This is a genomic window from Streptomyces sp. AMJ-169 (assembly GCF_055597585.1).
The window spans coordinates 248,678-305,913 of record NZ_JBVLTJ010000006.1 but is presented as its reverse complement, the minus strand read 5'-3'; the positions used below and the strand labels follow the sequence as shown (position 1 = coordinate 305,913).

Annotated in this window: 51 protein-coding genes and 1 tRNA gene (2 of these 52 running past the window's edge); 38 read left to right on the top strand and 14 right to left on the bottom strand. The window is 71.5% G+C overall.

Features of this window, described 5'->3' with window-relative positions:
* Positions 1-730 carry the 5' portion of a DUF2252 domain-containing protein gene (locus ACYUD3_RS17395; protein ID WP_470970481.1) on the bottom strand. It extends 596 nt beyond the left edge of the window, so only the first 730 of its 1,326 coding nucleotides appear in the window; it begins with the start codon at positions 728-730; its stop codon lies beyond the left edge, outside the window.
* Positions 731-926: 196 nt separating this feature from the next.
* On the opposite strand from ACYUD3_RS17395, the gene dnaE reads away from it, so the two are divergent.
* Positions 927-4,466 (top strand): DNA polymerase III subunit alpha, encoded by a 3,540-nt coding sequence (gene dnaE, locus ACYUD3_RS17390; protein WP_470970479.1) that lies wholly within the window; start codon positions 927-929, stop codon positions 4,464-4,466.
* Between the two features lie 123 nt (positions 4,467-4,589).
* Here the strand turns inward: dnaE and ACYUD3_RS17385 are convergent, their stop codons facing one another.
* Positions 4,590-4,763, bottom strand: a complete 174-nt coding sequence (locus ACYUD3_RS17385; protein ID WP_470970477.1) for a hypothetical protein — start codon at positions 4,761-4,763, stop codon at positions 4,590-4,592.
* A gap of 222 nt (positions 4,764-4,985) precedes the next feature.
* On the opposite strand from ACYUD3_RS17385, the gene ACYUD3_RS17380 reads away from it, so the two are divergent.
* The 4 genes from ACYUD3_RS17380 (at position 4,986) to ACYUD3_RS17365 (ending at position 8,995) form a co-directional block, all read left to right on the top strand.
* Positions 4,986-6,170, top strand: coding sequence for an NYN domain-containing protein (locus tag ACYUD3_RS17380; protein WP_470970475.1), 1,185 nt, complete (start codon positions 4,986-4,988; stop codon positions 6,168-6,170).
* Positions 6,171-6,313: 143 nt separating this feature from the next.
* On the top strand, positions 6,314-7,285 hold the full coding sequence (locus tag ACYUD3_RS17375; RefSeq protein ID WP_470970966.1) for an ABC transporter ATP-binding protein: 972 nt from the start codon (positions 6,314-6,316) through the stop codon (positions 7,283-7,285).
* Between the two features lie 148 nt (positions 7,286-7,433).
* Positions 7,434-8,255, top strand: coding sequence for an ABC transporter permease (locus tag ACYUD3_RS17370; protein WP_470970472.1), 822 nt, complete (start codon positions 7,434-7,436; stop codon positions 8,253-8,255).
* 104 nt (positions 8,256-8,359) lie between these two features.
* Positions 8,360-8,995: an AAA family ATPase gene (locus ACYUD3_RS17365; RefSeq protein WP_470970470.1), complete on the top strand. Its 636-nt coding sequence runs from the start codon at positions 8,360-8,362 to the stop codon at positions 8,993-8,995.
* Between the two features lie 133 nt (positions 8,996-9,128).
* Here the strand turns inward: ACYUD3_RS17365 and ybaK are convergent, their stop codons facing one another.
* From ybaK to ACYUD3_RS17345, 4 genes are all read right to left on the bottom strand, one after another.
* A complete protein-coding gene (gene ybaK, locus ACYUD3_RS17360) occupies positions 9,129-9,626 on the bottom strand; it encodes a Cys-tRNA(Pro) deacylase (RefSeq protein ID WP_470970467.1) in 498 nt (165 codons plus the stop codon).
* A 12-nt stretch (positions 9,627-9,638) separates the two neighbouring features.
* Entirely contained in the window at positions 9,639-10,379 is a 741-nt protein-coding gene (locus tag ACYUD3_RS17355; RefSeq protein WP_470970465.1) for an LON peptidase substrate-binding domain-containing protein, read from the bottom strand.
* A gap of 11 nt (positions 10,380-10,390) precedes the next feature.
* Positions 10,391-11,413 carry a hypothetical protein gene (locus ACYUD3_RS17350; RefSeq protein ID WP_470970463.1) on the bottom strand — a complete coding sequence of 341 codons (1,023 nt, stop codon included), beginning with the start codon at positions 11,411-11,413 and terminating at the stop codon, positions 10,391-10,393.
* Between the two features lie 166 nt (positions 11,414-11,579).
* The gene (locus ACYUD3_RS17345) at positions 11,580-13,157 is read right to left on the bottom strand and encodes an oxidoreductase (protein ID WP_470970963.1); all 1,578 of its coding nucleotides are present in this window, start codon (positions 13,155-13,157) and stop codon (positions 11,580-11,582) included.
* A gap of 200 nt (positions 13,158-13,357) precedes the next feature.
* Between ACYUD3_RS17345 and hisD the strand changes: the two genes are divergently transcribed.
* The 10 genes from hisD (at position 13,358) to ACYUD3_RS17295 (ending at position 21,355) form a co-directional block, all read left to right on the top strand.
* On the top strand, positions 13,358-14,680 hold the full coding sequence (gene hisD / locus ACYUD3_RS17340) for a histidinol dehydrogenase (RefSeq protein WP_470970460.1): 1,323 nt from the start codon (positions 13,358-13,360) through the stop codon (positions 14,678-14,680).
* Positions 14,677-15,786, top strand: a complete 1,110-nt coding sequence (locus ACYUD3_RS17335; protein WP_470970458.1) for a histidinol-phosphate transaminase — start codon at positions 14,677-14,679, stop codon at positions 15,784-15,786. The genes hisD and ACYUD3_RS17335 overlap by 4 nt, the downstream gene beginning before the upstream one ends.
* Entirely contained in the window at positions 15,783-16,376 is a 594-nt protein-coding gene (gene hisB / locus ACYUD3_RS17330) for an imidazoleglycerol-phosphate dehydratase HisB (protein ID WP_470970456.1), read from the top strand. Before ACYUD3_RS17335 ends, hisB begins: the two co-directional genes overlap by 4 nt.
* Positions 16,373-16,537 (top strand): hypothetical protein, encoded by a 165-nt coding sequence (locus tag ACYUD3_RS17325; protein WP_470970453.1) that lies wholly within the window; start codon positions 16,373-16,375, stop codon positions 16,535-16,537. The genes hisB and ACYUD3_RS17325 overlap by 4 nt, the downstream gene beginning before the upstream one ends.
* Positions 16,528-17,172: an imidazole glycerol phosphate synthase subunit HisH gene (gene hisH / locus ACYUD3_RS17320; RefSeq protein WP_470970451.1), complete on the top strand. Its 645-nt coding sequence runs from the start codon at positions 16,528-16,530 to the stop codon at positions 17,170-17,172. The genes ACYUD3_RS17325 and hisH overlap by 10 nt, the downstream gene beginning before the upstream one ends.
* The gene (gene priA, locus ACYUD3_RS17315; protein ID WP_470970449.1) at positions 17,169-17,891 is read left to right on the top strand and encodes a bifunctional 1-(5-phosphoribosyl)-5-((5-phosphoribosylamino)methylideneamino)imidazole-4-carboxamide isomerase/phosphoribosylanthranilate isomerase PriA; all 723 of its coding nucleotides are present in this window, start codon (positions 17,169-17,171) and stop codon (positions 17,889-17,891) included. The genes hisH and priA overlap by 4 nt, the downstream gene beginning before the upstream one ends.
* Positions 17,888-18,280: a RidA family protein gene (locus ACYUD3_RS17310; protein WP_470970447.1), complete on the top strand. Its 393-nt coding sequence runs from the start codon at positions 17,888-17,890 to the stop codon at positions 18,278-18,280. The genes priA and ACYUD3_RS17310 overlap by 4 nt, the downstream gene beginning before the upstream one ends.
* Positions 18,277-19,032, top strand: a complete 756-nt coding sequence (gene hisF, locus ACYUD3_RS17305) for an imidazole glycerol phosphate synthase subunit HisF (protein ID WP_470970446.1) — start codon at positions 18,277-18,279, stop codon at positions 19,030-19,032. Before ACYUD3_RS17310 ends, hisF begins: the two co-directional genes overlap by 4 nt.
* 162 nt (positions 19,033-19,194) lie before the next feature.
* A complete protein-coding gene (locus ACYUD3_RS17300) occupies positions 19,195-19,785 on the top strand; it encodes a helix-turn-helix domain-containing protein (protein ID WP_470970444.1) in 591 nt (196 codons plus the stop codon).
* A gap of 139 nt (positions 19,786-19,924) precedes the next feature.
* A complete protein-coding gene (locus ACYUD3_RS17295) occupies positions 19,925-21,355 on the top strand; it encodes an MFS transporter (RefSeq protein ID WP_470970442.1) in 1,431 nt (476 codons plus the stop codon).
* 58 nt (positions 21,356-21,413) lie between these two features.
* On the opposite strand, the gene ACYUD3_RS17290 is transcribed toward ACYUD3_RS17295, so the two are convergent.
* Positions 21,414-22,049 (bottom strand): TIGR03085 family metal-binding protein, encoded by a 636-nt coding sequence (locus ACYUD3_RS17290; RefSeq protein ID WP_470970440.1) that lies wholly within the window; start codon positions 22,047-22,049, stop codon positions 21,414-21,416.
* Positions 22,050-22,123: 74 nt separating this feature from the next.
* On the opposite strand from ACYUD3_RS17290, the gene hisI reads away from it, so the two are divergent.
* The 11 genes from hisI (at position 22,124) to lgt (ending at position 30,931) form a co-directional block, all read left to right on the top strand.
* On the top strand, positions 22,124-22,516 hold the full coding sequence (gene hisI, locus ACYUD3_RS17285) for a phosphoribosyl-AMP cyclohydrolase (RefSeq protein WP_470970437.1): 393 nt from the start codon (positions 22,124-22,126) through the stop codon (positions 22,514-22,516).
* An 11-nt stretch (positions 22,517-22,527) separates the two neighbouring features.
* Entirely contained in the window at positions 22,528-24,033 is a 1,506-nt protein-coding gene (locus ACYUD3_RS17280; RefSeq protein ID WP_470970435.1) for an anthranilate synthase component I, read from the top strand.
* Between the two features lie 25 nt (positions 24,034-24,058).
* The gene (locus tag ACYUD3_RS17275) at positions 24,059-24,706 is read left to right on the top strand and encodes a TIGR02234 family membrane protein (RefSeq protein WP_470970433.1); all 648 of its coding nucleotides are present in this window, start codon (positions 24,059-24,061) and stop codon (positions 24,704-24,706) included.
* Positions 24,707-24,811: 105 nt separating this feature from the next.
* Positions 24,812-25,096, top strand: coding sequence for an HGxxPAAW family protein (locus tag ACYUD3_RS17270; RefSeq protein ID WP_470970430.1), 285 nt, complete (start codon positions 24,812-24,814; stop codon positions 25,094-25,096).
* A 128-nt stretch (positions 25,097-25,224) separates the two neighbouring features.
* Positions 25,225-25,671 (top strand): DUF2752 domain-containing protein, encoded by a 447-nt coding sequence (locus tag ACYUD3_RS17265; protein ID WP_470970428.1) that lies wholly within the window; start codon positions 25,225-25,227, stop codon positions 25,669-25,671.
* 143 nt (positions 25,672-25,814) lie between these two features.
* The gene (gene trpC, locus ACYUD3_RS17260; RefSeq protein ID WP_470970425.1) at positions 25,815-26,624 is read left to right on the top strand and encodes an indole-3-glycerol phosphate synthase TrpC; all 810 of its coding nucleotides are present in this window, start codon (positions 25,815-25,817) and stop codon (positions 26,622-26,624) included.
* A 21-nt stretch (positions 26,625-26,645) separates the two neighbouring features.
* Positions 26,646-26,831 carry a tryptophan biosynthesis modulator TrpM gene (trpM, locus tag ACYUD3_RS17255; protein ID WP_470970423.1) on the top strand — a complete coding sequence of 62 codons (186 nt, stop codon included), beginning with the start codon at positions 26,646-26,648 and terminating at the stop codon, positions 26,829-26,831.
* A 57-nt stretch (positions 26,832-26,888) separates the two neighbouring features.
* Entirely contained in the window at positions 26,889-28,172 is a 1,284-nt protein-coding gene (trpB, locus tag ACYUD3_RS17250; protein ID WP_470970421.1) for a tryptophan synthase subunit beta, read from the top strand.
* Positions 28,169-28,987, top strand: a complete 819-nt coding sequence (trpA, locus tag ACYUD3_RS17245; protein WP_470970418.1) for a tryptophan synthase subunit alpha — start codon at positions 28,169-28,171, stop codon at positions 28,985-28,987. The genes trpB and trpA overlap by 4 nt, the downstream gene beginning before the upstream one ends.
* Before the next feature lie 126 nt (positions 28,988-29,113).
* Positions 29,114-29,887, top strand: coding sequence for a DsbA family protein (locus ACYUD3_RS17240; RefSeq protein ID WP_470970416.1), 774 nt, complete (start codon positions 29,114-29,116; stop codon positions 29,885-29,887).
* Between the two features lie 75 nt (positions 29,888-29,962).
* Positions 29,963-30,931, top strand: a complete 969-nt coding sequence (lgt, locus tag ACYUD3_RS17235) for a prolipoprotein diacylglyceryl transferase (RefSeq protein ID WP_470970414.1) — start codon at positions 29,963-29,965, stop codon at positions 30,929-30,931.
* Between the two features lie 83 nt (positions 30,932-31,014).
* On the opposite strand, the gene rbsK is transcribed toward lgt, so the two are convergent.
* The gene (gene rbsK / locus ACYUD3_RS17230) at positions 31,015-31,908 is read right to left on the bottom strand and encodes a ribokinase (protein ID WP_470970411.1); all 894 of its coding nucleotides are present in this window, start codon (positions 31,906-31,908) and stop codon (positions 31,015-31,017) included.
* Positions 31,909-32,067: 159 nt separating this feature from the next.
* On the opposite strand from rbsK, the gene ACYUD3_RS17225 reads away from it, so the two are divergent.
* The 5 genes from ACYUD3_RS17225 (at position 32,068) to ACYUD3_RS17205 (ending at position 42,232) form a co-directional block, all read left to right on the top strand.
* Positions 32,068-32,799 (top strand): VIT1/CCC1 transporter family protein, encoded by a 732-nt coding sequence (locus ACYUD3_RS17225; RefSeq protein WP_470970409.1) that lies wholly within the window; start codon positions 32,068-32,070, stop codon positions 32,797-32,799.
* Between the two features lie 376 nt (positions 32,800-33,175).
* Positions 33,176-37,768 (top strand): glutamate synthase large subunit, encoded by a 4,593-nt coding sequence (gene gltB / locus ACYUD3_RS17220; protein ID WP_470970406.1) that lies wholly within the window; start codon positions 33,176-33,178, stop codon positions 37,766-37,768.
* Complete coding sequence (locus ACYUD3_RS17215; RefSeq protein WP_470970404.1) at positions 37,761-39,221, top strand: glutamate synthase subunit beta; 1,461 nt, start codon at positions 37,761-37,763, stop codon at positions 39,219-39,221. The genes gltB and ACYUD3_RS17215 overlap by 8 nt, the downstream gene beginning before the upstream one ends.
* Before the next feature lie 151 nt (positions 39,222-39,372).
* Positions 39,373-40,995 (top strand): cytochrome bc1 complex cytochrome b subunit, encoded by a 1,623-nt coding sequence (gene qcrB / locus ACYUD3_RS17210; RefSeq protein ID WP_470970401.1) that lies wholly within the window; start codon positions 39,373-39,375, stop codon positions 40,993-40,995.
* 79 nt (positions 40,996-41,074) lie between these two features.
* Complete coding sequence (locus ACYUD3_RS17205) at positions 41,075-42,232, top strand: acetyl-CoA C-acetyltransferase (protein WP_470970399.1); 1,158 nt, start codon at positions 41,075-41,077, stop codon at positions 42,230-42,232.
* Between the two features lie 3 nt (positions 42,233-42,235).
* Here the strand turns inward: ACYUD3_RS17205 and ACYUD3_RS17200 are convergent, their stop codons facing one another.
* Entirely contained in the window at positions 42,236-43,102 is an 867-nt protein-coding gene (locus ACYUD3_RS17200) for a hypothetical protein (protein WP_470970960.1), read from the bottom strand.
* Positions 43,103-43,207: 105 nt separating this feature from the next.
* On the opposite strand from ACYUD3_RS17200, the gene ACYUD3_RS17195 reads away from it, so the two are divergent.
* The 4 genes from ACYUD3_RS17195 (at position 43,208) to ACYUD3_RS17180 (ending at position 49,203) form a co-directional block, all read left to right on the top strand.
* Positions 43,208-43,549 (top strand): chorismate mutase, encoded by a 342-nt coding sequence (locus ACYUD3_RS17195; protein ID WP_470970397.1) that lies wholly within the window; start codon positions 43,208-43,210, stop codon positions 43,547-43,549.
* Between the two features lie 107 nt (positions 43,550-43,656).
* Entirely contained in the window at positions 43,657-46,116 is a 2,460-nt protein-coding gene (gene pepN, locus ACYUD3_RS17190) for an aminopeptidase N (RefSeq protein WP_470970394.1), read from the top strand.
* Between the two features lie 199 nt (positions 46,117-46,315).
* Entirely contained in the window at positions 46,316-47,806 is a 1,491-nt protein-coding gene (locus ACYUD3_RS17185; protein ID WP_470970392.1) for a pyridoxal phosphate-dependent decarboxylase family protein, read from the top strand.
* On the top strand, positions 47,803-49,203 hold the full coding sequence (locus ACYUD3_RS17180) for a lysine N(6)-hydroxylase/L-ornithine N(5)-oxygenase family protein (protein ID WP_470970390.1): 1,401 nt from the start codon (positions 47,803-47,805) through the stop codon (positions 49,201-49,203). The genes ACYUD3_RS17185 and ACYUD3_RS17180 overlap by 4 nt, the downstream gene beginning before the upstream one ends.
* Positions 49,204-49,263: 60 nt before the next feature.
* On the opposite strand, the gene ACYUD3_RS17175 is transcribed toward ACYUD3_RS17180, so the two are convergent.
* Complete coding sequence (locus ACYUD3_RS17175) at positions 49,264-51,060, bottom strand: bifunctional metallophosphatase/5'-nucleotidase (protein ID WP_470970387.1); 1,797 nt, start codon at positions 51,058-51,060, stop codon at positions 49,264-49,266.
* Positions 51,061-51,191: 131 nt separating this feature from the next.
* On the opposite strand from ACYUD3_RS17175, the gene ACYUD3_RS17170 reads away from it, so the two are divergent.
* Both ACYUD3_RS17170 and pyk read left to right on the top strand, forming a co-directional pair.
* On the top strand, positions 51,192-51,866 hold the full coding sequence (locus ACYUD3_RS17170; RefSeq protein WP_470970386.1) for an SIMPL domain-containing protein: 675 nt from the start codon (positions 51,192-51,194) through the stop codon (positions 51,864-51,866).
* Positions 51,867-51,989: 123 nt separating this feature from the next.
* The gene (gene pyk, locus ACYUD3_RS17165) at positions 51,990-53,426 is read left to right on the top strand and encodes a pyruvate kinase (RefSeq protein WP_470970383.1); all 1,437 of its coding nucleotides are present in this window, start codon (positions 51,990-51,992) and stop codon (positions 53,424-53,426) included.
* A 99-nt stretch (positions 53,427-53,525) separates the two neighbouring features.
* Here the strand turns inward: pyk and ACYUD3_RS17160 are convergent.
* Positions 53,526-53,598, bottom strand: a tRNA-Leu gene (locus tag ACYUD3_RS17160).
* Positions 53,599-53,698: 100 nt separating this feature from the next.
* On the opposite strand from ACYUD3_RS17160, the gene ACYUD3_RS17155 reads away from it, so the two are divergent.
* Positions 53,699-54,352, top strand: a complete 654-nt coding sequence (locus tag ACYUD3_RS17155; protein ID WP_470970381.1) for an ANTAR domain-containing response regulator — start codon at positions 53,699-53,701, stop codon at positions 54,350-54,352.
* Between the two features lie 288 nt (positions 54,353-54,640).
* On the opposite strand, the gene ACYUD3_RS17150 is transcribed toward ACYUD3_RS17155, so the two are convergent.
* The 3 genes in view from ACYUD3_RS17150 to ACYUD3_RS17140 are tightly spaced (at most 4 nt apart) and all read right to left on the bottom strand, a layout consistent with a single transcriptional unit that may run on beyond the window.
* The gene (locus tag ACYUD3_RS17150; RefSeq protein ID WP_470970378.1) at positions 54,641-55,357 is read right to left on the bottom strand and encodes an ABC transporter ATP-binding protein; all 717 of its coding nucleotides are present in this window, start codon (positions 55,355-55,357) and stop codon (positions 54,641-54,643) included.
* Positions 55,354-56,232, bottom strand: coding sequence for an ABC transporter ATP-binding protein (locus ACYUD3_RS17145; protein WP_470970376.1), 879 nt, complete (start codon positions 56,230-56,232; stop codon positions 55,354-55,356). The genes ACYUD3_RS17150 and ACYUD3_RS17145 overlap by 4 nt, the downstream gene beginning before the upstream one ends.
* 4 nt (positions 56,233-56,236) lie before the next feature.
* Positions 56,237-57,236 carry the 3' portion of a branched-chain amino acid ABC transporter permease gene (locus tag ACYUD3_RS17140; RefSeq protein ID WP_470970374.1) on the bottom strand. 824 nt of this gene lie beyond the right edge of the window, so only the last 1,000 of its 1,824 coding nucleotides appear in the window; its start codon lies off the right edge, out of view; it ends in the stop codon at positions 56,237-56,239.

Genomic DNA, 57,236 nt, shown 5'->3' with positions numbered 1-57,236 from the left:
AGTCCGGGCGGGTCAGGGAGGAGTCCGGGAGCGTCTCCAGGTAGCCGTCGAAGGCGGCGAGCACCTTGTAGCGCGTCGCCGCGTCCAGCTCGATCGAGCCGCCGCCCGGGGCGAAGCGGCGCTCGAAGTCGCGGATCTCCGTCATGGAGTCGAGCAGTTCGAAGCGGGTCAGGGAGCGGGCGTCGCGCAGGGCGTCCAGGAGGGGGCCCTCGGCGGTGTCGAGGGTGAAGGGCGGGACCTCGTCACTCTTCGCGCCGGTCGCCAGCGCGTGGATGCGCTCGCGGTAGGCGTCCGCGTAGACGCCGACCAGCTCGCCTATCTGCTCGTCGCTGAGCGCCTTGGCGTAGCCGACGAGGGCGATGGAGGCGGCGAAGCGCTTCAGGTCCCAGGTGAAGGGGCCGACGTACGCCTCGTCGAAGTCGTTCACGTTGAACACCAGGCGGCCGTTCGAGTCCATGTACGTGCCGAAGTTCTCCGCGTGCAGGTCGCCGTGGATCCATACGCGGGCCGTGCGGTCGTCCAGGTACGGGCCGCCGTGCTTCTCAGAAGCCAGGTCGTGGTAGAAAAGCGCCGCCGTGCCCCGGTAGAACGCGAACGCCGACGCCGCCATCTTGCGGAACTTCACGCGGAACGCGGCCGGGTCGGCGGCCAGGAGGCGGCCGAACGCGGTGTCGAAGACGGCGAGGATCTCCTCGCCGCGCTGCTCGTCCTTGAGCTGGGTGACCGACATCGCCGGGTGCCTCCTGGTGCGTACGTGTTCGACAGCGTTTCTGCCGACTCAACGGGCGGGCCCGCCGAGAAGTGCCCGCCCGTGGAAGGTACGTGGCCGGAGCCCGCGAGTGTCAGCGCCGAGGCATAGACTTCACGCCGACCCCCAGACCACCGCGCCCGCCCGCCGTCAGCCGTTCCCGCCAGGAGGCCAAGCCGTGTCAAAGCCGCCGTTCACGCACCTGCACGTCCACACCCAGTACTCCCTGCTGGACGGTGCCGCGCGGCTGAAGGACATGTTCAACGCGTGCAACGAGATGGGCATGACCCACATCGCGATGTCCGACCACGGCAACCTGCACGGCGCGTACGACTTCTTCCACACCGCGAAGAAATCGGGCATCACGCCCATCATCGGCATCGAGGCGTACGTCGCCCCCGAGTCCCGCCGCAACAAGCGCAAGATCCTCTGGGGCCAGCCGCACCAGAAGCGGGACGACATCTCCGGCTCCGGCGGTTACACGCACAAGACGATGTGGGCGGTGAACTCCACCGGTCTGCACAACCTCTTCCGGCTCTCCTCCGACGCCTACGCCGAGGGCTGGCTCCAGAAGTGGCCCCGGATGGACAAGGAGACCATCTCCCAGTGGTCGGAGGGCATCGTCGCCTCCACCGGCTGCCCCTCCGGCGAGGTGCAGACCCGGCTGCGGCTCGGCCACTTCGACGAGGCGCTCAAGGCCGCCGCCGACTACCAGGACATCTTCGGCAAGGACCGCTACTTCCTGGAACTGATGGACCACGGCATCGACATCGAGCACCGGGTCCGCGACGGCCTCCTGGAGATCGGCAAGAAGCTCGGCATCCCCCCGCTGGTCACCAACGACTCGCACTACACGTACGCGCACGAGGCGACCGCCCACGACGCGCTGCTGTGCATCCAGACCGGCAAGAACCTCTCCGACCCGGACCGCTTCAAGTTCGACGGCACCGGCTACTACCTGAAGTCCACCGACGAGATGTACGCCATCGACTCCTCGGACGCCTGGCAGGAGGGCTGCGCCAACACGCTCCTCATCGCGGAGATGGTCGACACCACGGGCATGTTCGTGGAGAAGAACCTCATGCCGAAGTTCGACATCCCCGAGGGCTACACCGAGGTCTCCTGGTTCCGCGAGGAGACCATGCGCGGGATGGACCGCCGCTTCCCCGGCGGCATCCCGGACGACCGGATGAAGCAGGTCGAGTACGAGATGGACACCATCATCTCGATGGGCTTCCCCGGCTACTTCCTGGTCGTCGCCGACTTCATCATGTGGGCCAAGAAGCAGGGCATCGCGGTGGGCCCCGGGCGTGGTTCGGCGGCCGGTTCGATCGTCGCCTACGCCATGGGCATCACCGACCTCGACCCGATCCCGCACGGCCTGATCTTCGAGCGGTTCCTGAACCCCGAGCGCATCTCCATGCCCGACGTCGACATCGACTTCGACGAGCGCAGGCGCGTCGAGGTGATCCGGTACGTGACGGAGAAGTACGGCTCCGACAAGGTCGCCATGATCGGCACCTACGGCAAGATCAAGGCCAAGAACGCCATCAAGGACTCCGCGCGCGTCCTGGGCTACCCGTACGCCATGGGCGACCGCCTCACCAAGGCGATGCCCGCCGACGTCCTCGGCAAGGGCATCGACCTCGACGGCATCACCAACCCCTCGCACCCCCGCTACAGCGAGGCGGGCGAGATCCGAGGGATGTACGAGAACGAACCGGACGTCAAGAAGGTCATCGACACCGCCAAGGGCGTCGAGGGGCTGGTCCGGCAGATGGGTGTCCACGCGGCCGGCGTGATCATGTCCAGCGAGCCGATCGTCGACCACGCGCCGATCTGGGTGCGCCACACCGACGGCGTGACCATCACCCAGTGGGACTATCCGCAGTGCGAGTCGCTCGGCCTGCTGAAGATGGACTTCCTGGGCCTGCGCAACCTGACGATCATGGACGACGCCGTCAAGATGGTGAAGTCCAACAAGGGCATCGACCTCGACCTGCTGGCACTGCCGCTCGACGACCCGAAGACCTTCGATCTCCTCCAGCGCGGTGACACCCTGGGCGTGTTCCAGTTCGACGGCGGGCCCATGCGGTCCCTGCTGCGGCTGATGAAGCCCGACAACTTCGAAGACATCTCCGCCGTCTCGGCGCTCTACCGTCCCGGCCCGATGGGCATGGACTCGCACACCAACTACGCGCTGCGCAAGAACAAGCAGCAGGAGATCACGCCGATCCACAAGGAGCTGGAGGAGCCCCTCGAAGAGGTCCTCGCGGTCACCTACGGCCTGATCGTCTACCAGGAGCAGGTCCAGAAGGCCGCCCAGATCATCGCCGGCTACTCGCTCGGCGAGGCCGACATCCTGCGCCGCGTGATGGGCAAGAAGAAGCCCGACGAGCTGGCGAAGAACTTCACCATCTTCCAGGCCGGCGCCCAGAAGAACGGCTACAGCGACGAGGCGATCCAGTCCCTGTGGGACGTCCTGGTCCCGTTCGCCGGCTACGCCTTCAACAAGGCGCACTCCGCCGCGTACGGCCTGGTCTCCTACTGGACCGCCTACCTCAAGGCCAACCACCCCGCCGAGTACATGGCCGGGCTGCTCACCTCGGTCAAGGACGACAAGGACAAGTCGGCCGTCTACCTCAACGAATGCCGCCGCATGGGCATCAAGGTGCTCCCGCCGAACGTCAACGAGTCGGTGCACAACTTCGCCGCGCAGGGTGACGACGTCATCCTCTTCGGCCTGGAGGCCGTCCGTAACGTCGGCACCAACGTCGTCGAGTCGATCATCCGCAGCCGCAAGGCCAAGGGGAAGTACGCCTCGTTCCCGGACTACCTCGACAAGGTCGAGGCGGTCGCCTGCAACAAGCGGACCACGGAGTCGCTGATCAAGGCGGGCGCCTTCGACTCCCTCGGGCACACCCGCAAGGGGCTCACCGCGCACTTCGACCCGATGATCGACAACGTGGTCGCGGTCAAGCGCAAGGAGGCCGAGGGGCAGTTCGACCTCTTCGGCGGGATGGGCGAGGAGCAGACCGACGAGCCCGGCTTCGGCCTCGACGTGCAGTTCACCACCGAGGAGTGGGAGAAGACGTATCTCCTCGCGCAGGAGCGGGAGATGCTCGGTCTGTACGTCTCCGACCACCCCCTCTTCGGCCTCGAACACGTCCTGTCCGACAAGGCCGACGCGGGCATCTCCCAGCTCACCGGCGGGGAGCACGCGGACGGCGCGGTCGTCACGATCGGCGGGATCATCTCCGGCCTCCAGCGCAAGATGACCAAGCAGGGCAACGCCTGGGCGATCGCCACCGTCGAGGACCTCGCGGGCTCCATCGAGTGCATGTTCTTCCCCGCGACCTACCAGTTGATCTCCACCCAGCTTGTCGAGGACGCCGTGGTCTTCGTCAAGGGCCGGCTCGACAAGCGCGAGGACGTGCCCCGGCTGGTCGCGATGGAACTGGCGGTCCCCGACCTCTCCATGGCCGGCACCAACGCGCCCGTCGTCCTCACCATCCCGGCCACCCGCGTCACCCCGCCGATGATCAGCCGCCTCGGCGAGATCCTCTCCCATCACAAGGGCGACAGCGAGGTGCGGATCAGGCTCCAGGGGCCGACGAAGACGACGGTGCTGCGGCTCGACCGGCACCGGGTGAAGCCGGATCCGGCGCTGTTCGGTGACTTGAAGGTGCTGCTCGGCCCGTCCTGCCTGGCGGGCTGACCGGCTTACCAAGAGGCCCGTACAGGCCCCGTGCAGGGGTCGTGCGGACGCATATGAGGGGCGCATCCGGTTCCGGGTGCGCCCCTCGGTGTGCCTGGGCCGCTACGGCCCGTTCCTCGGATGTCAGTTGTGGCCGAACCGGCGCTCGCGGTGCTTGCGGGCCATGTCCATGGGGCTGGCCTGCGCCGCGTTCTTGGAGCGCTCCTCCATCGATGACGTCTGCGCCTGCTCTTGGCCGCGCTCCGCCTGCGACGACTGGGATTCCTGGCTGCGGTGGTGTTTCTTGTGCTTGGCCATGGGGATCTGCCTCCTGCGGGGACTAGGGGCCAGGGCCGCCCTCAGCCTCACATAGGCGGAGACAAGCCGCATTTCGGATCATCGCGCTGTGTGACAAAGAGCGGTGGGGCGGAATGTCCCGAAACGCCACGCCGAAGATCCAGTTCCGGCCGTTAACCCCCGTGTGGTCGGGCAGACTCGAAGGAAGCCCGAAGCAAACCTCCCGGGAAGAGGGTGAGTCGCGTGGACCGCTGCATCGTCCTGGTGGACGCCGGGTATCTGCTCGGGGCCGCCGCAAGCCTCCTCGCCGGCGACCCCTCGCGCTCCCGCATCACCGTCGACCACAGCGCCCTCGTCCAAGGCCTGCGAGAACAGGCCGAGTCCGACACCGAACGCCCCCTGCTGCGCATCTACTGGTTCGACGGCGCCCCCGACCGCGTCCCCCAGCCCGAGCACCGTCGACTTCGCGTCATGTCCAGGGTCACCGTCCGTCTCGGCGCCCTGACCCGAAGCGACGGCCGCTGGGCGCAGAAGGGCGTCGACGCCGCGATGCACGCCGAACTCACCGAACTCGCCCGCAACCGCGCCTGTTCCGACGTGGTGCTGGTGACCGGCGACGGCGATCTGCTGCCGGGGATGATGGCCGCCAAGGAGCACGGGGTCGCCGTGCACCTGTGGGCGGTGCAGGCCGCCGACGGGGACTACAACCAGTCCGAGGACCTCGTCGGGGAGGCCGACGAGCGGCGCGTGCTGGACCGCACCTGGATCACCAAAGCCGTCCGGGCCAAGGAGCTCGGCGGGGTGTGCGCGCCGCCGCCCGTGCCGCGGCCCGAGATCGCCGCGATCCTCTCCGCGCCGCCCGCCCACGCGCCCCTGCCCGAGCCGCAGGAGAAGGAGGAGCCCGCCGCGCAGAACGGGTCCGCCGAGCGGGTGCCCGCGCCCAAGGGCATCCCCACCCCCAAGGACCTCGCCGCCCTGCGCGCCGGCAGCCAGCCGCCGCCCCAGCCGACCGCGACCCTGCGCTGGTCCTCCGACAAGGGCTGGGTCGACCGCCCCGGCGCCGCCGAGCCCGCCGAGGCCACCGCCATGCCGACGCTCGCCCAGCTGACCACCGCCGAGCAGCGCTGGGCCGACCGCGAGGAGGACATCACCACCGTCGGCGGTGACCCCTACGAGGTCGGCCAGGTCTTCGCCCGCCGCTGGACCGCCCGCCTCGGCGACCAGGTCCACCTCCAGAAGCTCTCCGTCATGTACCCCCGCGTCCCGCACCGCATCGACGGCGAACTGCTGCGCTACGCCGCCCGGTTCGGCCTCCTCGCGCACAAGGACGACCAGATCGACGAGCACGACCGGTACGCGATCCGGGCGGGGTTCTGGCGCGAGATCGACGTACGGACGGGACCGGAGCGGGAGCCCGCGCAGGAGTGAGGGCCGGCTTCGAGTGAGCCCCGGGGCACGGTCCGGCGCCGGGTGAGCGGGCGACCCGAGCGCGAGCGGGCCGCGCCGACCCCGTACTCTCGTCCCTTGTGAGTACGCGCGCGACACCGGAAGTCCATCGCACCGAAGCGGTCGTGTGCGCGCGCGGGCTGACCAAGACCTACCGGGCCGTCCGCGGCCGGCGCGGGGCACCCGGGACCCCCGAGGTGCGCGCCACCGACGACGTACGGCTGGACATCCACCGGGGTGAGATCTTCGGCCTCCTCGGGCCCAACGGCGCCGGTAAATCGACTCTCGTCCGGCAGCTGACCGGGCTGATGCGGCCCGACTCCGGGACCGTCGAGATCCTCGGGCACGACATCGTCAGACACCCCGAGCGGGCGGCCCGGCTGCTGGCGTATCTCGGTCAGGAGTCCACCGCGCTCGACGAGTTGACGGTCTCCCTCGCCGCCGAGACGACCGCCCGGCTGCGCGGCCTCGACGTCCGCGCGGCCCGCGCCGAGCGCGACGCGGTCCTCGAGGAACTGGGGCTGACCCCGCTCGCCGCGCGTCCGCTGCGCAAGCTGTCCGGGGGGCAGCGGCGGCTCGCCTGCTTCGCCACCGCGCTGGTGGGGGAGCGGCCGCTGCTGGTCCTCGACGAGCCGACGACCGGGATGGACCCGGTGGCGCGGCGGGCCGTGTGGTCGGCCGTCGACCGCCGGCGCGCGGAGCGGGGGACGACGGTGCTGCTCGTCACCCACAACGTCATCGAGGCCGAGACCGTCCTCGACCGGGTCGCCGTCCTCGACCGGGGCCGCGTCATCGCCTGCGACACCCCCTCGGGGCTGAAGGAGCAGGTCGCCGGGGAGGTCCGGGTCGAGCTCGTCTGGCGCGACCGGGTCCCCCTGGACGTGCCCGAGGTGGCCGCGCTGCGCGAGCGGGCGGTCGAGTCGGGCCGCCGCTGGACCCTGCGGCTGGCGCCGGAGGAGGCGCGGGCGGTGGTGTCGACGGTGACCGGGGGCGCGGCGTTCGCGGCCCTGGACGACTTCACGCTGGCGACGCCGAGCCTCGAGGACGTGTACCTGGCGCTGGGCGGGGCGGCCCGGCAGGGGCTGGTGAAGGCGTGAGGGGGCGGGGGGCCGTGGGTCCATCGGCCCGGTGCCTTCGCGCCGGGTCCGGTCAGGATGTGGTTTTCCGCTCGGGCAGGATGAGCGGGGGGACCGTGCGGTCCGTACGGGACGGTGCGAGGGCCGCGGAGAAGAGGAGCAGCGTCACGTGAGTGTCGTACCCGCCGAGGTGCTTCCGGGGGCCGGGCCTGCCGTGGGCGAGACGGTCCGCGCGACGGCCGAACTGGGGCCGCGGGCGCGGCTGTGGCCGTCGCTCGTCGCCGTGTACCGGGCCCAGCTGTCCCGGGCGCGGGTCGCGCGGATACCGCTGCTGTTCGTGGCGACCTTCCAGTCGGTCGGCATCCTCATCATGATGCGCGGCGTCGTCGAGGGGGGCAGCGAGGCCGAGGCGGTCGTCGCCGGGTCCGCCGTCCTGGTCGTCGCGTTCGTCGCGCTGAATCTGCTCGCGCAGTACTTCGGGCAGCTGCGGGCCAGCGGGGGGCTCGACCACTACGCCACGCTGCCGGTGCCGCCGGCGGCGGTGGTGCTGGGGGCGGCGGGGGCGTACGCGTCGTTCACCGTGCCGGGGACCGTCGTCACCGCGGTGTTCGGGTGTGTGCTGTTCGGGCTGCCGTTCACGCATCTGTGGGTGCTGGTCGCCGTGATCCCGCTGGCGGGGGCCGCGCTGGCGGGGCTGGGGGCGGCGTTCGGGCTGCTCGCGCCGCGGCCGGAGCTGGCGACCGTCCTCGGGCAGCTGGGGATGTCGGCCGCGCTGCTGCTGGGGGTGCTGCCGCCGGACCGGATGCCGGAGGCGGTGCGGTTCCTGCGGGATCTGCTGCCGTCGACGTACGGGGTGGAGGCGCTGGCCCGGACGTTCGCCGAGCGGCCGGACTGGGCGCTCGTCCTCGGCGACCTGGCGGTGTGCGCCGGGGTGGGGGGCGTTTCGCTGGCGGTGGCGACGTGGGCTTATCGGAGGGCGGCGGTGCGGTAGGAGGGGGCCGGCGGGGGCTGTGCCGATCCGCGGCCCCGCCGCACAGGCTCCTCTCCTCCCCGTCCGGTGCGGCGGCGCTCACGCGGGCCTGGCACGATGTCAGGGTGACCGCTCCGCTGACTCCGCCTCCGCCGCCGCACGAACCGTCCTCGCCGGGGGACTGGCCGCCGCCCGCCCCGGGAGGCGCCGGTGCCGAGGGCGCGCCCGCTCCGGCGCTCAGGGCCGATCTGCGGGACGCCGCCGTCGTGACCGTCGGGGTGGCGGTTCTCGGGGTGCTCCTGGGCCTGCTCTGGCTGTGGCTCGCGCCGCGCGTGCCGCTCGTCGGGGACCAGTCCGACGGCAGCTGGGTCGTGTACCTGAAGGACAGCGAGGGCGAGCAGGCGATCGGGGTCGACGGAACGTTCACCCTCCTGGGCCTCGCCTTCGGTGCCGTCACCGGCGTCGCCGTCTTCCTGTGGCGTCGCACCGGCGGCATCCCTCTCGTCGTGGGGCTCGCCCTCGGGGGGCTGCTCGGCTCGCTGCTCGCCTGGCGGCTCGGCGTCTGGCTCGGGCCCGCGCAGGACGTCATCGCGCACGCCAAGTCCGCGGGCAAGGGCGTCACGTTCTCGGCGCCCCTGAAACTCGGCGCCAAGGGGGCGCTGCTGGCATGGTCGCTGGCCGCGCTGCTGATCCATCTGGGGCTGACGGGGCTGTTCGGGCCGCGCGACCCTGAGCCGCCGTACGAGCAGTACGACCTGTAGGCCCCGTCAGCGAGGGCCTACGCCGGTTTCCTCCCGTGGTTCGCCCGGCGCTTCTTGATCCGCCACTTCCGCTTGCGGGTTCGCTTCGACATGCCTTCCGTGCTTAACGCAGGCACGGCGGTACGTCGACCCCTCACGCACGCCCGATGGGCGCCAGCACCGCGCCGGTGAGCGTCGCCAGGTCCGCCGGGGCCAGTTCGACCTCCAGTCCCCGGCGGCCGGCCGAGACGCAGATCGTGGGGTGGGCGCCGGCGGAGGCGTCCAGGACGGTCGGGAGCCGCTTGCGCTGGCCCAGGGGGGAGATGCCGCCCAGGACGTAGCCCGTCGTCCGCTCGGCGAGCGCCGGGTCGGCCATCGCCGCCTTCTTGCCGCCGACCGCCGAGGCGAGCGCCTTGAGGTCCAGGGTCCCGGCGACGGGGACGACGGCGACGGTCAGCGCCCCGTCGACATCGGCGACCAGCGTCTTGAACACCCGCTCCGGCGCCACCCCCATGGCTTCGGCGGCCTCGTCGCCGTAGGAGGGGTGGGCGGGGTCATGGTCGTAGGAATGCACCGTGTACGCCACCCCGGCCGCCGTCAGCGCGACCGTCGCCGGGGTTCCGCCGGACTGTTTCCTCGGCTTCTTCGCCACGTACCGGCACCTTCAGTTCAGGCTCGTCGGGCTGCGCGTCAGCTCGGACGCGGGCAGGGACGGCAGGTTGCGGATGATCGCGGTCTCGGTGCGCAGGAGCTTCAGCTCGTCACGCAGCCGGGAGGCCATGTCGGGGGCCTGGAGGAGGCGCTGCTTGGTGGGGGTGTCCAGCATGACGGCGGCGGCCACCAGGTAGGACACCACGGCCGGTTCGTCGGGGAGGTCCATGCCCGACGACAGGGACCGCTCGCTCGCGCCCGCCAGGCGCTTCTGGTACTGGCGGAACGCCCGCAGCACCCCCTCGGCCAGCGCCGCCGCGCCCTCCCCGGACTCCTCGGGCAGCTCCTCCAGCTCGGCGGTGAGGAAGGGGCCCGAGGTGTCGACGGACACCAGGCGCACCCGGGTCGTCCCGGTGGCGAGCACCTCGAAGCTGCCGTCGGGCCGCTCCCGGACGGTCGCCGCGTCGGCGACGCAGCCGACCGCGTGGAAGGCCTTGAGGGGGTCGGGGCCGAAGCCGGCCATCGGGCCGCGCTCGGGGAGCGTCGCCGGGTCGGGCAGGCCGGGCGCGGCGGGGGCGACCTCATGGCCGTCGCGGATGGCGACGACGGCGAACCGGCGCGGCTCGTCCTCGGGGGTCTTCAGCAGTTCGCGCATCATGGCGCGGTACCGCTCCTCGAAGACGTTCAGCGGCAGCACGAGCCCCGGGAACAGCACGGAGTTCAGCGGGAAGAGCGGCAGACGCACGGTGGTCACGGCGCAGAAGCCTAATGGCCCGGGGCGGTGGTATGTCCGCCGTGCCCACCGGCCGGACGCGCGGGACGGCCGTGGCGCACGTCGTCGCGCACGGCCAGGAAGTGCGCGAGGGGGTCGTCGGAGAGCCGGTCCCAGGGGAACGAGGTGACGTACGGGCCGAGCAGCCGCAGCTGGACGAGGGCGTCCTCGCGGCGGCCGAGGCGGGTGAGGACGTACACGAGGAGGTTGCGGATCTCGGCGGGGCGGGCGTCGGCGGAGGGCAGCAGAGCGGACAGCACGAGCGCGCGGTCGGCCGCCGCGTCGAGGCGGGCGCGCGGGATCTCGGGGCCGCAGCCGTCGGTGAGGTAGGAGAACGCGGCGAGCGCGGGCAGCGCCTGGAGCAGCGAGCGGGCGGGCGCGTCCTGGGCGGCGCGGTCGGCGAAGTCGAAGCACTCGACGTGCGAGCCGTGCCAGGACGACGCGAGGTAGCGCAGGGCGGCGACATGGCAGCCGAGGTGGTGCGGGTCCCGGCGGACGGCCGCCTCCCACAGTTCGCCGAAGTACTTGTGGCCGCAGGCCGCGCCGCGCGCGTGGTCCAGGGCGATCCGCCAGGGGACCGGGTCCAGCTCCCAGCTCCCCGCGGCGGCCGTGATCAGGGGGCTGACCTCGCGCAGCAGCTCCGCGCGCGCGGGGGAGCGCCAGGCCCGGCGGACCGCGAGCTGGGCGGCGACCAGCAGGACGTCCGGGTCGCGGGGGGCCGCCGTCCGCCACGCCTCGAACCACTCGGGGCGGGCGTCCGCGAACGCCGCCAGCCGTACGGCGCACCGGTCGCGGCCCTCCCAGTCGCGCCGCGCGCGGGTCGCCGCCAGGAGCCGCGCCGCCGGTCTGTGCTCGCCGCGCCCGGCCGCGACCAGCGCGGGCGCGAGCATCTCTTCGGGGGCGTCGAGCAGCATCTCGTCATCGGCCGGCAGACCGGCCGCAGCGAGCGGCACCGCGCCTTTGGGGGCGCGGGGCGGGCGGTTGAACAGGGGCAGCAGAGCCATGGTGCCGACCATTGAAAAGCCGCTGGTCGACGCTGCGCCAGGGGTAGCGCCGAACCAATGGAAAGTTGTACGCCGATAGGTCAAGGGAACGTAAAAGGTGACTGTCGGTGCACTGTACGGCCGCTGGGCGGGGGGTGTCCCGGAGCTGGGCGGGAGGTGTCGGCGCACTGTCCCTCCCTCAGTTCCGCTGGAGCAGCCGGGTCGCCCCCGCCGCCACCGACGTCGCCAGGATCCAGCCCGCCAGGATCATCCCGGCGGTCGCCCACTGCCAGCCCCCGCCGAGGTCCCAGTGCGCGGCCTGCCCGAGGTCGATCACCGGGAGCAGCAGGTCCAGGGCGTACAGCGCCGGGTTCCACTGCGGGTGGCCGTCGCCCGCGTGCTCGTGCGGCGCGTGCGCGAAGGCGACCGAGCCCGCCGCCCATAAGACCGCCATCCACACCGCCGCCCGGCCGGGGCGGTACCCGTAGGCGACCGTCCAGTCCTGTGCGTACCCCCAGAGCTTCGCCGCCGGGGGCAGGGTCTCGCGGCGGTGGCGCTGCTTGGCGAGCAGCACCTCGCGCGCGTCCTCGTCCTCACCGCCCGCGCGCAGCACCGCCGCCAGCCGCTCGTACGGCTCCGGCGCGTACTCCGCCGTCGCCGCCATGACCCAGCGCAGCCGCTCGGCCAGCGGGAACGGGCCCTGCGGGACCAGGTTCTCGTAGCCGAAGCCGCCCATGTGCAGCCGGCCCGGGCCCGGCCAGGCGTTCGCCCGGTCGATCAGGGTGACCACCCGCGCCCCGGAGAGGACCACCGCCCCGCGCGCGGGACGCTCCCCGAGGAAACGCAGCTCCGGCGCGTGCACCCGCCGCAGCGACAGCTCCTGGTCGTCGGTGAGCACGAACCGGGCGCCCTGGAAGTCCACGGCGTCCCCGAACCGGCCGTCGTCCAGGCGCATCCCGCCCCGGCACTCGAAGCGCCGCACCCGCGTCCCGCGCACCGGCGTCACCCCGCTCAGCGCCAAGGGGCCGCCGGCCGCCGCCGGGGTCAGATACAGCGTCCGCCCGACCGTCAGCTGCGGCGCGTTCAGCGCGAACCTGCCCTCCTCGTTGCCCAGCCGGGCCCCGCGCAGGCTCACCGACACCCCGACCGTCGCCCCGCGCAGGCTCAGCTCGCCGTAGGACTCCAGCAGCTCCGCCTGGAGGTCCTGGCCGACCGACAGGCCGTCCGCGACGACCGACCTGCCCGTGCGGTCCCGGTGCACCACCGCCTGGTTCAGCAGCAGGTCGGTGCCTATCCGCGCGTCCGTCAGCCGGACCCCGCCGGGGAAGCGGCAGCGCGGCAGATGCAGATCACCCTCCGTGTGCACCCGCGCCGCCTCCAGCCTCGGCACCGCGCAGTCCACCAGCCGCAGCGTCCCGAACCTGGCCTCCGGCAGCAGCAGTTCGCGGTCGAACCGGCACCGCCGCAGCTCCACGTACGGCACGACCCGGCCGCCCGCCAGGTCCAGCGCGCCGCTCACCCGGACCCCGACCAGCTTCAGCGACGCGACCCGGCCCGCCAGCGCGGGCGGCCCCGACAGCAGCAGCCAGGCCACGATCCGCGCCCGCACCGTGCGCCCCTCGCCCCAGGGGCGGGCGCCGTGCGGGTCGTCCACCACCGGATCACCGCAGCTCAGGTCGTACACACTGCCGCTGCGGAACGCCTGCCACAGCCCCGCCTCGGCCGCGGTCAGGTCCTCCGGAAGATCCCTGGCGTACGAACCGGCCCCCTCGGTCACCACTTTCCCTCCTCTCTCGTACATCTGTTCATGCCCGTTCTGTGACCCCTCGAACACTGAACGTGAGGGCGGACTTGCGGGTTCCGCCGTCACCGGAACGAGTGACGAGGGACGCACGGGGCCGCCGTGGCGGGTGAGGCGTGTATCACTCGGTGATACGCCCGACCGGCGCCCGATCGGGGTCTGCGAGAATTGGCCATGTGATCTCCCGAATCGATCTGCGCGGCGCCGCCCTCCCCGAGGGACCGGCCCTGCGCGCGCTGCTGCCCCGAGCCGACTTCGACGTCTCGGCCGCCCTGGAGAAGGTGCGGCCGATCTGCGAGGACGTGCATCATCGCGGCGACGCGGCGCTGATCGAGGCGGCCGAGAGGTTCGACGGCGTGACGCTCACCGCCGTCCGCGTCCCCGCCGAGGCGCTGGCCGAGGCGCTCGCCGGACTGGCGCCCGAGGTGCGCGCGGCGCTGGAGGAGTCCATCCGGCGCGCCCGCCTCGTGCACCGCGCCCAGCGCCGCGCGACCCACACGACCCAGGTCGTGCCCGGCGGCTCGGTGACCGAGAAGTGGGTGCCCGTCGACCGGGTCGGGCTCTACGCGCCCGGCGGCCGGTCCGTCTACCCCTCCTCCGTGATCATGAACGCGGTCCCGGCCCAGGAGGCCGGCGTCCCCTCGATCGCCCTCGCCTCCCCGCCCCAGGCCGGCTTCGGCGGCCTCCCGCACCCGACGATCCTCGCCGCGTGCGCGCTCCTGGGCGTCGACGAGGTGTACGCGGCCGGCGGCGCGAGCGCGGTCGCGATGTTCGCCCACGGCACCGAGTCCTGCGCGCCCGCGAACATGGTCACCGGCCCCGGCAACATCTGGGTCGCCGCCGCCAAGCGCTACTTCACCGGGAAGATCGGCATCGACACCGAGGCCGGACCGACCGAGATCGCCGTCCTCGCGGACGCCGGCGCCGACCCGGTGCACGTCGCCGCCGACCTGATCAGCCAGGCCGAGCACGACCCGCTCGCCGCGGCCGTCCTGGTCACCGACTCCGCCGAACTGGCCGACGCCGTCGAGAAGGAACTCGGCCCCCAGGTCGAGGCCAGCAAGCACGTCGAGGACCGCATCGCGCCCGCCCTGAGCGGCCGGCAGTCCGCGATCGTCCTGGTCGACGGCATCGACGAGGGCCTGCGCGTCGTCGACGCGTACGGCGCCGAACACCTGGAGATCCAGACCGCGGACGCCGCCGCCGTCGCCGACCGGGTGCGCAACGCGGGCGCCGTCTTCGTCGGCCCCTGGGCGCCCGTCTCCCTGGGCGACTACGCGGCCGGCTCCAACCACGTCCTGCCCACCGGGGGCTGCGCCTGCCACTCCTCGGGGCTGTCCGTGCAGTCGTTCCTGCGCGGCATCCACATCGTCGACTACACGCGCGAGGCGCTCGCCGAAGTCGCCCACCACGTGGTCACGCTCGCCGAGGCAGAGGACCTCCCCGCGCACGGCGCCGCGATCAAGGCAAGGTTCGACTGGAAGGTGCCGTCCCAGTGACGTTCGGAATCGACGACCTCCCCGTCCGCGACGAGCTGCGCGGCAAGTCCCCCTACGGGGCGCCCCAACTCGACGTCCCCGTACGGCTGAACACCAACGAGAACCCCTACCCGCTGCCCGAGGAACTGGTCGAGCGGATCGCCGAGCGGGTCCGCGAGGCCGCCCGCGACCTCAACCGCTACCCCGACCGCGACGCCGTGGAGCTGCGCACCGGGCTCGCGAAGTACCTGACGGACACCGCCGGGTACGAGGTGGGCCCGGCCGACGTGTGGGCCGCCAACGGCTCCAACGAGGTCATCCAGCAGCTCCTCCAGGCCTTCGGCGGCCCCGGCCGCACCGCCATCGGCTTCGAGCCGTCGTACTCGATGCACGCGCTCATCGCGCGCGGGACGGGCACCGGCTGGATCTCCGGGCCCCGGGAGGACGACTTCACGATCGACGTGGCGGCGGCCGCGCGGGTGATCGCCGCGGAGCGCCCGGACGTCGTGTTCGTGACGACCCCCAACAACCCCACCGGGAACGCCGTCCCGCGCGAGACCGTCCTCGCCCTGTACGACGCCGCGCAGGCCGCGAAGCCGTCCATGGTGATCGTCGACGAGGCGTACATCGAGTTCAGCCACGGCGACTCGCTGCTGCCCCTCCTGGAGGGCCGGCCGAACCTGGTGGTCTCCCGGACGATGTCCAAGGCGTTCGGCGCGGCGGGGCTGCGCCTGGGCTACCTCGCCGCGCACCCCGCGGTCGTCGACGCCGTCCAGCTCGTGCGCCTGCCCTACCACCTCTCGGCCGTCACCCAGGCGACCGCGCTGGCCGCCCTGGAGCACACCGGGACGCTGCTGAAGTACGTCGAGCAGCTGAAGGCCGAGCGCGACCGCCTGGTCGCCGAACTGCGGGCCGCCGGGTACGAGGTGACCGAATCGGACGCCAACTTCGTGCAGTTCGGTCGCTTCGACGACCCGCGCGCGGCCTGGCGATTCATCCTGGACCGCGGGGTCCTCATCAGGGACAACGGAGTGCCCGGCTTCCTTCGGGTGTCCGCCGGTACCCCCGCAGAGAACGACGCGTTCCTCGACGCGGTCCGTGAACTCAAGAAGGAGCAGCGCGCATGAACCGCGTCGGCCGTATAGAGCGCACCACCAAGGAGACGTCCGTCCTGGTCGAGATCGACCTCGACGGGACGGGCAGAACCGAGATCTCCACGGGGGTCGGCTTCTACGACCACATGCTCGACCAGCTCGGCCGGCACGGCCTGTTCGACCTCACGGTGAAGACCGAGGGCGACCTGCACATCGACTCCCACCACACCATCGAGGACACCGCCCTCGCCCTGGGAGCCGCCTTCAAGCAGGCCCTCGGCGACAAGGTGGGCATCTACCGCTTCGGCAACTGCACGGTCCCCCTGGACGAGTCCCTGGCCCAGGTGACGGTCGACCTCAGCGGCCGGCCCTACCTCGTGCACACCGAGCCCGAGTCCATGGCGCCGATGATCGGCGAGTACGACACGACGATGACCCGGCACATCCTGGAGTCCTTCGTCGCGCAGGCCCAGATCGCCCTGCACGTCCACGTGCCCTACGGGCGCAACGCGCACCACATCGTGGAGTGCCAGTTCAAGGCCCTCGCGCGCGCGCTGCGCTACGCCAGTGAGCGCGACCCGCGCGCGGCCGGCATCCTCCCTTCCACGAAGGGCGCGCTGTGACCGGGCTGTCGACGATCCTGATCGTTCTCGGTCTCTTCCTGCTCGGCGGTGTCTATTCCTTCGCCAAGCAGAAGATGCCGACGAGCCTGATCGTGCTCCTGTCGATCGGCGCTGCCATGTGCCTCGCCGCGGGCATCCTGAGGCTGGAGGTGTGGAATTGACCGCCAAGAAGGTCGTCGTCTTCGACTACGGGTTCGGCAACGTGAGGTCCGCCGAACGCGCCCTCGCGCGCGCGGGCGCCGAGGTCGAGATAACCGGTGACTACGACAAGGCGATGAACGCCGACGGCCTCCTCGTCCCCGGCGTCGGCGCCTTCGCCGCCTGCATGAAGGGCCTGAAGGACGCGCGCGGCGACTGGATCGTCGGCCGCCGCCTCTCGGGCGGGCGCCCGGTGATGGGCATCTGCGTCGGCATGCAGATCCTCTTCGCGCGGGGCATCGAGCACGGCGTCGAGACCGAGGGCCTCGACGAGTGGCCCGGCACCGTCGGACCCCTCCAGGCCGACGTCGTCCCGCACATGGGCTGGAACACCGTCGACGTCCCCGAGGGCTCCCGGCTCTTCGCGGGCGTCGAGCCGGACGCGCGGTTCTACTTCGTGCACTCCTACGCCGTCCACGAGTGGTCCCTGGAGACCCACAACGCCACCCTGGCGGCCCCCAGGGTCGCCTGGACGACCCACGGCGAGCCTTTCGTCGCGGCGGTCGAGAACGGCGCCCTGTGGGCCACCCAGTTCCACCCCGAGAAGTCCGGCGACGCCGGAGCCCAGCTCCTCACCAACTGGATCGGAACACTGTGAGCAAGCTCGAACTCCTCCCCGCCGTCGACGTCCGCGACGGCCAGGCCGTCCGCCTCGTGCACGGCGAGTCCGGGACCGAGACCTCCTACGGCTCCCCCCTGGAGGCCGCCCTCGCCTGGCAGGCGGCGGGCGCCGAGTGGCTGCACCTGGTCGACCTGGACGCCGCGTTCGGCACCGGCGACAACCGCGCGCTGATCGCCGAGGTCGCCGGCGCGATGGACCTCAAGGTCGAGCTGTCCGGCGGCATCCGCGACGACGCCACGCTCGCCGCCGCCCTCGCCACCGGCTGCCGCCGCGTCAACCTCGGCACCGCCGCCCTGGAGACCCCCGAGTGGGTCGCCAAGGTCATCGCCGAGCACGGCGACAAGATCGCCGTCGGCCTCGACGTACGCGGCACCACCCTGCGCGGGCGCGGGTGGACGCGCGACGGCGGCGACCTGTACGAGACGCTCGCGCGGCTCGACGGCGAGGGCTGCGCGCGGTACGTCGTCACCGACATCGCCAAGGACGGCACCCTCCAGGGACCCAACCTGGAGCTGCTGAAGAACGTGTGCGCGGCCACCGACCGGCCGGTCGTGGCGTCCGGCGGCGTGTCGTCCCTGGACGACCTGCGCGCGCTCGCCGGGCTGGTACCTCTCGGGGTGGAGGGCGCCATCGTCGGCAAGGCCCTCTACGCGAAGGCGTTCACCCTGGAAGAGGCCTTGGAGGCGGTGTCTTGACCGTACGGCGCGTTCAGAGCGGCAGCCCCTGGGAGGAGCCCTTCGGCATCTCCCGCGCGGTCGCCGCGGGCGACCTGGTCGTCGTCGGCGGCACCACGGCCTTCAAGGGCTCCGTGCTGCAAGGCGAGGGCGACCCCTACGAGCAGGCCAAGGCCGCCTTCGCGACCGCCCTGGAGGCCATCGCCGCGTTCGGCCTCGGCCCCGAGTCGGTCATCCGCACCCGCCTGTACCTCACGCACGCGCGCGACATGGACGCCGTGGGCCGCGCCCACAAGGAGGTCTTCGACGCCGTGCGCCCGGTGACGACGTTCGTCGTGGTGACCGGGTTCGTCGACCCCCGCATCCTCGTCGAGGCCGAGCTGGAAGCATTCCGAGGAGCTCTCTCATGACCCTGGCGGTCCGCGTCATCCCCTGCCTGGACGTCGACAACGGGCGCGTCGTCAAGGGCGTCAACTTCCAGAACCTCCGCGACGCGGGCGACCCCGTCGAGATGGCCAAGGTGTACGACGCCGAGGGCGCCGACGAACTGACGTTCCTGGACATCACCGCCTCCTCAGGCAACCGCGAGACGACCTACGACGTGGTGCGCCGCACCGCCGAGCAGGTCTTCATCCCGCTGACCGTCGGCGGCGGCGTACGCACCCCTGAGGACGTCGACAAGCTGCTGCGCGCGGGCGCCGACAAGGTGGGCGTCAACACCGCCGCCATCGCCCGCCCCGAGCTGATCAAGGAGATCGCCGAGCGCTTCGGCAGCCAGGTCCTCGTCCTCTCGGTGGACGCCCGGCGCACCGAGTCCGGCTCCTTCGAGGTCACCACGCACGGCGGCCGGCGCGGCACCGGCATCGACGCCGTCGAATGGGCCCACCGCGCGGCCGAGCTGGGCGCGGGCGAGATCCTGCTCAACTCGATGGACGCGGACGGGACGAAGGACGGCTACGACATCGAGATGATCGAGGCGGTGCGCAAGCACGTCACCGTGCCGCTGATCGCCTCCGGCGGCGCCGGGAAGCTGGGGGACTTCGCGCCGGCCGTGGGAGCGGGCGCGGACGCCGTGCTGGCGGCATCCGTCTTCCACTTCGGGGATCTGCGGATCGGGGAAGTGAAGCAGGCCCTGCGGGAGGCCGGGCAGGCGGTTCGGTAGTGCGCCTAGGGCGCTGATGCTCCAAGGGGCGCTGACGCTCTGAGGGGCGCTGATGTAAGCCCCGTTCGCCATGGCGGGCGGGGCTTACCTGTGGGCTGATGCGAAAGAGAAGTTGCGCAAAATATGTTGCGCAACTTTTCTTTCGTGATCTACGGTGAGGGCATGACGGGCAAAGAGAGGGACCGCCGGATCACGGACGTGGGCACGCTCAAGGCGCTCGCCCACCCCCTGCGCGCGCGGCTGTACCGGGGCCTGACCATCGCGCGCGTGGCGACCGCCTCCCAGCTGGCCGAACAGGTCGACGAGGCCGTCTCCCTGGTCAGCTACCACCTGCGCAAGCTCGCCGAGCACGGCCTCATCGAGGAGGCGCAGGCGCAGCGCGCGGACGGCCGCGAACGCTGGTGGCAGCCCTCCTCCGACGGACTCAGCATCCACGACGAGGACTTCCGCGACGCCCCCGAGAAGGCCGCCGCCCACACCGCCGCGAGCCGCCTCTTCTCCGCCCAGCGCGCCGACATGTACCGCCGCTACCTCGACGAACGCGCGCACTGGAGCGCCGAGTGGAACGCCGCCGCCGACTCCTCGGAGTCCAACCTGAGACTGACTCCGGCCGAACTCACGGAGCTGAACCGGGAGTTGCTGGCCCTGCTGCGGCGCTATGACGAACAGGGGCGGGCCGCAGAGGCGGCGGGGGACAGTGCGGGGCGGGAGAACGTCCAGGTGCACACGTATGCGTTCCCGTTCCGGGTCTGAGGGGGGCGGGATGGGAACGGGGGTGGACGGGGTGGCTTCTGCGGGGCGTGCGGATGTGGACGGGCGTCCTGGGCCGGTTTTCGAGGGGCGCGCGGATGTGGACGGGCGTCCTAGGGCAGCTTCCGAGGGGCGCGCGGACATGGACGGGCGCCCCGGGACGCTCGCCGTCGTCGCCCACAAGGACCGCAACGTCCTGCGCTGGCTGGCCGGGGTGACCGCCTCCGGGGTCGGCGACAACGTGTACTACATCGCCCTGTCCTGGGCGGCCGTCCAGTCCGGTACCCCTGCGCAGGCGGGGCTGGTCACGGCGGCCAGTGCGCTTCCGCGCGCGGTGCTGATGCTGGGCGGGGGAGTGGCCGCCGACCGCTACGGGCCGCGCCGGGTGATCCTGGGGACGACGGCCGTGCGCTGCGCCCTGGTCCTCACGGCGGCGCTGCTGATCCTCGCGACGAGCCCCGCGCTGTGGCTGCTGGCCGCGGTGGCGGTGCTCTTCGGCGTCGTCGACGCCCTCTTCCTGCCCGCCGCCGGCGCCCTCCCGGCCCTGATCGCCGACCGCGCCCAGCTGACCCGCGTCCAGGGCCTCAGGGGCCTCTCGTCCCGCCTGGCGAACGTCCTGGGGGGACCGCTGGGCGGCCTGGGCGTCGCTCTCGGGGGGACGGCCGGTGCGTTCGGGCTCGCGGCGCTGCTGGTGGGGGTGTCGTGGCCGTTGCTGGCGGGGGTGCGGGTGCGGAGGGCGGTCGCCGGGGAGGCGGCATCCGCGCGGGCGATCGGTCGCCGGTCCGGGGCGCTTGCGTCGCCTGGGGCGGGGGGGCGGCGTGAGGGTGTGCTCGACGAGTCCTCAGGGGCGCGGCTGCCTGAGGATTTGCCGGGCGCTGAGCCGGGTGTGCCCGATGCGTCCTCGTCGCGCGGGCTTCAGAAGGGCCCCGGCGCCTCCTCCGGACGTCTGCCGGACGCCTCCCGCAGCGTGCTCGGGGAGTTGCGGGACGGGCTGCTGCACATCCGGCGGGACCGGGTGCTGCTGCCGCTGGTGATGGCGATCGCCTTGAGCGACCTGGGGTTCGTCGGGCCGATGAACCTGGGGCTGACGTTGCTCTCGGAGGAGCGGGGGTGGGGGTCGGGCGGGATGGGGGTGGTGCTGGCCGGGTTCGGGACCGGGGCCGGGGGCGCGTCCCTGTTGCTCGCCTGGCGGGGGCGTGTCCCGCGCGCGGGTGTCGTGCTGGCGCTCGCGACCATAGGCGGGGCCGTCGCGATCGGCGGCCTGGCGCGCGTACCGTCCGTCGCGGGGGCCGCCTGTGTGGCGCTCGCGATCGGGCTGCTGGCCGGTCTCGGCGGCGCCCTGTCCGGCGCCCTGGTCCAGACCCGCGCGGGCGCCGCCTACATGGGCCGTGTCACGTCCGTGTCGACCCTGGTCAGCTACGGCGTCGCCCCGCTCACCTTCCCGCTGGTCGGCTGGGGCGTCGCCCTCTGGGGCACGGGACCTGTCTTCACCGTCTGCGCCACCCTCAACGGGCTCAGCGCGGTGATCGTGCTGGCGGTGAAGGGGTTGCGGCGGGCGGAGCTGCCGGAGTAAGCGAACCGGTCACCCGCGCGCGGGACAACGCACGCACCCAGGCCGCCCCCTAGCCCCTTCAGAACCCCAACTGCTTCCCCGCCCGCACCTTCTCGATCGCCTCCTTGTCGCCCTCCAGGTCCACCTGGGCGGTCGCCTGGCGGCCGAAGACGAACATCAGGAGCTCGGACGGCTCGGCCGTCACCGTCACCACCGGGGTGCCCCGGTGCGCGACCGTCGTGCGGCCGTCGGGGCGGCGCAGGACCAGGCCGGTGGGGGAGGAGCGGCCCAGGAGGCGGGCGGTGCGTTCCAGACGGGACCAGAGGGCGTCCTGGAAGACGGGATCCAGGGCGCGGGGCGTCCAGTCGGGCGCCGCGCGGCGGACGTCTTCCGTGTGGACATAGAACTCGACCGTGTTCGCGGCCTCGTCCAGCTGCTTGAGGGCGAAGGGCGAGAAGCGCGGCGGACCGGTGCGGATCAGCTGGAGCAGTTCGTCGTACGGCTTGGCCGCGTACTCCTCCATCGTCTTGTCCAGGCGCGGCGCCAGCTGCTTGATCAGGGTGCCCCCGGCCGCGTCGGGGCGGCGTTCGCGGACGACGACGTGGGCCGCCAGATCACGGGTGCGCCAGCCCTCGCAGAGCGTCGGTGCGTCGGGGCCGCTGGTTTCCAAGAGGTCGGCCAGAAGGAGCCGTTCACGCTTGGCGAAGGTCGACATGAGGCCAGCCTACGACCGGACCGCACGTCCGGACAGTGGACGCGGGACCGTCACTGTCAGTGGCAGGCTGCACAATGGCACGCATGACCAGCAACCGGCCCAGCAGCCTCGACCCGGAGATCGCCGCGCGCCTCAAGCGCAGCGCCGACGGACTCGTCCCCGCGATCGCCCAGCAGTACGACACCGGAGAGGTGCTGATGCTGGGCTGGATGGACGACGAGGCGCTGCACCGCACGCTGACGACCGGGCGGTGCACCTACTGGTCGCGCAGCCGGAGCGAGTACTGGGTCAAGGGCGACACCTCGGGCCACTTCCAGTGGGTGAAGTCGGTCGCCCTGGACTGCGACGCGGACACCCTCCTGGTCAGGGTCGACCAGGTCGGCGCCGCCTGCCACACGGGCGCGCGGACCTGCTTCGACAGGGACGTCCTCCCTCTCACCACGCCCGCCCCGGAAAAGGACAAGTAGGGTCAGCCGCCATGGACCTCGAGACGTTCCGCAAGCTCGCCACCGACCGGCGGGTCATCCCGGTCACCCGCAAGCTGCTCGCCGACGGCGACACCCCGGTCGCGCTCTACCGCAAGCTCGCCGCCGAACGCCAGGGCACGTTCCTGCTGGAGTCCGCGGAGAACGGCCGCTCCTGGTCCCGCTACTCCTTCGTCGGCGTCCGCTCCGCCGCCACCCTCACCTCGCGCGGCGGACAGGCCCACTGGCTGGGCAGCCCGCCCGTGGGCGTCCCCGTCGACGGCGACCCGCTGGCCGCCCTGCGCGCCACCCTCCAGACCCTCCACACGCCCCACCAGGAGGGCCTGCCGCCCTTCACCGGCGGCATGGTCGGCTACCTCGGCTACGACGTCGTACGCCGCCTGGAGAAGATCGGGCCCGGGGAGCACGACGACCTGAAGCTGCCCGAGCTGACGATGCTGCTCACCAGCGACCTGGCCGTCCTGGACCACTGGGACGGCACCGTCCAGCTGATCGCCAACGCGATCAACCACAACGACCTGGACACCGGGGTCGACGAGGCCTACGCCGACGCCATCGCGCGGCTCGACGCCATGGAGGCCGACCTCTCCCGCCCGGTCGCCCAGCCGCCCGCCGCCCTGCCCCCCTCCGAGCTCCCGGAGTTCACCGCCCGCTGGGGCGGCCCCGACTACCAGAAGACCGTCGAGGACATCAAGGAGCGCATCCGCGCGGGCGAGGCCTTCCAGGTCGTGCCCTCCCAGCGGTTCGAGACGCCCTGCACCGCCAGCGCCCTGGACGTCTACCGGGTCCTGCGCGCCACCAACCCCTCGCCGTACATGTACCTGTTCCGCTTCGACGGCTTCGACGTGGTCGGCTCCTCCCCGGAAGCCCTCGTGAAGGTCGAGGACGGCCGCGCGATGGTCCACCCCATCGCCGGTACGCGCCCGCGCGGGGCCACCCCGCAGCAGGACCAGGCGCTCGGCGAGGAGCTCCTGGCCGACCCCAAGGAGCGCGCCGAGCACCTGATGCTCGTCGACCTCGGCCGCAACGACCTGGGCCGCGTCTGCGAACCCGGGTCCGTCGAGGTCGTCGACTTCATGTCCGTCGAGCGCTACTCGCACGTGATGCACATCGTCTCCACCGTCACCGGCCGCGTCGCCCCCGGCCGCACCGCCTTCGACGTCCTCACCGCCTGTTTCCCCGCCGGCACCCTCTCCGGCGCCCCCAAGCCGCGCGCCATGCAGATCATCGACGAACTGGAGCCCTCCCGGCGCGGCCTGTACGGCGGCTGCGTCGGCTACCTGGACTTCGCGGGCGACTCCGACACCGCGATCGCCATCCGCACGGCCCTCCTGCGCGACGGCACCGCCTACGTCCAGGCGGGCGCCGGCATCGTCGCCGACTCCGACCCCGTCCTGGAGGACGAGGAGTGCCGCAACAAGGCGGCGGCCGTCCTGCGCGCGGTGCACACCGCGAACAGGTTCGGACGCCCCGGTACGTCCGATGTGAACCCCGGGTGACGCCCGCGCGCGCGGGCAGGCGATAGTGGGACATGTGACAGCCGTACCTGACCCCCGCCCCGACGCCGGACCCGAGCGGTCCGGGCGCCGCAGTCTCGCCCTGGCCCTGACCAGCGGCGCCCTGGGCGCGGCCCTGGCGCTGCTGGCCACCCGGCAGCGCTGGTCCGAGGGGACCGCCTCGGTCGCCGGCGGCGCCTTCCCGCTCACCGCCAAGGGCAGCGACGTCACCGGCGTCCCCGCCGCGCTCGCCATAGTCGGCCTCGCCTCCCTCGTCGCGGTCTTCGCCGTCCGCCGCGCCGGCCGGTTCGCCGTCTCGGCCGTCCTGCTGCTCTCCGGCGCCGGAACCGTCGCCGCCGCCCTCGCCGGCGCCTCCGACACCTCCGCGCTCGACGAGAAGGCCGCCAAGGCCTCCGGGGACGCCTCCGCGACCGTCGCCGCCCTCAGCCACACCGCGTGGCCCTACGCCGCCGCCGTAGGCGGCGCCCTGATCGTCCTCGCCGGACTCCTCGCCCTGCGCTACGGCCGCCTGTGGCCCGGCATGTCCGGACGGTACGAGCGCGACGGCACCCCCCGCCCGCGCCGCACCCCCGTCAAGGTCGACCCCGACCGGCCCGAGGACATCTGGAAGGCGCTCGACCGCGGCGAGGACCCCACAGGCGCCGACCCCGCCTGACCGGCCGAGCGCGATCCGGTGAATCGGGCGCGGCCCGAGCACACCCCCGCGTCCACCCCGTGCGCGCGGGGTGGACAATGAACGACAGAGCGTCCGGTTCGGACGATGACAGAGAGCAACGAGGAGCAAGTCATGGCGGGCAACGGCAACAGCCACGGTCACACTCTGGCCGCCTGGACCGGCACGACCATCGTGATCATCGGTTTCTGCGTCGCAGGCGTCTTCATGGTGATGGCCGAACCGCTGGGATTCTGGGCCGGCATGGCCATCACGCTGCTCGGCGGCCTCGTCGGCCTGATCATGCGCAGCATGGGCCTCGGCCAGCCCAAGGGCTACCGCGACCTCCCCGCGCACATCGCCAAGGGCACCCCGGCCCCCGTCGAGAGCTGACGCTCCCAGGAGCATCCCGAGGGCGGCCCCGCGCGCGTACGACGCCGGGACCGCCCTCGCGCGCGTACAGAGCCCGAAGCGCACAACCCGCGCGCGTATGGATCACCCCCCAGGGCACAATGCGAGGCATGACCCAGGCCCCCCAGGCTCAGGCACCGCCGCCCCCGGCCCCCGCCGCCTCCCTCCCCGGCCGTCTCGCGGTCCCCGCAGGCCTCATGGCGGCCGTCGTCGGCGCCTTCGGGTACGTCGCGACCGTCGACCCCAACGAGCCCGGCCACTACCCCGTCTGCCCCCTGTACGCCGTCACCGGCGTCTACTGCCCCGGCTGCGGCGGACTGCGCAGTGCGCACGCCTTCGCGCACGGCGATCTGCTCGGCGCCCTCCAGGACAACGCGGCGGCCGTCCTCGCGTACGCGGGCTTCGCCGTGCTGTGGACCGTCTGGGTGGTACGCGCCGCGCGCGGGCGCCCCTTCAGGCTCGCGCTCGGCACCGCGCACGCGTGGGTGATCGGGACGTTTCTGCTGGTCTTCACGGTTGTCCGCAACCTGCCCTCAGGCGGCTGGCTGCGTCCTTGATCGATCGGGGAACGTCCAGGTGGTGGGACCGGAGGTGGCCTGATGCGAGCCGCGCGGCGCCGGGCGGATACCATCGCAGAGACCGTCGGCCGAGCCGCTGGTCACCCCGAACTGTCACCCGGCTGTGAGAGGGGGCCGCTCGCGTGAGCGTGCTCGACGAGATCATCGACGGAGTCCGTGCCGACCTCGCGGAGCGGCAGGCGCTCGTCAGCCTCGACGAGCTGAAGGAGCGCGCGGCCAAGGCTCCCGCAGCCAAGGACGGTGTGGCGGCCCTCAAGGGCGACGGCGTCAAGGTCATCTGCGAGGTCAAGCGCTCCAGCCCCTCCAAGGGCGCGCTCGCCGCGATCGCCGACCCCGCCGCCCTCGCCGCCGACTACGAGGCCGGCGGCGGCGCCGTCATCTCCGTCCTCACCGAACAGCGCCGCTTCGGCGGCTCCCTGGCAGACCTCGAAGCCGTACGCGCGCGCGTGGACATCCCCGTGCTGCGCAAGGACTTCATCGTCACCTCCTACCAGCTCTGGGAAGCCCGCGCGTACGGCGCCGACCTCGCCCTCCTGATCGTCGCCGCCCTGGAGCAGCCCGCCCTGGAGTCCCTCGTCGAGCGCGCCGAGTCCATCGGGCTCACCCCGCTCGTCGAGGTCCACGACGAGGACGAGGTCGAGCGCGCGGTCGCCGCCGGCGCCAAGGTCATCGGCGTCAACGCCCGCAACCTCAAGACCCTTGAGGTCGACCGGGGCACCTTCGAGCGCGTCGCCCCTGAGATCCCCGACCACATCGTGAAGATCGCCGAGTCCGGCGTGCGCGGCCCGCACGACCTGATCGCGTACGCCAACGCGGGCGCCGACGCCGTCCTGGTCGGCGAGTCCCTGGTGACGGGGAAGGACCCGCGCACGGCGGTCGCGGACCTGGTGGCGGCGGGCGAGCACCCTGCCATCCGGCACGGGCGGGCCTGACCACCCTTTAGGGTGACGACGATGACTCCCACTCCGGCCTCCCAGGACAGGCACGCGCGGCTGGCGCGCGGTTGCCGCCCCCGGGGCTGCCGCGCTCCCGCGCGGAGGGTGCACGGCCGGAGGGTGAGGTACGTCATCGGGGATGAACCTGGGCAGGTCAACGGCCGCCGATGGCAGCGCCCCATCAGGGGCGCGGGGCCGCGATAGTCCCTGCTCCCCACGGCGATCAGTGTCTTTCCCCCAGACCCACCGTGAGGTTTCCGCATGCCCAGCGAGTTCTTCATTCCCGACCCCGAAGGTCAAGTCCCCACCCCGGAGGGCTACTTCGGGGCCTTCGGCGGCAAGTTCATCCCGGAGGCGCTGGTCGCCGCCGTCGATGAGGTGGCCGTCGAGTACGACAAGGCCAAGCACGACCCCGAGTTCGCCCGCGAGCTGGACGACCTCCTGGTCAACTACACCGGCCGCCCCAGCTCCCTCACCGAGGTCCCCCGCTTCGCCCGGCACGCCGGCGGAGCGAGGATCTTCCTCAAGCGCGAGGACCTGAACCACACCGGCTCCCACAAGATCAACAACGTCCTGGGCCAGGCCCTGCTGACGAAGCGCATGGGCAAGACCCGCGTCATCGCGGAGACCGGCGCCGGCCAGCACGGCGTGGCGACGGCGACGGCGTGCGCGCTGTTCGGCCTGGACTGCACGATCTACATGGGCGAGATCGACACCCGGCGCCAGGCCCTGAACGTGGCCCGGATGCGCATGCTGGGCGCCGAGGTCGTCGCCGTGAAGTCCGGCAGCCGCACCCTGAAGGACGCCATCAACGAGGCGTTCCGCGACTGGGTCGCCAACGTCGACCGCACGCACTACCTGTTCGGCACGGTCGCGGGCCCGCACCCCTTCCCGGCGATGGTGCGCGACTTCCACCGGGTCATCGGCATCGAGGCCCGCAGGCAGCTCCTGGAGCGCGCGGGACGCCTCCCGGACGCCGCCGTGGCGTGCGTGGGCGGCGGCTCCAACGCGATCGGCCTGTTCCACGCGTTCATCCCGGACGCGGACGTCCGCCTGATCGGCTGCGAGCCGGCCGGGCACGGCGTCGAGACCGGGGAGCACGCGGCGACCCTGACGGCCGGCGAGCCCGGCATCCTGCACGGCTCGCGGTCGTACGTCCTCCAGGACGACGAGGGCCAGATCACCGAGCCGTACTCGATCTCGGCCGGACTCGACTACCCGGGGATCGGCCCCGAGCACTCCTACCTCAAGGACAGCGGGCGCGCGGAGTACCGCGCGGTCACCGACGACGCGGCGATGCAGGCCCTGCGCCTGCTGTCGCGCACGGAGGGCATCATCCCGGCGATCGAGTCCGCGCACGCCCTCGCGGGCGCGCTGGAGGTCGGCAGGGAGCTGGGCGAGGACGGGCTGATCGTCGTCAACCTGTCCGGGCGCGGCGACAAGGACATGGACACGGCCGCGCGGTACTTCGGTCTGTACGACACCGACGCCGAGGTCGCCGCCGACGCGGCCGACCTCGCGGAGATCGAGGGGGACGCCAAGTGAGCGGCAACATCCAGCTTCTGTCGGACACCCTCGCCGCCGCGAAGGCCGAGGACCGGGCCGCGCTGATCGCGTATCTCCCGGCCGGGTTCCCGACCGTGGACGGCGGCATCGAGGCGGTCAAGGCCGTCTTCGCCGGCGGCGCGGACGTCGTCGAGGTCGGGCTGCCGCACAGCGACCCGGTGCTCGACGGCCCGGTCATCCAGACCGCCGACGACATCGCGCTGCGCGGCGGCGTCAGGATCGCGGACGTCATGCGCACGGTCCGCGAGGCGTACGCCGCCACCGGGAAGCCGGTGCTGGTCATGACGTACTGGAACCCCATCGACCGCTACGGCGTCGAGCGGTTCACCGCCGAGCTGGCCGAGGCGGGCGGCGCGGGCTGCATCCTGCCCGACCTGCCGGTCCAGGAGGCGGGCCTGTGGCGGGAGCACGCCACGAAGCACGGCCTCGCGACCGTCTTCGTGGTGGCGCCCAGCAGCAAGGACGCCCGGCTCGCCGAGATCACGGCCGCGGGCAGCGGTTTCGTGTACGCCGCCTCGCTGATGGGCGTCACCGGCACCCGTGAGTCGGTCGGCGCGCAGGCGCAGGACCTCGTCGAGCGGACCCGGGCGACCCGGCCCGACCTCCCGGTCTGCGTCGGCCTCGGCGTGTCCAACGCGGCCCAGGCCGCCGAGGTCGCCGTGTTCGCGGACGGGGTGATCGTCGGTTCGGCGTTCGTGAAGCGGATGCTGGACGCGCCGGACGACACGGCCGGCGTCGCGGCGGTACGGGAGCTGGCCGGCGAGCTGGCGAAGGGCGTGCGCCGGACGGCGTAGGCGTGCGTGACCCGCGCGGGCCCGCGACAGGGCGTCCGTGCGGGCCTCACGAGTGAATCGGTCACTCGAACGAGTGGTCCTGGGTCCGGGGAGGCGCAATGCGTCTCCCCGGGTCGTTTCCGGGGTGTGAGCGAGAAGAATCGTGATGGGAAGCGTTCGGCCAGGGAGCGGATCGCGGCCGACCGGGAGAAGCAGCGGACGGCCGACCGGCGGCGCCGGGGGCTGATTGTCGGCGCCAGTGTCGTCGGCGTCCTGGGCCTGGCCGCGGTCATCGGCGTGGCGGCGGCGAACGCGGGCAAGAGCGGCGGGGGGAGCGCGGGTCCGGTGGTCGCGCCGTCGGGGGCGAACGGCAAGGACGCGCTGGCCATCCCCCTCGGCCAGGAGAGCGCCAAGTCGACGCTGACGGTGTGGGAGGACTTCCGCTGCCCGGCCTGCAAGGCGTTCGAGACGGCGTACCGGCCGGTGATCCATGAGCTGACCGGCGCGGGCAAGCTCAAGGTCGAGTACCACCTGGCCACCCTCATCGACAACAACCTGCGGGGCACGGGCTCGCACAAGGCGGCCAACGCCGCCGCCTGCGCGCAGGACGAGGGCAAGTTCCCCGGGTATCACGACGTGCTGTTCGAGAACCAGCCGACGGAGACCGACGACGCCTACGGCAAGAACGCCAAGCTGATCGAGCTGGCCGGCAAGGTCGAGGGCCTCGACACGCCCGCGTTCCGCACGTGTGTGGAGAAGGGCACCCATGACGCCTGGGTGAAGAAGTCGGCGGCGGCCTTCAGCAGCGGCGGCTTCGGCGGCACGCCGACGGTCCTGCTGAACGGCAAGAACATCTACCAGGACCAGACGATGACGCCGGCGAAGCTGAAGCAGCTGGTGGCGGAGGCGGACAAGGGGTGAGGTGGTGCCCGTTATGGAGCCGTTGCCGGGGTGGCCTCCGTGGTCGCGGCCCGGCAGGGTAGCGTCGACCTTGCCATGGAACTTGCCTACATTCCCAGCCCGTCGCGCGGGGTCATCCATCTCGGGCCCATTCCGCTGCGCGGCTATGCCTTCTGCATCATCATCGGCGTCTTCGTCGCGGTCTGGCTCGGCAACAAGCGCTGGGTCGCGCGCGGTGGCCGGGTCGGCACGGTCGCGGACATCGCCGTCTGGGCGGTGCCGTTCGGCCTCGTCGGCGGCCGGCTCTACCACGTCATCACCGACTACGAGCTGTACTTCAGCGAGGGCCGGGACTGGGTGGACGCCTTCAAGGTGTGGCAGGGCGGCCTCGGTATCTGGGGCGCCATCGCGCTCGGCGCGGTCGGCGCGTGGATCGGCTGCCGCCGCCGGGGCATCGCCCTGCCGGCCTACGCCGACGCCATCGCCCCCGGCATCGCCCTCGCGCAGGCCATCGGACGCTGGGGCAACTGGTTCAACCAGGAGCTGTACGGCAAGGCGACCGACGTCCCCTGGGCGCTGCACATCACGTCCTCCGCCGACGGCCGCGTACCGGGCTACTACCACCCGACCTTCCTGTACGAGTCCCTCTGGTGCGTCGGCGTCGCCCTCCTCGTGATCTGGGCCGACCGCCGCTTCGCCCTCGGGCACGGGCGGGCGTTCGCCCTGTACGTCGCCGCGTACTGCGTCGGCCGGTTCTGGATCGAGTACCTCCGCGTCGACGACGCCCACCACATCCTGGGCCTGCGCCTCAACAACTGGACCGCGCTGTTCGTCTTCCTCCTCGCGGTGCTGTACCTGGTGATCTCCGCGAAGAAGCGGCCCGGCCGCGAGGAGATCGTGGAGCCGGGGGCGGCGGAGGAACGGGCGGCGGCCGAGGCCGGGGAGTCCGAGGGCACGGAGAAGGCCGACGAGTCCGAAGGCACGGAGAACGCCGACGCCCCCGGGGACAAGAAGGCCGACCTGGAGAAGAAGTCCGACACCGGGACGGCGACCAAGAAGAGCTGACGGCTGGTTCTACGGCATCAAGGGCGCTCGGGGTCTCCCGGGCGCCCTTCGCTCACCCCTTCACACCCCTTCGCACACCCCCCTCACCCCGCGTACCTCTCCTCGATCTCCCCCCGATAAGGCATCGCCCCCACCGCCCCCACCCGCTCCACCGACAGCGATGCCGCCGCCGTCGCCCACCGCAGCGCCTCGTGGATCGGCCGCTCCTCCGTCAGCGCCGTCGCCAGCGCCCCCGCGAACGTGTCGCCCGCCGCCGTCGTGTCCACCGCCCGCGCCTGCGGGGACGGCACCGCCAGGGGAGGCGCGTCGCGGGCCGCGTACAGGGCTCCTGCCGCGCCCAGGGTCACCACCACCGCCGGGACCGAGTCCAGCAGCGCCTCCGCCGCCTCCAAGGGATCGACGCGGTCGGCCAGGGTCAGGGCCTCGTACTCGTTGGGGATCAACAGGTCGATCAGGGAGAGGAGTTCGGGCGGGAGGGGCTGGGCCGGGGACGGGGTGAGGATCGTGCGGACGCCGTGGGCGCGGGCCGCTCGGGCGCCCGCCACCACCGCCGGCATCGGGATCTCCAGCTGGAGCAGGAGGGCGTCGGCGGAGGCGATGAGGTTCTCGTCGCCGGGGGCGAGGTGGTCGACGGTGCCGTTGGCGCCGGGGATCACGACGATCGCGTTGCCGCCGTCGTCGTCGACCACGATGTGGGCGGTGCCGGAGGGGCCCTCGACCGTGCGGACGTGGTCGGTGAGGACGCCCGAGTGCTCGAGCGTGGACCGCAGCGCGGCGCCGTACGCGTCGGTGCCCACCGCGCCGATCATCGAGACCGTCGCGCCCGCCCGCGCCGCCGCGATCGCCTGGTTGGCGCCCTTGCCGCCGGGGGCCGTGCGCAGCTCCCGGCCCGTGACCGTCTCGCCCCGGCGCGGGGGCGTCTCGACGTAGGTGACGAGGTCCATGTTCGTGCTGCCCAGTACGACGATGTGGCTCATGGGACAGAGCCCTTCCACCCTCCTCCGGCTGCAAAACCGCAGGTTAGCCCAGCCTCCCCTTGCTGGCGGAGAGGAATGCGACGGCGTAGCTTCGGGGTTGTAGATAATTAGAACTTGTCCAAAGTTAGCTTTGGCTTAGCTTTCCTGGGGGAACCGGAAATGGCTCTCATCGACGTCGAGGCACCGCTCCACGAGGCGCACCGCGACAACCACACCCACCGGGACGTCAACGGCGGCTGGCTGCGGCCGGCCGTCTTCGGGGCCATGGACGGACTCGTCTCCAACCTCGCCCTCATGACCGGCGTCGCGGGCGGCGACATCGGCACGCAGGCCGTCGTCCTCACCGGTCTCGCCGGGCTCACCGCCGGCGCCTTCTCGATGGCCGCCGGGGAGTACACCTCCGTCGCCTCCCAGCGGGAGCTGGTCGAGGCCGAACTCGACGTCGAGCGGCGGGAGTTGCGCAAGCACCCCAAGGACGAGGAGAACGAGCTGGCCGCGCTCTACGTCGCGCGCGGGGTCGAGCCCGAACTGGCCGCCGAGGTCGCCCGGCAGCTCTCGCGCGACCCCGAGCAGGCGCTGGAGATCCACGCGCGCGAGGAGCTGGGGATCGACCCGTCCGACTTGCCCTCGCCGGTCGTCGCCGCCGTCTCCTCGTTCGGGGCCTTCGCGCTGGGGGCCTCGCTGCCCGTGCTGCCCTATCTGCTGGGCGCCACCGCGCTGTGGCCCGCCCTGGTCGTCGCCCTCGTGGGGCTGTTCCTGTGCGGGGCCGTCGTCGCCCGCGTCACCGCGCGGAGCTGGTGGTTCAGCGGGCTGCGGCAGCTCGCGCTGGGCGGTGCGGCGGCCGGTGTGACGTACGTCCTGGGCAGTTTGTTCGGTACGGCCGTAGGATAGAGCGACTGTACTTATGCGAGGGTCTGCATAAGTAACTGTTACCCATTGGTTTCAAGCGCTTGTCCATCGGGCATGAGCCGAGAGCGCTTGCGGGCAATGACGCCCAAGAGGCGCACGCGCGGAGTGGGCGGCGACGTCCTCACCGTAACTCCCCGGGTGAACGGCCACCGATCTGTCCGTTCAAGCCCCCACTTACTTTCAGCCGCCCCGCGCGGCTCCCGCCGCACCCCCACGGCGTCCGCATGCTGGAACGGTTTATCCACTTCCCGAGAACCGCCCCATCATGTAACCTGCACGAAATTTTGCACTTACGCAGAGGGCCAGCGTCGTCCCTCGGCACCGCAATATGCCACTTGAGACGACGACGGGAGAGCCGATGCGTACGCCGCGCCAGCCGTCCCAGCCCTCCACGAATGGCCAGAACTGGTCGTTCATGGACGCGCGCCCTGCTGCCCAGGGCATGTACGACCCCCGCGACGAGCACGACGCCTGTGGCGTCGGCTTCGTGGCCACCCTCACCGGCGAGGCGAGCCACACGCTGGTCGAGCAGGCGCTGACCGTTCTGCGCAACCTGGAGCACCGCGGGGCCACCGGCTCCGAGCCCGACTCCGGTGACGGCGCGGGCATCCTGACCCAGGTCCCGGACGCCTTCCTGCGCGAGGTGACCGGCTTCGACCTGCCCGCCGCCGGCTCCTACGCCGTGGGCATCGCCTTCCTCCCCGAGGACGCCGCCGAGCCGGCCGTCTCGCGGATCGAGACGATCGCCGCCGAAGAGGGCCTCACCGTCCTCGGCTGGCGTGAGGTCCCGGTCGCCCCCCAGCTGCTGGGCGCCACCGCCCGCTCGACGATGCCGGCCTTCCGGCAGATCTTCGTCGGCGACGGAATCAGCGAGGGCATCGCCCTCGACCGCAAGGCGTTCGCGCTGCGCAAGCGCGCCGAGCGCGAGGCGGGCGTCTACTTCCCCTCGCTGTCCGGCCGCACCCTTGTCTACAAGGGCATGCTGACCACCGGCCAGCTGGAGCCCTTCTTCCCGGACCTGTCCGACCGCCGCTTCGCCTCCGCGATCGCGCTCGTGCACTCCCGGTTCTCCACGAACACCTTCCCGTCGTGGCCGCTCGCCCACCCGTACCGGTTCGTCGCCCACAACGGTGAGATCAACACCGTCAAGGGCAACCGCAACTGGATGCGCGCCCGCGAGTCCCAGCTGGCCTCCGACCTGTTCGGGGAGCGGCAGCTCGACCGCGTCTTCCCCGTCTGCACCCCGGACGCCTCCGACTCCGCCTCCTTCGACGAGGTCCTGGAGCTGCTCCACCTCGGCGGCCGTTCGCTGCCGCACTCGGTGCTGATGATGATCCCCGAGGCGTGGGAGAGCCACGACTCGATGGACCCGGCCCGGCGCGCCTTCTACCAGTACCACTCCACGATGATGGAGCCCTGGGACGGCCCGGCCTGCGTCTGCTTCACCGACGGCACCCAGGTCGGCGCGGTCCTCGACCGCAACGGACTGCGCCCCGGCCGCTACTGGGTCACCGACGACGGCCTCGTCGTCCTCGGCTCCGAGGTCGGCGTCCTCGACATCGACCCCGCGAAGGTCGTCCGCAAGGGCCGCCTCCAGCCCGGCAAGATGTTCCTCGTCGACACCGCCGAGCACCGCATCATCGAGGACGACGAGATCAAGGCGGGCCTCGCCGCCGCCGCGCCGTACGCGGAGTGGCTGGAGGCCGGGGAGATCGAGCTGGGCGACCTGCCCGAGCGCGAGCACATCGTGCACACCCACGCCTCGGTCACCCGCCGCCAGCAGACCTTCGGCTACACCGAGGAAGAGCTGCGCGTCCTGATCGCCCCGATGGCCAAGTCCGCCGCCGAGCCGATCGGCTCCATGGGCACCGACTCGCCCATCGCCGCGCTCTCCGCCCGCCCCCGGCTGCTGTTCGACTACTTCACGCAGCTGTTCGCGCAGGTCACCAACCCTCCGCTGGACGCCATCCGGGAAGAGCTGGTCACCTCCCTGCGCTCCTCGCTGGGCCCCGAGGGCAACATCCTGGAGCCGACCGCCGCCTCCTGTCGTACGGTCACCCTGCCGTTCCCGGTGATCGACAACGACGAGCTGGCCAAGCTCATCCACATCAACGCCGACGGCGACATGCCCGGCTTCAAGGCCGCGACGCTCTCCGGTCTGTACCGGGTCTCCGGCGGCGGTGACGCGCTGTCCGCGCGGATCGACGAGATCTGCGCCGAGGCCGACGCCGCCATAGACAACGGCGCCCGCCTGATCGTCCTGTCGGACCGGCACTCCGACGCCGAGCACGCGCCGATCCCGTCGCTGCTGCTCACCGCGGCCGTCCACCACCACCTCATCCGCACCAAGCAGCGCACCCAGGTGGGCCTGCTGGTCGAGGCCGGTGACGTCCGCGAGGTCCACCACGTCGCCCTGCTGATCGGCTTCGGCGCCGCCGCCGTCAACCCGTACCTGGCGATGGAGTCCGTCGAGGACCTGCTGCGCGCCGGCACCTTCATCAACGGGGTCGAGCCCGAGCAGGCCATCCGCAACCTGATCTACGCGCTCGGCAAGGGCGTCCTGAAGGTCATGTCCAAGATGGGCATCTCCACGGTCGCCTCCTACCGCGGCGCCCAGGTCTTCGAGGCCGTCGGCCTGGACTCCGGCTTCGTCGCGAAGTACTTCGTCGGCACCGCCACCAAGATCGGCGGCGTCGGGATCGACGTCGTCGCCAAGGAGGTCGCCGCCCGGCACGCCAAGGCCTACCCGGCCTCGGGGATCGCCCCGGCGCACCGCGCGCTGGAGATCGGCGGCGAGTACCAGTGGCGCCGCGAGGGCGAGCCGCACCTGTTCGACCCGGAGACGGTCTTCCGCCTCCAGCACTCCACGCGCTCCGGCCGCTACGACATCTTCAAGAAGTACACGGACCGCGTGAACGAGCAGTCCGAGCGGCTGATGACGCTGCGCGGCCTGTTCGGCTTCGCCTCCGGCCGCGAACCGATCTCCCACGACGAGGTCGAGTCGGTCGAGGAGATCGTCAAGCGCTTCTCCACCGGCGCCATGTCGTACGGCTCCATCTCCCTGGAGGCGCACGAGACCCTCGCCATCGCCATGAACCAGCTGGGCGGCAAGTCCAACACCGGTGAGGGCGGCGAGGACCCGGAGCGCCTGTACGACCCGGCCCGGCGCTCGGCCATCAAGCAGGTCGCCTCCGGCCGCTTCGGCGTGACCTCCGAGTACCTGGTCAACGCGGACGACATCCAGATCAAGATGGCCCAGGGCGCCAAGCCCGGCGAGGGCGGCCAGCTGCCCGGCCACAAGGTCTACCCGTGGGTCGCCAAGACCCGGCACTCGACGCCGGGCGTCGGCCTCATCTCGCCGCCGCCGCACCACGACATCTACTCCATCGAGGACCTGGCCCAGCTGATCCACGACCTGAAGAACGCGAATCCGCAGGCGCGGATCCACGTGAAGCTGGTCTCCGAGGTCGGCGTCGGCACGGTCGCGGCGGGTGTCTCCAAGGCGCACGCGGACGTCGTCCTGATCTCCGGCCACGACGGCGGTACGGGCGCCTCCCCGCTCACCTCGCTGAAGCACGCCGGCGGTCCCTGGGAGCTGGGGCTCGCCGAGACGCAGCAGACGCTGCTGCTCAACGGGTTGCGCGACCGGATCGTCGTCCAGACCGACGGCCAGCTCAAGACCGGCCGTGACGTCGTCATCGCCGCGCTGCTGGGCGCCGAGGAGTTCGGGTTCGCGACCGCGCCGCTCGTCGTGTCCGGCTGCGTCATGATGCGCGTCTGCCACCTCGACACCTGCCCCGTCGGCATCGCCACGCAGAACCCCGTGCTGCGCGACCGGTTCGCCGGCAAGGCCGAGTACGTCGTGAACTTCTTCAGGTTCATCGCCGAAGAGGTCCGCGAGCTCCTCGCCGAGCTGGGCTTCCGCTCGATCGAGGAGGCCGTCGGCCACGCCGAGGTCCTCGACGTGCACCGCGCGGTCGACCACTGGAAGGCGCAGGGCCTCGACCTCGCCCCGCTCTTCTACGTGCCCGAGCTGCCCGAGGGCGCCGCCCTGCACCAGACGATCACCCAGGACCACGGCCTGGAGAAGGCGCTCGACAACGAGCTGATCAAGCTCGCCGCCGACGCCCTCGCCGCCGCCGACGCGAGCGCCGCCCAGCCGGTGCGCGCACAGGTCAAGGTCCGCAACATCAACCGCACGGTCGGCACGATGCTCGGCCACGAGGTGACGAAGAAGTTCGGCGGGGCGGGCCTGCCCGACGACACCATCGACATCACCTTCACCGGCTCGGCCGGCCAGTCCTTCGGCGCCTTCCTCCCGCGCGGTGTCACGCTGCGCCTGGAGGGCGACGCCAACGACTACGTCGGCAAGGGCCTCTCCGGCGGCCGGGTCGTCGTCCGCCCCGACCGGGGCGCCGACCACCTCGCCGAGTACTCGACGATCGCCGGCAACACCATCGCCTACGGCGCGACCGGCGGCGAGCTGTTCCTGCGCGGCCGTACCGGTGAGCGGTTCTGCGTGCGCAACTCCGGCGCGCTGGTCGTCTCCGAGGGCGTCGGCGACCACGGCTGCGAGTACATGACCGGCGGTCACGCGGTCGTCCTCGGCGAGACCGGGCGCAACTTCGCGGCCGGTATGTCCGGCGGTGTCGCGTACGTCATCGACCTCGACCGGGACAACGTCAACGCCGGCAACCTCGGCGCCGTCGAGGAGCTGTCGGCCGAGGACAAGCTGTGGCTGCACGACGTGGTGCGCCGGCACGCCGAGGAGACCGGATCCACGGTCGCCGGGAAGCTGATCGCCGACTGGGATGCCGCCGCCGGGCGCTTCAGCAAGATCATCCCCAGCACGTACAAGGCAGTGCTCGCCGCCAAGGACGCCGCCGAGCAGGCGGGACTCTCCGAGTCCGAGATCACCGAGAAGATGATGGAGGCGGCGATCAATGGCTGACCCGAAGGGCTTCCTCAACCACGGGCGCGAGATCGCCACCTCCCGTCCCGTCGACGTGCGGCTGAAGGACTGGAACGAGGTCTACGTCCCCGGCTCGCTGCTGCCGATCATCGGCAAGCAGGCCAGCCGGTGCATGGACTGCGGCATCCCGTTCTGCCACAACGGCTGTCCGCTGGGCAACCTGATCCCCGAGTGGAACGACTTCGCCTACCGCGAGGACTGGACGGCCGCCTCCGAGCGGCTGCACGCGACCAACAACTTCCCGGAGTTCACCGGCCGGCTGTGCCCGGCGCCGTGTGAGTCGGCGTGCGTGCTGGGCATCAACCAGCCCGCCGTGACCATCAAGAACGTCGAGGTCTCGATCATCGACAAGGCGTGGGACGCCGGTTCGGTGGCCCCGCAGATCCCCGAGCGCCTCTCCGGCAAGACGGTCGCGGTCATCGGCTCGGGCCCGGCGGGTCTGGCCGCCGCCCAGCAGCTGACCCGGGCGGGCCACACGGTCGCCGTGTACGAGCGCGCCGACCGCGTCGGCGGACTGCTGCGCTACGGCATCCCCGAGTTCAAGATGGAGAAGCGGCACATCAACCGCCGCATCGAGCAGATGCGCGCGGAGGGCACCCGCTTCCGCACCGGCATCGAGATCGGCCGCGACCTCAAGGCGACCGACCTGAAGAAGCGCTACGACGCCGTCGTCATCGCCGCCGGCGCCACCACCGCCCGCGATCTCCCTGTCCCCGGCCGGGAGCTGAAGGGCGTCTACCAGGCGATGGAGTATCTGCCGCTGGCCAACAAGGTCCAGGAGGGCGACTACGTCACCTCCCCGGTCTCGGCCGAGGGCAAGCACGTCGTCGTCATCGGCGGCGGCGACACCGGCGCCGACTGCGTGGGCACCGCGCACCGCCAAGGGGCCGCGTCCGTCACGCAGTTGGAGATCATGCCCAAGCCGGGCGAGGAGCGTAACCCCGGCCAGCCCTGGCCGACGTTCCCCATGCTCTACAAGGTGACCTCCGCGCACGAGGAGGGCGGCGAGCGGGTCTACTCCGTCTCGACCACCCACTTCGAGGGCGACGAGGACGGCAACGTGCAGTGGCTGCACCTCATCGAGGTCGAGTTCGTCGAGGGCAGGCTGACGCAGAAGCCGGGCACCGAGCGGAAGATCCCGGCCCAGCTGGTCACGCTGGCCATGGGCTTCACCGGGACCGACCGGGAGAACGGGCTCGTCGAGCAGTTCGGGCTCGACCTGGACGAGCGCGGCAACGTCGCCCGTGACGCCGGCTTCCAGACCAACGTGCCCGGCGTGTTCGTCGCCGGGGACGCGGGCCGGGGCCAGTCGCTCATCGTGTGGGCGATCGCCGAGGGCCGCTCCGCCGCGCGCGGCTGCGACCGCTTCCTGACCGGCGCCAGCGACCTGCCGGCCCCGATCCGCCCGACGGACCGCTCCCTGATGGTCTGACCCCCGCACCAGAAGCTTTCCGTACAAAGGCGTACGGAACTGAAGACGACGCCTGCCGCACTGTCCCCGACCGGACGACCCGGCAGGCGTCGCCGTCTTCTCCCCGCGCGTCCCCCGTGCCACCCTGAGGTGATCCGACGGGGAGGACGGCATGAGCGTGAGCGACCGGACGCGGGCGGACGAACGGGGCGGCGGCGAGAAATTCGCCGACTGGGCCGACGGCCGGTTAGGGATCTACACACTGGCGAAGGCCAATCTGCGCAAGGTCTTTCCCGATCACTGGTCCTTCATGCTGGGCGAGATCTGCCTGTACAGCTTTCTCATCCTGATCCTCACCGGCGTCTATCTGACCCTGTTCTTCGCACCCAGCAACAGCGAAGTCATCTACAACGGCACCTATACGCCGCTCAACGGCATCCCGATGACCCAGGCGTACAAGTCGACGCTGGACATCAGTTTCGACGTACGCGGCGGTCTGCTGATCCGGCAGATCCATCACTGGGCGGCGCTGGTGTTCGTCGCGGGAATGCTGATCCACATGATGCGGGTGTTCTTCACCGGCGCGTTCCGCAAACCCCGCGAGCTGAACTGGGTGTTCGGCTGGACCCTGCTGTTCCTGGGCATCATGACCGGTCTGACCGGCTACTCCCTGCCCGACGACCTGCTGTCCGGCACCGGTCTGCGGTTCGCGGACGGGGCGATCCTGTCCATCCCGATCGTCGGGACGTACCTCTCCTTCTTCCTGTTCGGCGGGGAATGGCCGGGAGTCGACTTCATCTCGCGGCTCTATCCGATCCATATCCTGCTGCTGCCCGGGATCATGCTCGGACTGGTCGTCGGCCACCTGATCCTGGTCTTCTACCACAAGCACACGCAGTATCCGGGGCCCGGCCGCGACGAGAAATCCGTGATCGGAATGCCGTTCATGCCGGTCTACATGGCGAAGGCCGGCGGATTCTTCTTCCTCGTCTTCGGCGTCCTCGCGCTGATGGGCGGAATCGCGACCATCAACCCGGTCTGGGCGTTCGGCCCCTACCGGCCCGATCTCGTGACGACCGGCGCGCAGCCCGACTGGTATCTCGGATTCTCCGAGGGGCTGATCCGCGTGATGCCGGCCTGGGAGATCGACGCCTGGGGCCACACCCTTCAATTGGGCGTCTTCATTCCGTTCACGCTCTTCCCCCTGATCCTCGCGGCCATCGGCGCCTATCCGTTCCTGGAATCCTGGATCACCGGCGACACACGCGAACACCACCTCCTCGACCGTCCGCGCAACGTCCCCGTCCGCACCGGACTCGGCGTCGCCTGGCTCGCCCTCTACGCCATGTTCCTCATCGGCGGCGGCAACGACATCGTCGCCACCCACCTCCACCTCTCCATCAACGCCATCACCTGGTTCGTCCGCGTCGGCGTCTTCGTCGTCCCCGTCCTCGCCTTCCTCCTCACCAAACGCGTCTGCATGGGCCTCCAGCGCCACGACCGCAACCTCGTCCTGCACGGCATCGAGACCGGCACCCTCAAACGCCTCCCGCACGGCGAGTACGTGGAAGTCCACAAACCCCTCGGCCAGGGCCGCCTGTTCACCCTCACCCAGCACGAACAGCCGCAGCCGTACGAGATCGGCGCGCGCGTCGATGCCAATGGGGTCCGGCGGAAGGTGACCGTCTCGCAGCGGGTGCGGGCGCGGCTGTCCAAGGCGATGTTCGGACCGGACACGCAGATCCCGAAGCCGACGGAGGAGGAGTACAAGGCGCTGACGCAGGGCCATCACTGACGGAGTGTCAGGTGTCTCTTCCCTAGCAAGTGCTTGGTGGGTATCGTGCGAACGCCCGTCGCCGAACAGGGAGTTCGCCATGGCCGAGGCCTACATCGTCGAAGCGGTCCGTACGCCGGTCGGGAAGCGCGGGGGAGGGCTCGGCGGGGTCCATCCGGCCGACCTCGGCGCACATGTGCTGCGCGCGCTCATGGAACGCTCCGGCGTCGACCCCGCCGCCGTCGAGGACGTCGTCTTCGGCTGCCTGGACGCCGTGGGGCCGCAGGCCGGGGACATCGCCCGGACCTCCTGGCTCGCCGCCGGGCTGCCCGAGGAGGTGCCCGGGGTGACCGTCGACCGGCAGTGCGGGTCCTCGCAGCAGGCGCTGCACTTCGCGGCGCAGGCCGTGCTGTCGGGGACGCAGGACCTCGTCGTCGCGGGCGGGGTGCAGAACATGACCCAGGTGCCCATCGCCTACGCGACCCGGCAGGCGGCGGTGCCGCTCGGCTTCACCGAGGGGCCGTTCGCGGGCAGCGAGGGGTGGCGGGCGCGGTACGGGCAGCGGCCCGTCAACCAGTTCGCGGGCGCCGAGATGATCGCCGCGAAGTGGGGGATCGGCAGGGAGGCCCAGGAGGAGTTCGCGCTGCGCTCCCACCGGCGGGCGCTCGCCGCGATCGACGCGGGCCGGTTCCGGCGGGAGACCGTCCTCTACCGGGGAGTCGAGGTCGACGAGGGCCCGCGCCGGGACACCTCCCTGGCCAGGATGGCCGCCCTCAAGCCCGTCCTCGACGGCGGTACCGTCACCGCCGCCTGCTCCTCCCAGGTCTCCGACGGCGCCGCCGCGCTGCTGCTCGCCTCCGAGCGGGCGGTCCGCGAACACGGGCTCACCCCGCGCGCCCGCGTGCACCACCTCTCCGTACGCGGGGAGGACCCGATCCGGATGCTCACCGCGCCCATCCCGGCGACCGCGCACGCCCTGAAGAAGACCGGGCTCACCCTCGACGCGATCGACCTCGTCGAGATCAACGAGGCGTTCGCGCCCGTGGTGCTGGCCTGGCTGAAGGAGACGGGGGCCGATCCGGCGAAGGTCAACGTCAACGGGGGCGCCATCGCGCTGGGGCATCCGCTGGGGGCGACGGGGGCGCGGCTGATGGTGACGCTGCTGCACGAGCTGGAGCGGACCGGGGGGCGGTACGGGTTGCAGACGATGTGCGAGGGCGGGGGGCAGGCGAACGTGACGATCGTGGAGCGGCTGTGAGACTCAGGTGTCGCACTCCAGGACCGTCCCGCACAGCGCGCACCGCGCCCGCACCCGCCCCCGCACCGGCACCCGCAGCTTCTGATGACAGGTCGGGCACGGGAAGCTCACCCGCGGCGGCGTCCCCGGGGAGAACGCGTACTGCGGGGTCGTGTGCGCGTGCTTGCGGTCCCTGGCGTACCGCCGCCGGCCCGCCCACCCCGCGGCCGTCAGCGGCGGCTGGCGTCCGTCGAGGCGGGCCCGGTCCAGGCCCGCCTCGTACGCCTCGTACGCCTGCGGGCTGGTGAACCAGATGCGCGGGTCCTCGTCGAAGAACAGGGCCCGCTTGGCGAGGACGTAGCCGAACTCCTCCGGGGTCAGGTAGCCGAGCTTCTGGGAGGCCTCGCCGTGTTCGCGGTAGGCGTCCAGGAGGAGCCAGCCGGCGCCCAGGTACGTCGTCGCGGTGTCCGTCAGGATCTCGTTGTCCCGGGTGCCGGGGAAGGAGAGGCCGAGGCGGTGCAGGTAGACGTGCATGATCTCGTGGGCGAGGGCCGCGCCGATGTCCTCGCGGTGGGTGCGGAAGCGGTCGTTCAGCTCGATGAAGTACTCCGGGCCCGCCGCCAGCTCGACGCTCGCCGCGTGCTCCATCGTCCGGAAGCCGACGATCATCCGCGCGTCCGGCAGCCGGAAGTGCCGCACCAGCTCGCGGGCCACCCGCTGGGCGCCCAGATGCAGGTCGTCGGCGTCGGAGAAGGCCACGTCGACGGGCGGCACGCTGGTGGCGAACGTGCGCACGGTGTCGTACGACAGCCGCTTGTACAGGGCCGTGACCGCCGCCCGTACCGTCTCCAGGTGCGGGAAGCCGTGCTCGACCGGTCCGCCGTTGCCCACGCCGCACCCCCATGCAGTCGTCTCCACTGTACGAGGAGCGACCGCGCAGTACGAGGAGTGGACCGGCGGTACCTGGTTCACCTGCACGGACTAGGGTTGACGACCATGACCAGTCATACCGGGAACGCCGGAGTCGACGCGGCCGTCCGCGAGGAGCTGAACCGGCTGCGCGACAGCATCGACAACATCGACGCCGCCGTCGTCCACATGCTCGCCGAACGCTTCAAGGCCACCCAGCAGGTCGGCTACCTCAAGGCCCGCCATCAGCTGCCGCCCGCCGACCCGGCGCGCGAGTCCCGCCAGATCGAGCGGCTGCGGGTGCTCGCGGAGAACGCCAAGCTCGATCCGGCGTTCGCGGAGAAGTTCCTCAACTTCATCATCGCGGAGGTCATCCGCCACCACGAGCGGATCGCGGAGGACGCCCACGGCGGCCCGGCCGACTCCTAGATCAACTCCCTTGCGGGGGGCGCCTATTGGGCTCACAGAGGCGGACAAAGAGGCTCGTACCGATCCGCCTCTGTGCCCGGACTGCGGGATCAGGCAGCATGGCCCGCATGTCCGTACTGACGCGCGACGAAGCGCAGAGCCGTGCCGAACTCCTCGACGTCGACCACTACGCCGTCGAACTCGATCTCACCACCGGTGACGAGACCTTCGCGTCCGCCACCGTCATCCGCTTCACCGCGCGCACGGGCGCGGAGACCTTCGTCGAGATCAAGCCCGCCGAACTGCTCTCCGTCCAGCTCGACGGGGACGCCGTCGACCCCGGCACGCTGGCCGGCAACCGGCTGCCGCTGCACCTCACGGCGGGTGCGCACGAACTGCGCGTCGAGGCCCGGATGCGCTACTCGCGCACCGGCGAGGGCATGCACCGCTTCACCGACCCCGCCGACGGCGAGACCTACGTCTACACCCAGCTGTTCATGGAGGACGTCCAGCGCGTCTTCGCCGCCTTCGACCAGCCCGACCTGAAGTCCGTCTTCGACCTGACCGTCACGGCCCCCGAGGGCTGGAGCGTCCTCGCCAACGGCGTCACCGAACACCTCGGCGCCGGCCGCTGGAAGGCCGCCCCGACCCCGCTGACCTCCACCTACCTCGTCGCCGTCGCCGCCGGCCCCTGGCACTCCGTGCGCACCGAGCACGCCGGCCTCCCCTTCGGCCTGCACTGCCGCCGCTCCCTGGCCCCCTACCTCGACGCGGACGCGGACGAACTCTTCGAGATCACCCGCCAGTGCTTCGACCGCTACCACGAGAAGTTCACCGAGCCCTACCCGTACGACTCCTACGACCAGGCGTTCGTCCCCGAGTTCAACGCCGGCGCCATGGAGAACCCCGGACTGGTCACCTTCCGCGACGAGTTCGTCTTCCGCTCCGCCGTCACCGACACCGAACGCCAGTCCCGCGCGATGGTCATCGCCCACGAGATGGCCCACATGTGGTTCGGCGACCTCGTCACCCTGCGCTGGTGGGACGACATCTGGCTGAACGAGTCCTTCGCCGAGTACATGGGCTACCAGACGACGGCCGAGGCGACGCGCTTCAAGGGCCCCTGGGTCGAGTTCGGCGTCTCCCGCAAGGCCTGGGGCTACGACGCCGACCAGCGCCCCTCGACCCACCCGGTCGCCCCCGAGAAGGTCGACGACACCGCCGCCGCCCTCCTCAACTTCGACGGCATCTCCTACGCCAAGGGGGCGTCCGCGCTACGGCAGCTGGTGACCTGGCTCGGCGAGAAGGACTTCCTCGCCGGCATCAACACCCACATCGAACGGCACAAGTTCGCCAACGCCTCCCTCGCCGACTTCGTCGACTCCCTCGCCTCCGCCACCGACCGCGACGTCCACGCCTGGGCCGACGCCTGGCTGCGCACCACCGGCGTCGACACCCTCACCCCGGTCGTCGCGGGCACCGGCGCCGCCCACACCCTCACCGTGGAACGCGCCGGCAGCAGGCCGCACCGCATCGGCGTAGGGCTGTACGACGGACACGGCGACGGGCTCGTCCTGCGCGAACGCCTCGACCTGGACGTCCCCCAGAGCGAGCCCGTCCCGCTGGGCAAGAAGCCCGCGGTGCTGCTCCTCAACGACGGCGACCTCACCTACGCCAAGGTCCGCTTCGACTCCTTCGGCCCGGTCCGCGCCGGACTCTCCCGGCTGCCCGACCCGCTGACCCGCGCGGTCGTCTGGAACGCCCTGCGCGACGCCGTGCGCGACGGTGAACTCCCGCCCGCCGCCTACCTGGAGACCGCCCGCGCGCACCTCCCGCACGAGACCGACCTCGCGCTCGCCGAAGCGGTCCTCGGCTTCGCCGGCCAGCTCGCCGACCGCTACCTGACCCCCGAGGAGCGCCCGGCCGCCCTCTCGACGCTCGGCTCCCTGTGCCGCGACCTCATCCGCCGCACCGAGGACGGCGACAGCCCCGGCCTGCGGCTCATCGCGGTCCGGCACTTCATCGACGTCGCCGCGCACCCCGACACCATCGCCGCGTGGCTCGCGGACGGGACGGTGCCGGGGGGACCCGAGCTGGATCCCGCGCTGCGCTGGCGGATCCTGGCGCGGCTCGCCGTGCTGGGGGAGACGGGCGAGGCCGCCATCGCCGCCGAGTTGGTGCGCGACCCTTCCGCAACCGGTCAGGAAGGGGCGGCGCGTTGCCGTGCGGCGCTGCCTGAACTCGCGTCCAAGGAGCGGGCGTGGGCGGCCATGTTCGACTCCGACGAGCTGTCCAACTACCTGTTCACCGCCACGGCCCAGGGCTTCTGGCAGCCCGAACAGGCCGAGCTGCTGCGGCCGTTCGTGGGGCGGTTCTACGAGGCCGCCGTCGCCGTCGCGGCCCGGCGGGGGCCCGCGATGGCGACGGCCGTGGGGCGGTGGGCGTTTCCCGCCTATGCCGTCGACGCCGAGAACCTGCGGCTCGGGGAGGCCTGTCTGGCGGAGGGGGAGGCGATTCCCGCGCTGCGGAGGCGGCTGGCGGATGAACTCGATGATCTGGCGCGGGTGTTGAAGGTGCGGGGGGTGTAGCCGGGGGGTGCGCGGGCCGGGGCGGCGCTGTGGCGTCAAGGAGGCGGCGCCGCCGGGGTCGTAGAAACATATTTTCGCCGCGCGGGCGTCCCCCTTTCGGGGCTGATCGCCGGGGTTTCGGTGCGTGTCCTTTTCTTTCGGGACAAGCTGGAGTGGCTCTCGTTCCCGCCAGACCTCGACGACCGCACCGGAGGCATCCATGAGTGTGCCGCCCCTCGCTTCGGGTCCCGAAGGGCCGGACGCCTTACGCCCGTTGCTCGACACCGTGCTGGCCGCGCTGGCGGCGGGGGCGCGGGCGCGCGGGGGCCCGCTGCCGGGCGGCGGACCTGAGAAGGTCGCCGCGCGGATGCGGGAGGCGGTGGGGGAGGTGCTGCCGGAGCGGGGGGACCCTGCGGCGCTGGGGGCGTTGGTACAGGCGCTCGCGGAGACCTCCGCCGACCCGGCGGACCCGCTGTGCGCGGCCCATCTCCACTGCCCGCCGCTGGCGTTGCCGGCCGCCGCCGATCTGGCGGTTTCGGTGCTGAACCCGTCGCTGGACTCCTGGGATCAGGGGCCGGGGGGGTCGGAGCTGGAGGGGTGGGTGACGAGGGCGCTCGCCGATGAGGTCTACGGGACCGCACCGGCGAGTGAGCCGAAGGGGCGCGTCGGTGTCGAGAGGGTGAGCGCGCGGAGGCCCGAAGGGTCGAGCACGGTCGCGCTCTCGACACCGACTCAGGCGCCCCGGAGGCGAACCGAGCCGCAAAAAAGGGGGGCGCTTTTCACCACCGGCGGCACCGAAGCCAACCAACTCGCCCTCCTCCTCGCCCGCGAAGCCCACTCCGGCAGCGTCCGGCTGGTCTGTGGCGCCAACTCCCATCACTCCCTCGCCCGTTCGGCCTGGCTGCTCGGGCTGCCCGAGCCTCTCGTCGTCCCCGCCCCCGCAGGCGTCCTCGACCCCGTCGCCCTCGACGAAGCCCTCACCCGCCTCAAGGGCCCCACCCTCGTCGCCGCCACCGCCGGCACCACCGACGCCGGTCTCATCGACCCGCTCCCCGAGATCGCCGCCCGCTGCGCGGCGCACGGCGCGCGGCTGCACGTCGACGCGGCCTACGGCGGCCCCCTCCTCTTCAGCGCCCGGCACCGGGCCAAGCTCGACGGCCTCCGCGCCGCCCACACCGTCACCCTCGACCTGCACAAACTCGGCTGGCAGCCGGTCGCCGCAGGACTCCTCGCCGTCCGCGACGCGACCGACCTCGCCGCCCTCCACCTGCGCGCCGACTACCTGAACGCGGACGACGACACGGAGGCGGGACTCCCCGACCTGCTGGGCCGCTCACTGCGCACGACCCGCAGACCGGACGTCCTGAAGATCGCGGTCACCCTCAAGTCCCTGGGCCGCGAAGGGATTTCGGCGCTGATCGACCAAGTCTGCGCGACCGCCCAGGAGTTCGCGGGCCGCATCGCCGCCCACCCCCGCTTCGAGCTGTACGACACCCCGGCGATCAGCACCGTCCTGTTCCGCCCGCTGTCCGCGAGCGACGCCCACGTCGCGGACGTCAGAAGGGCGTTGCTGGAGCAGGGGCGGGCCGTGCTGGGGCGGGCGCGGATGGACGGGCGGCTGTGGCTGAAGGTGACGCTGCTGAACCCCCGTACCCGGCCGGACGATCTGGACCGGCTGCTGCACCTCGTGGAAGGAACCACCCCCGCATGACCACCCCGGACCCCGAGACCCCCCGCGACCTGGTCGGCGTCGGCCTCGGCCCCGTCAACCTCTCGCTCGCCGCCCTCGCCCAGCCGCTGGCCGGCCTCGACGCGGTCTTCTACGAGCAGCGCCCCTCGTTCTCCTGGCACCCCGGCCTCCTCATCGAGGGCACCCGGGTCCAAGTCCCCTTCCTGGCCGACCTGGTGACCCTCGCCGACCCGGCCAGCCCCTGGACGTTCCTCAACTACCTCAAGACCCGCGACCGCCTCTTCCCCTTCTACTTCGCCGAGCGCTTCCACATCCAGCGCGCGGAGTACGACGCCTACTGCCGCTGGGTCGCCCAGCACCTCCCCGGGCTGCACTTCCGCCACCAGGTCGACGCCGTCCGCTGGAACGCCGAACGCGAGCTGTTCGAGGTCGACTTCACCCAGCTCGACGCGGACGGCGAGGCGGAGGCGCTGGGGCGGACGTACACGCGGAACGTCGTCCTCGGTGTCGGCACGGAACCCTATGTCCCGGAGCCGCTGCGGCCGTTGGCCGAGGCGCCCGGCTTTCCCGTGCTGCACTCCTGCGAGTACCTCGACCACCGCGCGGCGCTGCTCGCCGCCGGGCACGTCACGGTCGTCGGGTCCGGGCAGTCCGGCGCGGAGATCTTCCTCGACCTGCTGCGCCACCGCCCGCCCGGCGCCGAGAAGCTGCACTGGATCGGCCGCAGCGAGGCTTTCACGCCCATGGAGTACTCCAAGCTCGGCCTGGAACACTTCACCCCCGACTACACCCGCTACTTCCACGCCCTCCCGGACGAGACCAGGGAGCAACTCCTCGCCCGCCAGGGCCACTTGCACAAGGCGATCGACGCGGCCACCCTCGCCGCGATCCACGACGAGCTGTACGACCGCACGCTGCACGGTGGCTGGCCCGACGCCGTCCTCACCCCCGGCGTCCGCGTCCGCACCGCCGGACGGCTCGCGACCACGAAGGTCGAACTCCACCTGGAACACGTCCAGCAGGGCACCCGCTCCCGGCTCGCCACCGACGCCGTCGTCCTCGCCACCGGCCACCGCGAACGCCCCCTGGACCAGCTCCTCGCCGGACTCGACCCCTTCCTGAGCCGCGACGCCGCCGAACGCCCGCGTATCGACGAGCAGTTCAGACTCGTCCTGGACCCGGCCGTCACCGGCGCGGTCCACGTCCAGAACGCGGAACGCCACTCGCACGGCGTGGGCGCGCCCGACCTGGGCCTCGCGGCCTGGCGCAGCGCGAGCATCCTCAACTCGCTGATGGGCAAGGAGACGTACCAGCTGCCGAGCCGAACGGCGTTCACCACGTTCGGACTTGAGCCGCTGCCGAGGGTCCCGGCGGCCCGCCGCCCGCAGACGCTGACCCCGCTGGTCGAAGGCCGCTGAACCGCCGCGAGGGGGACCCGGAACACCGGATCCCCCCAACAGCCGCCTAACGCAAGGGACTTAGAAAACCGGCGTGCCGTCCCGCGTCAGCTTCCAGTCCACCGACGCGAAGTCCTTCGGGTCAAGCACGCCCTTCGCCGTCACCCACTCCGCGATCCGCGTCCGGATCTCCGTCGACTCCGCCCACAACTCCTGCGCCGAGGCGACGTGCGGGAACGCCCCGCCGCCGTTGGCGCGGTAGTTGTTCACGGCGAACACGAACTGCTGGGCGTCGTCGAGCGCCGCCCCCTTGTAGGTGAGGTTCTTGATCCGGGAACCGGCCGGCTGCGCGATGTCGATGTCGTAGGAGAGACCCGACACGTAGTCGTAGTTGTAGTCGGGGCGGTTGCCCGCGTTCGTCAGCTTGTCGGCGTCCACGGCCGCGCCCGCCGGGGTCTGGACGTAGTACTGCGCCGAGTACTCCAGGTACGCCCGCAGCTGCGCGCCCGTCATCAGCTTCGCGACCAGCGTGTTGTCGTACACGTACAGGCTCGACAGGTCGCGGATCGTCACGTTGCCGGCCGGGATCTCCGAGGTGCGGGAGAACGGGGAGGCCTGGGAGAGGACGGGGAGGGCGGCGTAGGAGGTGCCGGCGAGGGCCGCCTTCACCACGTCCTCCTGGACCTTCGTGATGAGGTCGATGATCGGGGCGTCCTTGTAGCGGGCCTCGACTGTCGTCAGCGTCTGGGTCGCCGTGCCGACGACCTGGTTGACGTACTTGACGACCTTCGCGTGCTCGTCGCTCAGCAGCTTGGTGATCTTCGGGTCGTCGGCGACGGTGTTGGAGTTGAGGACCTTCGACGACACCGACTCGACGCTCCAGCGCCCGCGTTCGAAGACCAGCTCGACGTCGAACACCGACAGCCGCTCCGCGTACGCCAGCGGCTCCGAGAGGACCACGGTCTTGCCGGTCTTGTCGTTGACGACCTTCAGCTCCGGGATCTCCACGTGCGCGTGGCCGACCAGGATCGCGTCGATGCCGGGGACCTGCTTGGCGATGTTCGCGGCGGCGTTCTCGACGTACGGGAGCTGGTCACCGTAGGAGGAGGTGCCCGAGGAACCGGAGTGGGCCGAGACGATGACGACGTCCGCGCCCAGGGAGCGCAGCTTCGGGACCCACTTCGCGGCCTGCTCCTCAAGACCGGGGAACGCCAGCTTGCCCTGGACGTAGGCCTTGTCCCAGATCGCGATGCCGGGGTTGGTGAGGCCGAGGATCGCGACCTTGACCGGCGGGGCGCCCTTCGGGCAGAGGGTCTTGATGACGTACGGCTGGAACGCGGGCTTCAGGGTCTTCGCGTCGACGGCGTTCGCGCCCAGCAGGGGGAAGCGCAGCTGGGACTCGAACGTGCGCAGGGTCTCGATGCCGTAGTTGAACTCGTGGTTGCCGAGCGCGGCGGCGTCGTACCCGATCGCGTTCATGGCCCGCGCCATGGGGTGGACCGGGCCGCCCTTGGCGGTGATCGGGTCGACCTTCGCGTAGTAGTAGGTGAGCGGGGTGCCCTGGATGGTGTCGCCCGCGTCGATGAGGAGGGTGTTCTCGCGGCCCTTCTCCTTGCGGAGCTGGTTGACGAGGGTCGAGATGCGGGCCAGGCCCTGGGCGTTGCCGGCCGCGTCCTTGTACTCCGCGTCCTTGAAGTAGTCCCAGTTGAAGACGTGGCCGTGCAGGTCGGTCGTGCCGAGCACGGTCAGCGCGTAGCGCTTCTTCTTCCGCACCGGCTGGGCCGCCTCTGCCGCCGGCGCCGCCACCGCGCTCGCCACCGCCACCCCCGCTCCGGTCGCGGCGGACTTCTTCAGGAACTTCCGGCGGTTCAACGGCATGTCGTGCTCTCCTAGGGAACTGGTCAACGACGCGCGTAGATTCTGACCCGGACATGACCTCCGGCAACAGGTCTGGCAGGTTGCGATCCGGTGACCTGACGTGCCGAATCGGACGTGCCAGAGTGGACCGCATGACGAACGGCACCCCTGACACACCTCTGCTCACCGTCCGTGGCCAGGCCCTGGTCGAGACCGGCCCCGAACGCGCCCGCCTCGGCATCACCGTCACCGCCCGCGCCCGCGACCGCCGTTCTGTCCTCGCCGACCTGACCGCCCGCAACGCGGCTGCCCTCGACCTGGTCACGTCGTACGGCGACGCCGTCGAGCACGTCTCCTCCGGCACCTTCTCCGTCGCGCCCGAACTCGCCGAACGCGGCCGGGGCGAGAAGATCCGCAGCTATCACGGCCACACCCATCTCACCGCCCTCCTTACCGACTTCACCGCCCTCGGCGAACTCGCCACCCGCCTCGCCGACCTCGACCTCACCCAGGTCGAGGGCCCCTCCTGGGAACTGCGCCCCGACTCGCCGGCGTACCGGGAGGCCCGGACCCGGGCGGTGCAGGACGCCGTCCGGCGGGCGCGCGAGTACGCCGAGGCGCTCGGGACGGCGGTCGCGGCGCTGATCGAGCTGTCGGACACGGGGGAGGCGCAGCCGCCCCGGCCCCGGGCCGCGTTCGGGCGGGCGATGCGGCAGCTGGCGGCGGTGGAGAGCGCGCCCGAGCCGCTGGACCTGGAGCCGCCGCTGCTGCGGGTGGAGGCGGAGGTCACCGCCCGGTTCACGATGAACCCCGTCCTGTCACCTTGAAGGGTGCTCATCGGAGCATAGGGGTGCACACTTAAACCTTTGTCAACAAGCTTTCACGTAAAGGTTGTTGAGCGGCCATACGCGGCCAATTCACTACCCCCCGGTAGGGCCTAGGGTCGGAGTATGCGCCGAGCAAAGATCGTCTGCACCCTGGGGCCCGCCACCGACTCGTACGACCAGATCAAGGCCCTGGTCGACGCCGGGATGGACGTCGCCCGCTTCAACCTCAGCCACGGCGGACACGCCGAGCACGAGGAGCGTTTCCGCCGCGTCCGCAAGGCGGCGGAGGAGACCGGCCGGGCGGTCGGTCTGCTCGCCGACCTTCAGGGTCCGAAGATCAGACTCGGCCGCTTCACCGAGGGCCCGGTCCTCCTGGAGCGCGGCGACTCCTTCACGATCACCGTCGAGGAGGGCGCCGAGGGCGACCGCCACTCCTGCGGCACGACGTACGCGGGCCTCGCCGCCGATGTCACCCCGGGCGAGCGCGTCCTCGTCGACGACGGCAAGGTCTGCCTGGAGGTCGTCGAGGTGGACGGGCCGCGCGTGCGCACCACCGTCGTCGAGGGCGGGGTGATCTCCGACCACAAGGGGCTGAACCTGCCCGGCGTCGCCGTCTCCGTGCCCGCGCTCTCCGCGAAGGACGAGGCCGATCTGCGCTGGGCCCTGCGCACCGGCTTCGACGTCGTCGCGCTGTCCTTCGTCCGTTCGGGGCGTGACATCGTCGACGTCCACCGGATCATGGACGAGGAGGGGCGCCGGCTGCCCGTCATCGCCAAGGTGGAGAAGCCGCAGGCGGTCGAGGCGATCGACGACATCGTCGCCGCCTTCGACGGGATCATGGTCGCCCGGGGGGATCTGGGCGTCGAGATGCCGCTGGAGCAGGTCCCGATCGTGCAGAAGCGCGCGGTCAAGCTGGCCAGGCGCAACGCCAAGCCGGTCATCGTCGCGACCCAGATGCTCGACTCGATGATCGAGAACTCCCGGCCGACGCGCGCCGAGGCCAGCGATGTCGCCAACGCGGTCATCGACGGCGCGGACGCGGTGATGCTCTCCGGCGAGACCAGCGTGGGCAAGCACCCCATCGGCGCGGTCCGCACGATGGCCAGGATCGTCGAGGCCGCCGAGGAGGACCTCCTCGCCAAGGGCCTCCCGCCGCTGACCGAGTCGAACAAGCCGCGCACCCAGGGCGGGGCGGTCGCCCGCGCGGCGGCCGAGATGGGCGACTTCCTCGGCGCCCGCTTCCTGGTCGCGTTCACCCAGTCGGGCGATACCGTCCGACGGCTTTCGCGCTACCGCTCCCCGATCCCGCTGCTCGCCTTCACCCCCGACCCGGCCACCCGCGCCCAGCTCAGCGTCTCCTGGGGCGTCGAGACCCTGCTGGGCCCGTACGTCGACTCCACCGACGCGATGGTCGGCCAGGTGGACGAGCTGCTGCTGAGGCACGGGCGCTGCCAGAAGGGCGACGTGGTCGTCATCACCGCCGGTTCGCCGCCCGGGGTGTCCGGTTCGACCAACATGGTGCGGGTCCATCACATCGGGGAGGACGACAGCCCCAAGTAGGCGTAGGGGCCCGGGGGATGAGGATCCGCAGACGAAAACGGAGGATCATCCGACGATGATCCTCCGGGGATGCCCGAAAAGCTGTGTTTCTAAGGAAAGTACCCCGGGTCGGATTCGAACCGACGCTGGATGGTGTTTGAGACCATTGCCTCTACCGCTGGGCTACCGGGGCCCCTTGCAATCAAAGGTCGGCGGTCACCCGCCGTGCCCCACCTTACCGCAGCTAGGTAGGCTCTTGTCAGCAGTACCCCTGCCCTGAACGAGGAGCCCAAGTGACCGCCGAGTCGCCCCAGCCCGCAGACGCGCCCGACGACGACAAGTCGCACGTGCCTCCGCTGACGACCCGCGTCGTCATCGCCGAGGACGAGGCCCTGATCCGCCTCGACCTCAAGGAAATGCTCGAGGAAGAGGGGTACGACGTCGTCGGCGAGGCCGGTGACGGCGAGCAGGCCGTCGAGCTGGCCCGCGAGCACCGGCCCGACCTCGTCATCCTCGACGTCAAGATGCCCAAGCTGGACGGGATCTCGGCGGCCGAGAAGATCGCCGAGGAGCGGATCGCGCCGGTCCTCATGCTCACCGCCTTCTCCCAGCGCGACCTCGTCGAGCGGGCCCGGGACGCCGGCGCGATGGCCTACCTGGTCAAGCCGTTCAGCAAGAGCGACGTCGTGCCCGCCATCGAGATGGCCGTCTCGCGCTTCACCGAGCTGAAGGAACTGGAGAAGGAGGTCGCCGACCTCACCCTCCGCCTGGAGACGCGCAAGCTGGTGGACCGCGCGAAGTCGATCCTCCAGACCGAGTACGGACTGACCGAGCCGGCCGCGTTCCGGTGGATCCAGAAGACGTCGATGGACCGGCGGATGTCGATGCAGCAGGTGGCGGAGGCGGTCATCGCGGACGCGGACGAGAAGAAGGCGTCGAAGGGCTAGGGCCTGTCCGGCGGATCAGGCTGGAGGAAATAGACGGATCTGCCCAGCTCACGTGAGCGGGGTCTGGTGCGTGCAGCTGCAAGGCGGAGGAGGGCGTCGACGCGGTGGGGGCACCTCCCGGCCGAAGGCTGGGGGACGTCGGCAACCGACGACAACGCCTGGGGGTACCCCCTGCTCGAAGAGCTTGGGGGAGCGCGTGCCAGGGCCCGCGACCCCAGCAAGATCCGCCGGACAGGCCCTAGACATGGGTAAGGGGCGGCCTCCTTGGAGGCCGCCCCTTACGTGTTTCTAGTCCTCGCCCAAGTACGCCTTGCGTACCGACTCGTCGTGCAGCAGGTCCTGTCCCGTCCCCGACAGCACGATGTTGCCGACCTCCATCACATGCCCATGGTCGGCGAGCGACAGCGCGGCCTGGGCGTTCTGCTCGACCAGCAGAATCGTCGTCCCCCCGGACTTCAGCTCCGCGATCGTCGCCATGATCTTCTGCATCATGATCGGCGAGAGCCCCATGGACGGCTCGTCCAGCATCAGCAGCTTCGGCTGGGACATCAGCGCCCGCCCCATCGCGAGCATCTGCTGCTCACCGCCGGAGAGGGTGCCCGCCGCCTGCCTGCGCCGCTCACCGAGGATCGGGAAGAGGTCGTAGGCGCGCTGGATGTCCTTCTCGATGCCGGGCTTGTCGCTGCGCAGGAACGCGCCGAGGCGCAGATTGTCCTCGATGCTCATGCGCGGGAAGATGTGCCGCCCCTCGGGGGAGTGGGCGAGGCCGAGCGCGACGATGTCGTGCGCGGGCACCTTCTTCAGCGACTTCCCGTTGAACCGGATATGTCCGCCGACGGGCTTGAGCAGGCCGGACAGCGTACGCAGGGTCGTCGTCTTGCCGGCGCCGTTGGTGCCGATCAGGGTGACGACCTCGCCGGCCTCGACCGAGAAGGAGATCCCCTTGACGGCCTCGATCTTGCCGTAGGCGACCCGCAGGTCCTCCACTTCGAGCAGTGCGGTCATCGCGCGTTCTCCTTGCCGGGCTCGGCGTCCGTCGGGCGGTCGGCGTGGGCCTCTTCGGCGTGCGCCTCGGCGGCCTCGACCCGGGCGGCCTCGTCGGCGCCGGGCGCCCCCTCGATGGGCTCCCCGAGATAGGCGGCGACGACGCGTTCGTCGCCCTGGACGGTCGCGCTGTCCCCCTCGATCAGCTTCTGCCCCTGGACGAGGACGGCGACCCGGTCGCAGAGGTTGAAGATGAACCGCATGTCGTGCTCGATGACGAGGACGGCGATGCCCTGGTCGCGGATGGCGAAGACCAGCTCCTCGGTGGCCCGCGTCTCCTGCGGGTTCATGCCGGCCGTCGGCTCGTCGAGGAGCAGCAGGCCCGGCTCGCTCGCCAGCGCCCGCGCGATCTCCAGCTTGCGCTGCTCGCCGTAGGGCAGATTGCGCGCGAGGTGGTCCGCCTTGTGCGCGAGGCCCACGAACTGGAGGAGTTCCAGGGCCCGTTCGCGCGATTCGGCCTCCGCCTTGTGGAAGCCGGGGAGCCTGAGGACGGCCGACCAGAAGCCCTCCTTGGTCCGGGTGTGCCGGCCCACGAGGACGTTCTCCAGGACCGTCATGTTCGCGAACAGCCGGATGTTCTGGAAGGTCCGGGCGATCCCGGCCGCCGTCACCTTGAAGGGCTTGGGCGGCAGCACCTTGTCCCGGTAGCGGACCTCGCCCTCGGTGGGGACGTACAGCCCGGTCAGACAGTTGAAGAAGGTCGTCTTGCCGGCCCCGTTCGGGCCGATCAAGCCGACGATCTCCCCACTGCCCACCTGGAGGTCGACTCCGCGTACGGCGGTCAGCCCGCCGAAGCGCATGGTGACGCCGCGGGCGTCGAGAACCGTGTTCGTCATGGTGTCAGGCCCCTGCCTTCGAAAGGACGGTGGGCGCTTCCGCCTCCTCGTGGAACTCCAGCTGGCGGCGCCGGTTCGGGATCAGGCCCTCCGGGCGGAACCGCATCAGCAGGACCAGGGCGAGACCGAAGGTGAAGAGCTGGTAGTCGCCGAGGAACTGGAGCTTGTTGGGGATCAGGAACAGCAGCGCCGCGCCGACGAGCGGTCCGCTGATCGTGCCCATGCCGCCCAGGACGACCGCGGCCAGCAGGAACGCCGAGTTCGGCGGGATCGTCCCCGCGAACAGGTACTGCTCCGGGGTGACCGTGTAGGTGACGTGCGCCTGGACCGTGCCGGCGAGGCCCGCGAGGGAGGCGCCGACCGCGAACGCGATCAGCTTGACCCGGAAGCCGTTGATGCCCATGGCGAGCGCGGCCGTCTCGTCCTCGCGGATCGCGACCCACGCGCGGCCGATCCGCGAGTCGCTGGAGCGCCGGAAGACCAGCACCACGACCGCCGTGATCAGCAGCATCAGGAAGAAGTAGTTCGCGAACCGGCCGATCGTGAACCCGGCGATGTCGTGCTGCGCGCCGAAGTCGAAGCCGAAGATCTTCAGGTTCGGGATCGAGGAGATGCCGTTGGAGCCGTTGGTGACGTCCGGGCCCGAGGTGCCGTCCAGGTTGTTCGCGGTGATCCGGAAGATCTCACCGAAGCCCAGCGTCACGATCGCGAGGTAGTCGCCGCGCAGCCGCAGCGTGGGCGCGCCGATCAGCACCCCGAACACCAGCGAGGCCGCCGCGCCGACCAACAGGGCCGCCCAGAACGGCAGATGCACCCCGAACGGCGAGCTCGGCGAGCCCGACACCAGCGCCGAGGCGTAGGCGCCGACGCCGAGGAAGGCGACGTACCCGAGGTCGAGCAGGCCCGCGAGGCCGACGACGATGTTCAGGCCGAGGGCGACCGTCGCGAAGATCAGGATGTAGACGCCGATCGTCGCGTACTGGTCGTCGGTCTGCGTGAACGGG

Bases quoted from the DNA above. Each gene is read 5' to 3' on its own strand.
- ACYUD3_RS17280 (WP_470970435.1), top strand. From the start codon at position 22,528: ATGGACCTCGAGACGTTCCGCAAGCTCGCCACCGACCGGCGGGTCATC.
- ACYUD3_RS17290 (WP_470970440.1), bottom strand. From the start codon at position 22,049: ATGTCGACCTTCGCCAAGCGTGAACGGCTCCTTCTGGCCGACCTCTTG.
- ACYUD3_RS17225 (WP_470970409.1), top strand. From the start codon at position 32,068: ATGGCTCTCATCGACGTCGAGGCACCGCTCCACGAGGCGCACCGCGAC.
- ACYUD3_RS17150 (WP_470970378.1), bottom strand. From the start codon at position 55,357: ATGACCGCACTGCTCGAAGTGGAGGACCTGCGGGTCGCCTACGGCAAG.
- qcrB (WP_470970401.1), top strand. From the start codon at position 39,373: ATGAGCGTGAGCGACCGGACGCGGGCGGACGAACGGGGCGGCGGCGAG.
- ACYUD3_RS17300 (WP_470970444.1), top strand. From the start codon at position 19,195: ATGACGGGCAAAGAGAGGGACCGCCGGATCACGGACGTGGGCACGCTC.
- lgt (WP_470970414.1), top strand. From the start codon at position 29,963: ATGGAACTTGCCTACATTCCCAGCCCGTCGCGCGGGGTCATCCATCTC.
- ACYUD3_RS17295 (WP_470970442.1), top strand. From the start codon at position 19,925: ATGGACGGGCGCCCCGGGACGCTCGCCGTCGTCGCCCACAAGGACCGC.
- ACYUD3_RS17205 (WP_470970399.1), top strand. From the start codon at position 41,075: ATGGCCGAGGCCTACATCGTCGAAGCGGTCCGTACGCCGGTCGGGAAG.
- ACYUD3_RS17215 (WP_470970404.1), top strand. From the start codon at position 37,761: ATGGCTGACCCGAAGGGCTTCCTCAACCACGGGCGCGAGATCGCCACC.
- ACYUD3_RS17180 (WP_470970390.1), top strand. From the start codon at position 47,803: ATGACCACCCCGGACCCCGAGACCCCCCGCGACCTGGTCGGCGTCGGC.
- ACYUD3_RS17385 (WP_470970477.1), bottom strand. From the start codon at position 4,763: ATGGCCAAGCACAAGAAACACCACCGCAGCCAGGAATCCCAGTCGTCG.
- pyk (WP_470970383.1), top strand. From the start codon at position 51,990: ATGCGCCGAGCAAAGATCGTCTGCACCCTGGGGCCCGCCACCGACTCG.
- ACYUD3_RS17175 (WP_470970387.1), bottom strand. From the start codon at position 51,060: ATGCCGTTGAACCGCCGGAAGTTCCTGAAGAAGTCCGCCGCGACCGGA.
- pepN (WP_470970394.1), top strand. From the start codon at position 43,657: ATGTCCGTACTGACGCGCGACGAAGCGCAGAGCCGTGCCGAACTCCTC.
- trpB (WP_470970421.1), top strand. From the start codon at position 26,889: ATGCCCAGCGAGTTCTTCATTCCCGACCCCGAAGGTCAAGTCCCCACC.
- hisI (WP_470970437.1), top strand. From the start codon at position 22,124: ATGGCACGCATGACCAGCAACCGGCCCAGCAGCCTCGACCCGGAGATC.
- ACYUD3_RS17195 (WP_470970397.1), top strand. From the start codon at position 43,208: ATGACCAGTCATACCGGGAACGCCGGAGTCGACGCGGCCGTCCGCGAG.
- ACYUD3_RS17350 (WP_470970463.1), bottom strand. From the start codon at position 11,413: ATGGTCGGCACCATGGCTCTGCTGCCCCTGTTCAACCGCCCGCCCCGC.
- trpM (WP_470970423.1), top strand. From the start codon at position 26,646: ATGACTCCCACTCCGGCCTCCCAGGACAGGCACGCGCGGCTGGCGCGC.
- ACYUD3_RS17145 (WP_470970376.1), bottom strand. From the start codon at position 56,232: ATGACGAACACGGTTCTCGACGCCCGCGGCGTCACCATGCGCTTCGGC.
- ACYUD3_RS17170 (WP_470970386.1), top strand. From the start codon at position 51,192: ATGACGAACGGCACCCCTGACACACCTCTGCTCACCGTCCGTGGCCAG.
- hisB (WP_470970456.1), top strand. From the start codon at position 15,783: ATGAACCGCGTCGGCCGTATAGAGCGCACCACCAAGGAGACGTCCGTC.
- hisF (WP_470970446.1), top strand. From the start codon at position 18,277: ATGACCCTGGCGGTCCGCGTCATCCCCTGCCTGGACGTCGACAACGGG.
- ACYUD3_RS17265 (WP_470970428.1), top strand. From the start codon at position 25,225: ATGACCCAGGCCCCCCAGGCTCAGGCACCGCCGCCCCCGGCCCCCGCC.
- gltB (WP_470970406.1), top strand. From the start codon at position 33,176: ATGCGTACGCCGCGCCAGCCGTCCCAGCCCTCCACGAATGGCCAGAAC.
- rbsK (WP_470970411.1), bottom strand. From the start codon at position 31,908: ATGAGCCACATCGTCGTACTGGGCAGCACGAACATGGACCTCGTCACC.
- ACYUD3_RS17185 (WP_470970392.1), top strand. From the start codon at position 46,316: ATGAGTGTGCCGCCCCTCGCTTCGGGTCCCGAAGGGCCGGACGCCTTA.
- ACYUD3_RS17270 (WP_470970430.1), top strand. From the start codon at position 24,812: ATGACAGAGAGCAACGAGGAGCAAGTCATGGCGGGCAACGGCAACAGC.